The following is a 55,982-nucleotide window of genomic DNA, read 5'->3' on the forward strand; positions in this document are numbered from 1 at the left end:
GGAACGGCAACGGCGCCGACCAGAAGCGCAGCGGCCCCGGCGATGAACGTCCGCCTCGCTGCACGCAGAAGGGTGGTGGATGTCATCGAAAGGCCTCCGGGTGTTCTAAAAAAGCGCTTCGGCAAAACGCCGCGTCGCGTCATGTTGGCAAGAAATAAGGCACGTTTGCGGCTATGGCTACCGCCAGAGGATAAATCCTCCGTTACGCCGGCTTCCCCTGCACCGGCCCTACTGGCCGGTGCCTGGCTGTGCCGCTGGCGCGGGAACGGCCGGCGCTGGCGGTGGTGCTGCAGGCGTTTCCTTGCTGTTCGGATCGCGGAAAAAGCGGAAGAACTCGGAATTCGGCGACAGCACCATCGTCGTTCCGGTGCTGTTCAACGCAGTGCCATAGGCATTCATCGACCGATAGAAATCGAAGAAGGCCGGATCGCGCTGATAGGCCCCGGCAAATGTGGCACTGCGCTGGGCTTCACCTTCACCGCGCAGGATTTCAGACTCTTTCTGCGCTTCCGCGACGATTTCGACCACTTCGCGGTCGGCGCGAGCCCTGATCCGCTGCGCTGCCTCATTGCCTCGCGCCCTCAGCCGCTCGGCTTCGGCGAGACGTTCGGCCTTCATGCGGTCGAAGGTCTGCTGCGAGACTTCGGCCGTGAGATCGGTGCGGCGGATGCGGACATCTTCGATTTGCAGGCCAAGCGAGGTGGCATCGGGCCTCAGCTGATCGCGCACCTCGCGCATCATCACGGCGCGCTCTTCCGAGAGTGCCGCCTCGAAGTCGCGCAGGCCGTAGACGCGGCGCAAGGCGGCGTCGAGACGCGTCCTCAGCCGGGCCTCGGCCAGTTCGATCTGGCCGGAGACCGCGGCGCGGAACACACGCGGATCCGAGATACGATAGGCGATAAAGGCATCGACCTCATAGAACTTGCCACCCGAAACCTGAACGCGGATATTGTCGAGGTCGAAGCGCAGGACCCTGTTTTCGATCAGCTGCACGGTATCGGCATCGAAGAAGGAGAATGGAGCTTTGAAATAGATGCCCGGCTGGTTCTTGACGTCGACGATTTCGCCGAACCTGAGCACCAGCGCCTGCTGGCGCGCATTGACGACGAAGACCGACGAATAGAGCAGGAACAGGATGACCGCGGCGATGACCGCAATGACGGGAAGACGGTTGGCCATCACTGGTTTCCTCCGGTGGCCGGTGCCGGCGCCTTCTGCTGCAATGCCGGCAGCGGCAGGTAGGGAACCACCCCTTGCCCGTTGCCTTGCTCGACAATGACCTTGCTCGAATCCTTCAGCACCCTCTCCATCGTTTCCAGGTAAAGCCGCTTGCGCGTCACTTCCGGCGCCTTGGCATATTCGTCATAGACCGAGATGAAGCGCTGCGCCTCGCCTTCGGCCTCCTGCACGACCCGGTTCTTGTAGGCGGCCGCGTCTTCGCGGATCTGTGCGGCCGCGCCGCGCGCCTGGCCGAGCTTCTGGTTGGAATACTGATTGGCCTGCTCGACGAATTTGTCCTCGTCCTGTTCGGCGCGCTGCACCTCGTCGAACGCGTCTGCCACCTCGCGCGGCGGCGCGGCGTCCTCGATCGAAATGGCGTTGACGTTGAGGCCGGCCTTATAGCCGTCCAGCGTCGTCTGGATGATCTCACGCACCGACGCCGCAATCCCTTGCCGGTCGTCGCGGAAAATGTCCTGCGCCGGGCGCCGGCCGACTGCTTCGCGCATCGCGCTTTCGGCGACCTGCTGCAGCATGCCGTCCGGGTCGGACACGTCGAACAGATAGGCCTTAGGGTCGGAGACCTGATAGGCCACAGAGAACTGCACATTGACGATGTTCTGGTCGCCGGAAAGCATCAGGCCGTTGCCGCTGGAACTGCCGCCGCCGATACTGACAAGCTGCTCGGCGATGTTGGCGGTCTCGACCGTTTCGATGGGCCACCAATGGAAATGCAGGCCAGGCTGCGAGAGCTCCGCCTTCGGCTGGCCGAACCTGAGTTCCACCGCAACTTCGTCGGGCTGCACTGTGTAGACCGCCTTGAACGCCCATAGCACCACCAGCGCCGCAGCTATCAGCCCGAACACGGCCGGGCTCGCGCCACCGCCGCCCGGCAGTGCGCGCCGCAGCCTGTCCTGCCCACGCCGGATTATATCCTCGAGATCGGGAGGCGAGCCCTGCGGGCCGCTGGGTCCCTTGGGTCCCTGTCCCCAAGGTCCCTGATTGTTGCCGCCGCCCCACGGGCCGCCGCCGCCGCTCTTGTCGTTCCAGGGCATGAATGTCCTTTCGCTTGGAATTCCCTCGAGCGCCGGCTCGCCGGCGCAAAATCCAATATTATTCTTCTATAGGGATGCAACGGCACGCTTTCAACGCGATCGGCTGCCGTCACGGTCCACCTTTGGGTCCATTTAGACCTGTCGCGACGCTTTGTCGTCTTCAATTCACGTCGCGGCGCCGCTCGTAAACCGAATAGCGTGTCGCATGGCTGTCCTTCTCACCGGCCTCAACCTCCTGTGAGCGGACGATCCGCCATAGCGCCGGGTCGATCGGCGGGAAATGGGCGTCGCCGTCGACCGCGGCCAGAACATGGGTGACGTGCAGCCGATCGGCCAGCGGCAGCGCCTGAGCATAGATCTCGCCGCCGCCGATGACGCAGATCTCGTCCGCACCGGCCATACAGCGCCCGCGCACCGTCGCCAGCGCGATTGCGTCCTCGATCGAGTGCGCGACTTCGACGCCCTCGGCGCGCCATGCCCTGTCCCGCGTCACCACGATGTTGAGCCTGCCCGGCAATGGGCGGCCGATGCCTTCATAGGTCTTGCGGCCCATGATGATGGGCTTGCCCATCGTATCGGCTTTGAACCGCTTGAGATCGGTGGACAGCCGCCACGGCAACCCACCCTCGCGCCCGATCACGCCGTTCTCGGCGATGGCGACATAAATCGCGAGGTCCATCAGCCGCCGTTCCCGCCATCGGATGGCTCCAGCAGCAATATGTCGATGTCGTGCTCGGGGTAGAAGTTCTGCGCCTTCATCTCGAACGTCGTCGGTCCGACCTTCCTGACGTTTTCGCCGCAAAACGAGACCAGGTTCTTCGGATCGTCCTTGTCGACGGTCAGCTTGAACGTGCCGATGTTTCCCGACGCCCAGTTGCCGCCCGTGGTCAGGATATAGGCGATGCGGTTCTCGAAATATTTGGGGTAGCCGTCGGGATCGTCCTTGGCTGCCTTACGCACGGCGTTTTCGAAGGCATCGTCCATGCAGTAGCGTGTCTTGTAGGCGGCATACTGGCCCTGGAACTGGCCGTCATAGAAGAAGCTGACCGAGGAGGTGCCGCCGACGCTCGGCTTGTAGCGATGCGAGACATGGACCGCCTTGTTGGCCGGAAAGGTCGAGCGCCACCAATAGGTCGAGCGCAATTGCCAGAACGGCGTATAGACGGTCTTCATGCCCGAACCGTCGTCGGCTGTGTCCTCGATGATGATGCCGCGGTTGACCCAGTCGTCGGCGACCGCTTGCGGCAGCTTTGCCAGCGCTGCCTTGGCCGCGTCGCCGAACGGATAGAACGGCACGCCCTGCGCCTTCAGGTCGGCGCCGATATCGATGCCGAGCGCGAACGCTTTCTGCTCGAGCTGCGGCTTTGCCGGCACCCCGTCGATCGTCACTTCCAAGCCGAGGAAATTGTCGCTCTGCGCCTCCGGAATCGCCGGGATTTCTTCGGGATCGCCTTCGATGTCGGGCATCGGAAAGGCGACGATTGCATCGACATCCTTGTCGGTGTTGTTGCGGAAGACGTAATCGACCGTCACTTTTTCCGGCGAGATGTAGAGATCCTCGCTTTCCATCGCCACCGCATCGCTGCGCGAAAGGATCAGCCCACCGGTGCCGAGTTCGGCAACCGAATCATTGGCGAGCGCAGGCGTAGCCGAGAGCGCCAACGCTGCGGTCAGGACGTAACGGAACATGGAAACTCCCCCGGCGAAAATGCCAACATGACTCTAGCTGTTCAATGTGGCGTTTCAAAGCCTTTCGGCAAACGCGCCGGCGCCTGCCAGCATGTCATGCCGGTCTAGACACGCCGGCCCCGATCGGGCAGGAGTTCGCCCATGCGCAAGCTTCTTGTCATCGGCATCGGCGCCGGCAATCCGGAGCACATGACGGTCCAGGCCATTAACAGCCTCAACCGGGCCGACGTTCTGTTCATTCCCGACAAGGGCGCCAAGAAGAACGATCTCGCCGAATTGCGCCGCCAGATCTGCGACCGCTTCGTCACTAACCCAAACTCGCGCCGCGTTGAATTCGATGTGCCGGTGCGCGCCGAGCCGGCGCCTTCCTACCGCTCGACTGTCGACGACTGGCACGAGGCGATCGCCGCGATCTACGAAGGCCTGATCCGCGACGAACTCCCCGAAGATGGCTGCGGCGCCTTCCTGATCTGGGGCGATCCGTCGCTCTACGACAGTGCGCTGCGCATCCTGGAGCGCGTACGCCTGAGAGGCAATGTCGCGTTCGAGCTGGAGGTCATCCCCGGCATCACCGCCATCCAGGCACTCGCAGCCAGCCACAAAATGGCATTGAACCGGATCGGCGACGCCATTTTGATCACCACCGGCCGCCGGCTCGCCGAGGAAGGTCTGCCCGAAAACGCCGGCAGCACCATCGTCATGCTGGACGGCAAATGCGCCTTCAACACGCTGGACGACAAAGACGTCACCGTCCACTGGGGCGCCTATCTCGGCACGGCCGACGAGATCGTCATCTCGGGCCGGATTGGCGACGTCGGCGACGAGATCGTGAGCACCCGTGAGGAGGCCCGCCGGACAAAAGGCTGGATCATGGACACCTATCTGCTGCGCAAGCCCGGCGAGCCTGAGGAGTAGCAAGGATCACGCGCGGCATGAATTCCGCCGAGTTCACGCAGCGTCGATCTCGGCCTGCAGCGCCTCCATATGTGCCGCCGCTGCTGAAGACGCGGCCCGCTCGATGGCGCGGAAGCGGCTGACGACCGCCAAGCCCACCGAGGTCAACTGAGCGCCGCCGCCTTTCTTGCCGCCCGTCTGTGCCGCAACCAGCGGTTTACCGAACACGCGGTTCATGTCTTCGACCAGATCCCAGGCGTGCTTATAGGACATCTCCATGCCGCGCGCCGCAGCCGAAATCGAGCCGAAGGCGGCGATCTGTTCCAGAAGCTCGATCTTGCCCGGCCCGATGCGGCCATCTGGATCGAGATTTATCCGCAAACTCAGCGACGGCATTTGCTCCTCCGCAGTCATGCGATTCTACAAGTTCTCCAGCGATACCGCTATTCCAAAATGATATAGCGACAATATCCGCCGTTCACCCATCCGCCTCGGCCGGCAAGCCGGCGCCGGTATTCGCCCGGTCGAAGCTCACTGTCTTGACCACCGCGAAGACTTTTCGACCAGGCCGAAGCCCCAGCGTCTGCCGCGACTGTTCGGTGATGCGGGCAAGCACGGTTGCGCCATTGCAGTCGAGGCCAATCTCGACCGTAGGCCCTTCGCCCGGCTCTATCGCCACAATCGTGCCCGGCAGTATGTTGAGCGCGCTGAGGCCGACCGGCTGCTCGGTGGCGATCATCACGTCGCGGGCACGGATGCGGACGCGCACCGGCGCACCGATCGGCGTTGCCAGAAGTGGCACCCGGATCTCGCCCGCCGCTGAGCCAAGCACGGTCATGCCAAACGCCTCGTCGTGGCGCAGAACCGCGGTATCCAGCACGGCACCGCCCTCGCCGCGCTCTTCGGCCGGCAATAGATCCAGACGCTGCATGATCGCTCCGGTCGGACCGGAAGCGGCGACCTGTCCTTGCATCAGCACCACGACGTCGCTCGCCAGCCGCGCCACTTCGGCGATCGAGTGGCTGACATAGACGATCGGGATTTTCGTCTCGTCGCGCAGCCGCTCGATATAAGGCAAGATCTCGGCCTTGCGCGCCTCGTCGAGCGAAGCCAGCGGCTCGTCCATCAGCAGCAATTTCGGACTGGCAAGCAGCGCCCTGCCGATTGCCACGCGCTGCTTCTCGCCGCCGGAGAGTTTTGCCGGCCGCCGGTCGAGCAAATGACCGATGCCGAGCAGTTCGACCACACCATTGATATCGGCGTAACGCTCGGCAGCCGGCGTGAACCAGCGGCCATAGCGCAGATTGCTCGCCACGCTCATATGCGGAAACAGCCGCGCATCCTGGAACACCATGCCGATCCGCCGCTTGTGCTTCGGCACGAACAGGCCTGCATCGCTATCGACCAGCACGCGGCCCTCGGCCGCGATACGGCCTTTGTCGGGGCGGATCAGCCCGGCAATCAAATTGATCAGCGTCGTTTTTCCGGAGCCGGAAGGCCCGAACAGCGCAGTCAGCCGCCCGGCACTTTCGAAGCGGGCATCGACGGTGAAGTCGCCAAGCCGGTGGCTGATGTCGACCTGAACCGTCATTCGATGTCCATCCGCCGGCCGACGCGCCGCGCCAGCACTTCCGAGGCAACAAGTGCCGCCATCGAGATGACGATCGAGATCAGCGTCAGCCTGAGTGCGCCGGGGTCGCCGCCGGGAACCTGCGTGAAAGTGTAGATCGCCGACGGCAGCGTCTGCGTCTCGTTCGGAATGTTGGAGACAAAGGTGATCGTCGCGCCGAATTCGCCCATTGCCTTGGCGAAGGAGAGGATCGCACCGGCGATCAGCCCGGGCAGGATCAGCGGCAGGGTGATCGTGCCGAATACCCATAGCGGATTGGCGCCGAGCGTGCCGGCGGCCGCCTCGATTTTACGGTCGACCGCCTCGATCGACAGCCGGATGGCCCGCACCATCAGCGGAAAACCCATTACGCCGCAGGCGAGCGCGGCGCCGGTCCAGCGAAAGGAAAAAACGATGCCGAAATGTTCGGCCAGGAAAGCGCCGGCCGGACCACGCTTGCCGAAAGTCAAAAGCAATAAATAGCCGGTCACCACCGGCGGCATGATCAGCGGCAGATGCACCAGCCCGTTGAGCAGTGTCTTGCCCCAGAACTGGCCACGGGCGAGCACAAGGGCGATCGCTATGCCCGGCGGCAGGCTGGCAATCATCGCCACGGTCGCCACTTTGATGGATAGCCGGACGGCATTCCATTCGTTGGGAGCGAGATCCAGCAGCCAGCTCATGCTCAGGGCCGTTCGTCAGTTGCTCGGCGCCAGGATTGTAAAACCTTGCGCCTTGAAGAGTTCGCCAGCCTTGGCGGATTGCAGGCATTTCAGGAATGCCGGGGTATTCTTGCCCTTCGAATCGGCAAGCTGGGCGACTGGATAGATGATTGGCGGATGGGTACCCGCGGGGAAAGTGCCGATCACCTTCACGCCGGGCTCCGCATGCGCATCCGTGGCATAGACGACGCCAAGTGCTGCCTCGCCGGTCGACACCAGTTTTAGGGCGGCGCGCACATTCTCGGCCTGCGCCACCTTGCCTTCGACCGAAGACCAGACACCGAGCGATTCGAGCGCCGCCTTGCCGTATTTGCCGGCCGGCACCGCCTTGACATCGCCCATGGCAAGTTTGCCGTCACCGACCAGCCCGGCAAGATCGAACCCCTTTTCAATCCTGGCCTCGACCTTGGAATCCTGCGGCGCAATCAGCACGATCTGGTTGCCAAGCAGTTTCACTTCGGTTTCGGGCTTGGTCAGCTTCCTGTCGGAAAGATATTTCATCCAGTCGAGATCGGCCGAGATGAACAGGTCTGCCGGCGCGCCGCTTTCGATCTGCCTGGCCAGCGCCGAGCTCGCCGCGTAGGAAATGGTTGCCGCCTCGCCGACATCGGCCTCGCAGGCCTTGTTGACGGCGTCGAGCCCGTCCTTCAGGCTCGCCGCGGCAAACACGACCACCTTGTCATCGGCATGGGCAGCCGGCCCCGCGGCCATCAGGATGGCGGCGAGACCCGCGATGGCAATCGTCGTCGAACCTTTGCGCGCCTGCATGAAACTCTCCTCGTCCCGGATCGCCCAGAGCCGTCCATCGATATATCCATGTGAACATAACAAGGAAAGGCTCTTTACCGGGCGACGGCATTCTGAGCTGAGGTTTTCTCGGCCAGCGATAATCTTCGTGGGATACAGCGATATCGAGGCCAAAGGAAATATCACATGAAATCAGTACCCGCGGCGCGGGCAAACGAGGGCGCAGCCGCAGTAGGCAATTTCGAGATGGACAGTCAGGTAGGTCCTAGACCGCGATCGGCGCCTTGATCGTCGCGTCGGCGAAATAGTTCTCGAGCCGGAAATCCTCGAAGCGGAAGGCAAAGAGATCCTTCACCTCGGGATTGATCCATAGCGTCGGCAACGCCTTGGGCGTGCGCCGCAATTGCTCGCGCGCCTGCTCGAAATGGTTCGAGTAAAGATGCGCGTCGCCGAGCGTGTGGATGAAATCGCCGGGTTTCAATCCGGTCACCTGCGCCATCATCAGCGTCAACAACGCATAGGAAGCGATGTTGAACGGCACACCGAGAAAGATATCGCCCGACCGCTGATAGAGCTGGCAGGAAAGCTTGCCTTCAGAAACATAAAACTGGAACAGGCAATGGCAGGGCGGCAACGCCATGGCCTCCACCTCGGCCGGGTTCCACGCCGAAACAATCAGCCGCCGCGAATTAGGATTTTTGCGTATCTCCTTCAGAAGATTCGCAACCTGGTCAATGGCGCCGCCATGGCCGTCCGGCCACGACCGCCACTGTTTGCCATAGACCGGGCCGAGATCGCCATTCTCGTCGGCCCACTCATCCCAGATCGAGACGCCGTGATCGTTGAGATATTTGATGTTGGTGTCGCCGGCCAGGAACCACAAAAGCTCATGGATAATCGACTTCAGGTGCAGCTTCTTGGTGGTGGTGACCGGAAAGCCGCGGGCCAGGTCGAAGCGCATCTGGTAGCCGAATACCGAGCGTGTTCCGGTGCCGGTACGGTCGCCGCGATCAGCGCCGTTTTCCAGCACATGCTTCAGAAGGTCGAGATACTGGCGCATCGGCTCCGGTCCGATTCGGGTTATCAGCCATCATAGCCGAATGACCGTCGGCCGAACACAGCAAAGCGAGACAATTCCAGCACAAGCCTCATCAGCATCAGCGGCGAGGTTGCTCAGAGCGAGCCGAGCATGCCCAGATCCTTGGCGACGAGATAATAGAACGTCACCCGGCTCTTGCTGTTGTCGGCCGCCATCGCCTTGCAGGTCTTTTCGATAGCCGCATCCGCCCTGGCGCCGTCGGTGACGCCGAGCTTGCCGGCGACCCAGCTGTTCCTGACGCGCTTCAGTTCCTCCGGGTCGGTGCAGGACACCAGCGAGGAATCGCGGCTCCTGAGCGCGATGCCCAGATGCTTGACGATCTTGGCAACCGCGTCGGCATCCGCCGCCGCATCATATTTCTTTACGTCTGCGAGATAGTCGGCCATCGAATTTCCCCTCGTCGGCGCCACGGGATCCGGTCGATGAGGATTGTGGCGCGCTGCCGCAAATTATGCGCTAGGTCTCCTCACCGCCACAAAGCTTCGGTTGAGACCGGCGGCAAGTCAACCCCTTGATGATCCACTTTGACACGGACGAAAGTGGCATTCCGGCCTTTCATTTTCCACCGCCAGTCCCTATATTCGCGTCGTCGGCTCGACCGACTATGGCGATAAATAGGCGATGAAATAAGCCGTTCGGACCCGGGGGCGGTACCCGGCGCCTCCACCAAAAACCGCTGCTCAAGAGCGGCTTTTGCTGGGGGCGAAATAGGATCGACGAAGGTGTAAAGATCGTACTTTTGCCCGGCATTGTACCACCGTTATCGGGCTAAACTTATAGTTGCCAACGACAACTATGCGGAAGCACGTCTCGCCGCGTAAGCGGTGCGATAGCTTCAATTCAAGCCCTAGTGGTTCGCACTTCTAGGCGGGGTTCGGAGGTACCTGGCAACAGAAACCTCCATTTCTCCCTTTTTGATATGTGCGGCTGCAGGCCTGGGCTTTTTATGCGCCCTGATACGCCGAAGGCGCCGCGGCGTTTATACCAGTCCCTGGCTGACCGTATCGATCGCACCGGCGAATGTTTCACCTGTGGCCGCGTCGTCGGGCAACAGCATCTCGTTGTGCCCCCTGCCCGTCTGGATCATCGGAAAACAATTGGCGAGCCTGGCAATACGACAGTCGAAGAGCACCGGCCGGTCCACATCGATCATTTCCTGTATCGCATCGTCAAGGTCGGCTGGTTTGTCGCAGCGCAGGCCGACCGCTCCGAACGCCTCGGCCAATTTGACAAAATCGGGCAAGGCCTCGGAATAGGAATGCGCGAGGCGGTTGCCGTGAAGAATTTGCTGCCACTGGCGAACCATGCCCATATATCCGTTGTTCAGGATGAAGATCTTGATCGGCGCGTCGTACTGGACTGCCGTCGGCATCTCTTTCATGGTCATCTGAACCGATGCGTCGCCGGCAATATCGATGACGAGGCTGTGCGGATGTGCGATCTGCACGCCCAGCGCCGCCGGCAGGCCGTAGCCCATCGTCCCGAGGCCGCCCGAACTCATCCAGCGGTTCGGCTTTTCCAAGCCGTAGAATTGGGCCGCCCACATCTGATGCTGGCCGACTTCAGTGGTGATGAAGGTGTCGCGATCCTTCGTCAGCGCGTAGAGACGCTGCACCGCATATTGCGGCATGATCACATCCTTGTTCATCTCATAGGAGAATGAATTGCGCGCGCGCCAGCCGGCGATCCTTCTCCACCAGTCCTGGAGGCGGCCTTCATCCGGCTTGCGAGGCAATGCGCGCCATAGACGAACCATGTCATCCAGAACATTGCCGACATCGCCTTGTATGCCGATATCGACGTGGACGTTCTTGTTGATCGAGGACGGATCTATATCGATATGGATCTTGCTGGAGTTCGGCGAAAAAGCATCCACACGCGAGGTCACGCGGTCATCGAAGCGCGCGCCGATACAGATCATGACGTCGCAATCGTGCATCGCCATGTTCGCCTCATAGGAACCATGCAGGCCGACCATCTTGAGCCAGTTCTTGCCGGAGGCGGGGTAAGCTCCAAGGCCCATAAGCGTCGAGGTGACCGGAAAGTCGGTCAGTTGAACCAGCTCCCGGAGCAGTCTCGATGCTTCCGGGCCGGAATTGACGATGCCGCCGCCGGCATAAATAACGGGACGGCTGGCATTAGCCATCAATTCTATTGCCTGGCCGATCTTGCCGATGTCGCCCTGCAGCTTCGGTTGATAACTCTTCAGTGCGACAACGTCCGAAGGCGGCGTGTACACGCCGGACGCAAACAGAACGTCCTTTGGCATGTCGACGAGAACGGGCCCCGGTCGCCCCGACCGGGCGATGTGGAACGCCCTATGGATCGCTGACGCTAGGTCATTGACGTCTTTGACCAAAGAGTTGTGCTTGGTGCAGGATCGCGTGATGCCAATCGTGTCACATTCCTGAAAAGCATCGGAGCCGATCAATGTTGTCGGCACTTGTCCGGACAGACAGACGATTGGCACTGAATCCATCAGCGCGTCCTGCAGGGGCGTCACGGCATTCGTCGTGCCTGGGCCTGATGTGACCAGCATCACGCCGACCTTGCCCGTGGACCGGGCATAACCCTCCGCGGCATGGCCGGCGCCCTGTTCGTGGCGCACGAGGATATGCTTGATGTCGTCCTGCTGGAATATCTCGTCATAGATCGGCAATATGGCCGCGCCGGGATAGCCGAAAATATGCTCGACACCATTGTCTTTGAGTGCGCGGAGAACGATCTCCGCTCCTGTCATGCGGTTGCTCGTATCCCGAATGGAATTATCGCCTGTCATGGTTCTGTCCCGTAGCGTGATGAGGATGGGTTGACGGGGCATCGCCGAAATCGGGCGTAAGAAGAATTTCGGGCATAAAAAAAGGCCCCGTCGGGAGCCTGTTTGTCGCGCACGGGTGGCTGTCGCCGGATGGTTACACCATCCTGCCCGTGCGCTTTCCTACCACTGCAAGAACCATTGCGATCGTCATGATGATCGCTGCTACACAGAAAATCGCGCATCGTCAACGTCGCAGGCTGAGGCGTCTCAGGCTGAGGCGAAAGCCCAAGGGCCTCCCATCATCGGAACCTCCGATGGCAGCATTCGTTTCTTCCCGTTTCCCTTCTTCCACGCCTTTGCGGGACAAGGCCTCAGTTTCTCGCCGCGTGTGGTCATGCCCGGCGAGCTGCCTCATGGAGAGATAAGATGAACCAGGAAACCACACCAAAACACGAACGCATCCTGATCGTTGGCGGCAGTTCCGGCATGGGGCTGTCGCTTGCCGAACAGCAGCTTGCCGCCGGCGCCGAGGTTACGATCGTCGGCCGCTCCGAGGACCGGTTGTCGGCCGCGCGGCAGCGCTTGCCTCACGCGGGAAGGCTGAGGACGATCGCAGCCGACGTCACTAGAGAGGACGAGGTCCAGCGCCTGTTCCAGGATGTCGGCACGCTCGACCACATCGTCTCGACCGCCGCCGACGTTACCGGCGTCTACGTGTTGCTTCCCGAGATGGATATCTCGGTGGCGCGGAAAGTGATGGATTCCAAAATCGTCGGGCCGCTTCTTCTTGCCAAGCATGGCGCGCCTCGTCTGACGCCCGGCGGATCGATCACGCTGACCTCGGGCATCGCCGCCTATCGTCCGGCGGCGAAAGGCTCGGTGGTGGCAGCCGTTAATGGGGCCCTTGGCTCACTCGCCTACGCGCTTGCCATCGAACTGGCGCCGATCCGCGTCAACGTCGTCTCGCCCGGCTGGGTCGACACGCCGATTTGGGATGCCGTCGTCGGCAGCGGCAAGACGGCCGCGCTGGAGGCCATGGCAAAGCGCCTGCTCGTCGGCCGGATCGGCCAGGCAGCCGACATTGCCCAAGCCATCACGTCCCTGATGCATAACGGCTTCATCACCGGAACCGTGCTTCATGTCGATGGTGGCCAGCGGCTGGTCTAGCAATGGCCAAATTTCGCGTACCATTGCGAGGAACAGCCGCAAGACCGGCGCTTGAATGCGCCGGTGGCGCCATACCATGGTGACCGGCGTCACCGGGCTGATTCCGACCCAGGGCAGCACGACGATATTGGCATCAGCCGCGGAAGCCACGAGACGCGGGACCAGCGCGCATCCAAGACCGCCTTCAACAAGGCTCCGTATCGCGCCCATGCTGGCGAACTCGCCAACCAGCCTCGGACGGTCGGGCAGCGTCGCTGCGAACGCTTCGTCGAACATCCGCCGATAGACGCAGCCGGGCTGGGTGACGAGGAAAGCCTCGTCAGCCAGATCGTCGGGCGTCATGGCAGAATGTCCGGCCAACCGGTGATTTGCCGGCATTATGGTGACGAGCTCTTCTACTGCCACTTGCTCGCTTCGCAGCTCCGGCGCCACCGCCGGGACGGCTCCGAAATGGAAAGATACGTCCAGCGCCCCGCTTGTCACGCCGGCACGCAACCCACTGCTATCGTCCGCCCTGAGGTTCAGTTCCACATCGGGATGACGCCGATGGAATTCCCCCAGCAAAACTGGCAAGCGTGTCGAGCAAAGCGTCTCCAGGCCGCCGACCGTCAGGCGACCGGCAACCGTGCCGCTCGCGTCGGCGACAGCGGAACGGGCTTCGTCCGCGAGGTCGAGGAGATCGTTTGCGTAGTCCAGCAGGCGCTGTCCCGCCGCCGTCAGCTTCAAGCCACGCCGCGACCTGTCTAACAGCGACGTGCCCAGATCGGCTTCCAGCGCCTGGATCTGTTCGGTCACGCTCGATTGGGCAAGATGAACCCGCTCGGAGGCGCGCGTGATGTTCAAGGTGGTGGCGACCGCCACGAAGGTCTTGAGATGTCGAAGCTGCATGTCCTGAACCCGTCATATAGGCATAGGCTGCTTTGAACCGGGACCGCAACGTGAAAAAGGCCGGGAACATCGCCCGGCCTTTTTGTCTCGATAGGTGAAGCTTACTCCGCCGGCGCTTCCGCAACGTCCCGGCTGCGGCCGAGCGTTATCTTGGCCAGTGTGAAGGAGATCGCCGCGCAGAGCGTGATGCCCGCTACCATCGGCAGCGGCGTGCCGTCGAAAAACACGCCGGCGACGCCCATGGCGACCGCGCCGATGGCGAAGTGCAGCGTGCCCATCAGGGCCGACGCCGTGCCGGCGATCTCGCCATGCTCTTCCATGGCCAGCACCGACGTGGTCGGGATGACCAGGCCGAGAAAGCCGTAGCCGATGAACAGCAGCGCCGCCATCACGTCGAGCCGGTCGACACCCGATGCCATCACCGCGAAAAGCACCACCATCGTCGTCGCATAGCCGGTCACCGCGACGCGCACCACGCGCTGCAGCCCGAACCGCTCGGATAGCAACCCGGTCAGCTGCGACATGCCGATGAAGGCAACCGCATTGATCGAGAAGAACACGCTGTAGACCGAAGGCGACAGGCCATAATGGTCGATCAGGATGAAGGACGAGCTCGACAGATAGACGAAGAAGCTCGCAATGCCGAAGCCGGCGATGGCCGTCAGGCCAAGGAAGTTGCGGTCGCCCATCAGGAAGCGGTAGCCTGAAAGTGCTGTCCCGAAGGACGAACCGGCGCGCTCTTCGACCGGCCGCGTCTCCTTGAGCGAGGTCGCCAGCAGGATGGTGGCGAGCACGGCCGCGCCCGTCACCGTCCAGAACACGGCGCGCCAGCCGAAGTTCTCGATGATCTGGCTACCGGTCAGCGGCGCCAGGATCGGCGACACCGAAAACACCAGCATCAGCAGCGACATCAGTTTGGCCGCCTCGGTGCCGGTATGCAGGTCGCGCACGATCGCGCGCGGCACGGCCATGCCGGCGCTGGCGCCGAGCCCTTGCAGGAAGCGGAAGGCGATCAGCCATTCGATCGAGGGAGCCAGCGCCGAGCCGACGCCGCCGACCATGAACAGCGCCAGACCGCCGTAGAGCGGCAGCTTGCGGCCGACCATGTCGGAGATAGGTCCGACGACGATCTGGCCGAAGCCCATGGAAAGAAAGAAGATCAGCAGGCTCATCTGCACCGCGGCGGTGCCGGCATGCAGATCCTCGCCGATCGACGGCAGGGCCGGAAGATACATGTCGATGGCAAACGGGCCGATCGCGGACAATAGGCCGAGCACGACCGCAATGCGGAGGAATTTGGCGTTCATGATAGCAGGCTCTTTCGAATTCTGGTTGCCGCCGAGGACCGGCGTGTAACCCTAGGACGTTCCATCCCGTGGAGTTCCGAATCTTCTGCGGAACGAAACCCCCTTCGTGCAAGTCCACAAATTTAGACAGGCTTGTCTAATTCGTCAACCACCTCTATATAGTTTTGCATGAAGGCCAACGTCTCTCCTGACATTTTCCCGCCGCGAGGCCACGAGGCCAAGCGGATGTCGATTGTCGATGCCGCCGCCTCGGTCTTCTGCCGCGAAAGCTTCGCCGGTGCCAATATCGACATGATTGCCGCCGAGGCCGGCGTCTCTCGCCAGACCATCTACAACCATCACGGCGACAAGGAAAAACTCTTCGTTGCCATCGTCCGCGACCTCACCGAACGTTGCAATGCCGGCATCTTTGCCACGATCTCCACTTTTCCCGATCAGCCGAAGGACCTCGAGGCCGACCTCATCGCCTTTGCTGTGCGGATGAACCACAACTGCATCTGCAACCGCGACGGCAAATTCCTGCGCAAGCTGATCCAGACCGAGGGCGGGCGCTATCCCGAGTTGTTCGCCGAATGGCGCGAAGAAGGACCGGGCAGGACATGGCCGGCGATCGCCGCCCGCTTCGCCCGCCTCGCTCATGCCGGCTTCCTTGATATCGACGATCCCGATGTCGCAGCGCGCCAGTTCATGGCGCTTGCCAATGCCGAGTTGCAGACGACCTTCATGCTCGGCGGTACACCAACCGAGGACGAGGTGGTGCAATCGGCGACAAATGGCGTGCGCACCTTCCTGCGCGCCTTCGGCAAGCGGCAGCCGGTGTCCCGGGCAAGCAAACAGGGCGCGCTGGCCAACGCTTGACGATCAAAGCCGTTTGACGATCAAATCGTCGCCAATGGGCTTCGCTTCCGCACGCCGGCGATCTATATCCGGTTTACGCCGCGCTCAAGCTTGATTACAGCTATCAGGACGATTCAACGGAACCCGACAGCCACATGGCCGACGACCACATCCGCTACGACATTCTGGCCCAGGAGGCGTTGCGCGGCGTCATGCGCAAGGTCCTGGCCGAGGTCGCGCGCACCGGTCTCCCGGGCAACCATCATTTCTTCATCACCTTTCTCACCGGCGCGCCGGGTGTGCGCGTGTCGTCGCGGCTGCGCGAGCGCTATCCCGAACAGATGACCATCGTCATCCAGTTCCAGTATTGGGACCTGAAGGTGAGCGACACCGGTTTCGAAGTCGGGCTGTCGTTTTCCGACGTCCCGGAAAAATTGGAAATCCCGTTCTCGGCCGTGCGCGGCTTTTACGACCCGTCCGTCAACTTCGAGCTCGAATTCGACGTCAAGACGGATACCCCGGCGGAACAGGAGACAAAGGCCAAGCCTGCTCCCGAGCCGCTGGCCATCGTCGCCGAGAAAAAGCCCGAGACGAAGAAGAAAGCCGCTGAGGCGGAAAAGAAGCCTGCCGCGGCCGACGCCGGCGCCAAGGGCGCCGACGTGGTGTCGCTCGACGCCTTCCGCAAGAAGTGACCCGTCAGGCGGCGTGACATGGCCGAGATCGTCAATCTCCGTCAGGCACGCAAGCAGAAGGCGCGAGCCGAGAAGGAGCGCCTGGCCGAACAGAACCGGGCGCGGCATGGCCGTTCCAAGACCAGCCGGGATAGCGACCGCCTGATCGCCGACAAGGCCGACAAATTCGTCGCCGGCCATCGCCGCGAAAAATCCGGCGATTCGGACAAATCCGATGCTTGAAGTGTGAGGGCGGTCGCGTGAGCCCGGTCGAAAAGCGCTCGGTCACCATTCGCGGCCACCGCACCAGCTATTCGCTTGAAAAGCCTTTTTACGACGACCTGGTCGCCATCGCGGCCGTGCGAAAACTGACGCTCGCCGCCCTTGTTGCCGAGATCGACGAGAGCCGGCCGCGGGATGCCAACCTCTCCTCGGCGCTCCGGCTTTATGTGCTGGATTGGGCCAAGCGCGGCAAGTTTTAGCCTTCAGGCAACGCTATCCTGTTTCCTGCGCCGCGTGTTTCCTGCGCCGCGTGCCGAAGCCCAGTAAAGCTGAGCGGTCGCGTTCTTCGGCCTGCTTCTTCGATCTGACACGCATCAGGTCCTTCCAGCCGACATAGCCCACCAGCTGGGCATTTTCTCGCGTGACGACCGGCAAATGGGACACGTTCGCCATCAGCAGCTTGTCGGAGAGGCCCTCGAGATACTCATCCGGATAGGCCAGCGTGACCTTGCTGCCGGCCAGCAGTTCGCCAAGCGTCGTCGTGCGGTGCTTGCCAGCGCGTCTCCAGAGCAGGATCGCCGGCGGGTCGATCACGCCGAGCACGTGGCCCTCTTTGTCAATGACCGGAAAGCTCGGATGCCGCGTCTCGGGCGCCGTCAGGAACGCAGCAGCGCCATGCAGCGTCATCGTCGCCGGCACGCTCTCGACCTCGCTGGTCATCACCTCGCGCACCCTGGTCAGGGCGAACGGATCGACACGGTATTCGCGAACCATGTGATGCCCTCGCCGTGCGATTTTTTCGGTGAGGATCGAACGCTTCATCAACAGTACGGTCACCGCATGCGCCGTGGCAGTCGCCGCGATCAGCGGCACCAGGACATGGGTGTTGCCGGTCAGTTCGACCGCAAAGAAGGTGGCGGTCAGCGGCGCACGCATGGTGCCGCCCATCGTCGCCGCCATCGCCAGCAGCGCCCAGAAGCCCGGATCCGCGGCCGGTAGGAAGCCGGCGAGGACCGCGCCCATCGCTCCGCCCATGATCAGCAGCGGCGCCAGCACACCTCCCGACGTTCCCGAGCCGAGTGCGACCGACCAGATGATCGCCTTCACCACCAACAGGGTGAGCGCAGCGGTCGCTATCGTGCGACCATCCAGCATGTCGGCGATGTTGTCATAGCCGACGCCGAGCGCCTGCGGCTCGATCAGCCCGCCAACGCCGACCACCAGGCCGCCGAGCATCGGCCACCACATCCAGTGGATGGGCAGCTTCTGGAAACCGTCCTCGCAGGTATAGACCATCTGGGTCAGCAACCCAGATAGCAGCCCGGCTGCCAAGCCGACCAGCACCCAGCCGGCAAGGCCGGGAAATGAAACCTCCATGCCGCCCTGAAATGGGAAGATCGGCCCCGGCAGATGCAGCATGGTGCGCTCGACCTCGGCAATGATGGCAGCGACCGCCACGGGAATGAAGCTGCGCGGCGTCCACTCGAAGAGCAGCAATTCCACTGCAAGCATGATGGCGGCGATCGGCGTTCCGAATACGGTGGTCATGCCGGCCGCCGCACCCGCCACCAGCAGCGTCTTGCGTTCATTGTCGCTGACCGGCAGCATCTGCGCGATCAGCGAACCGATGGCGCCGCCGGTCATGATGATGGGCCCTTCCGCGCCGAATGGCCCGCCGGTACCGATCGAGACTGCCGACGACAACGGCTTCAGGATTGCCACCTTGGCGTCGAGCCGCGAGCGTCCGAGCAGGATCGCCTCGATGGCTTCGGGAATGCCATGGCCGCGGATCTTTTCGCTTCCGAAGCGAGCCATCACACCGATGATCAGTGCCCCGATCACCGGAACAAATACCGAGGCATAGCCAAGCGGCGTATCCTGCAGTTTCAGGTCGGCGAGCGTGAACTGGCCAAAATAGGCGATGTTCGTGGCAAGCCGGATCAGCTTCAAAAGGGCAATGCCGGCAAACAACCCCGCCGTTGCCACCACCACCGCGATGCCTGCAATGAGCAGCACCCTGGCATCGGTGGTAAAATCGCGCAGATGGCCGGGGTTGGCATGATCGGATTTCATTTGCAAACCTTGCTTTCTGGCGGCGTGCCGACTTGCGGATGGGTCGCCGGCCGTGCCACCGAAGATGGCAGCCACGAGCCATGTTGGTTCGCTCTGTATCGTAACACGATATAAATGTTCAAGGCCGTTTGCGGCTTTGTCGGATAGGAATCGATGGCAGACACTTCGAAGCCACAAAAGCGCGGCGCAACGATCAGGCCGGCCGACTACCAGAGGCTGTCCGAATTTCGTTACCTGATCCGCTGCTTTCTCGAATTCAGCCAGATCCAGGCGCAGGAAGCCGGCCTGACGCCACGCCAGCATCAGGCCCTGCTTGCGATCAAAGGGTTTCCCGGCGGAGGGCCGGTGACCATTGGCGACCTCGCGGAGCGCCTGCGCATCCGCCATCACAGCGCCGTGGAATTGGTCAACCGTCTTTGCGAAGCCGGGCTCATCGCGAGAGATCACGACGAGGAGGACCACCGGCGCGTGCTGCTGCGGCTGACCGAGCGCGCCGACGACAGTCTCGCCGATCTGTCAGCCGCTCATCTCGACGAGCTCGGGCGGATCGAGCCGATGCTCAAGCGCTTGCTTGCTGGACGCGACACATAAGGGATGCGCCGTCACCCGCCATTCAGCGATTTTAGCAGATCGTCGATCGACGAGGGATCGAACTTGAGTTCTGGCGGCGTCGGCACTGGCGGTGGCACGTTATCTGCGGCCGGGGGCCGTTCCGCTCGCTCCGCCGCGGCCTTGCGTTCGGCGTCGAGCTTTGCCTTTTCTTCCGAGGCGATCCGCAACGCCTCTTCCGCCCTCTGGCGTTGCTGTTCTTCGGCCTGCGCTGCTTCCTCGGCAGCCTGTTGCGCCGCCTTGGCTTTCGCTTCGGCATCCGCTTTGGCCTTTGCAGCCGCCTCGGCTTTCGCCCTGGCCTCGGCTTCGGCCTTCGCCGCTGCATCCGCCTTCGCCTTGGCTTCAGCCTGCGCCTTCGCCTCGGCTTCAGCTTTCGCCTTAGCCTCAGCTTGCGCCCTCGCCTCCGCTTCGGCCTTCGCCTCGGCTTCAGCTTGCGCCTTGGCCTCAGCTTGCGCCTTCGCCTCGGCTTCAACTTTCGCCTTGGCCTCAGCTTGCGCCTTCGCCTCGGCTTCAGCTTTCGCCTTGGCCTCAGCTTGCGCCCTCGCCTCCGCTTCGGCTTGGGCCTGAGCCTCGGCTTCAGCCTTTGCCCTGGCGTCGGCCTCAGCCTTCAGCCGCGCCGCTTCCTCCTGCTTGCGCAGTTCCTCCGCCGCTCTTTCACGCTCGGTTTGCAGGGCAGCGTAGTAGCGCACCTCACGCCGCAGCCTTTGTTTCTCGAGCAGTGCGGCTTGCATGGCTTCGACCCGCTGCTGCTCCTTTTCCAGCGCACGCTGGGTCAGGAACTGTGCCAGCGGCTCGCTGTCGAACTGCCGTTTGGTGGCGCCGAACGGACCGTCGACGCTGAAATTCAAAATCGGTTCGGAGCCGACCAGCGCCTCGTCGCCGGGCCGGTAGGCGATCTCGCCCTTGGCATCGACGGTGCTGGTGTTCAGATCGGCGGTGATGTCGGCGGATAGCGTCGCGCCCGGGCTTTCGAATTTGACCGGCGGTGCTCTCAGCGTGCCGCCGGCGATGGTGAAGGCAATATCGGTGTCCTGCGCCGGAAAACTGCCGGCCGCGGCGATCTGCGGCACAAAGTCGGCAGTCTTCGACGCGTCGATATTGCGCCCTATCGCGTCGGCCTTGGCGATGAAAGCGCCAAAGGCATCCGGATTGAAGCCGGCAATAGTCATGCCCTTGAGCGTTGCCGTGCCGGAACCGGACAGCGCCGCAACCATCGCGTCGACCGATTTGCCGCTGGTCGAAAGCGCCGTCGAGAAATTGCCGCTTCCGCTGATGCCGGCCTCCGGCAGCACGGCTGCCAGATCGGCGCCGGCGAGTTTCATCTGACCGGAGAAAAGCCCGGTGCCGTCATTGTTCTTGAGCTCGAACAGGCCACTCAACGCGCCGCCGAGGAACTTTGCCTTGAGGTCGGAAACGCGGATACCCTCCTGGTCGAGCTGCAGCGACAGCGCAGCGTCATAGGCGGTGGCAAGCGGGCCGGCGGCAAGCGACGCCACCGTCAGATCGAGATCGGCGGTAAATGGCAGACTGGATTTCTGGCTGAACGGTGCTGTCGGCCAGGTCCTGTCATTGACAAGGAAGGCCTGGTCGCCGAACAGCATCACCGCCATCGGATCGAGGTCCAGCTCGTCCAGCGACAGCGCGCCGGCAAGATGCGGCAGCCCCTCTTTGATGTCGATATTTACGTCACCGGAAACCGCCGCTTCGTTGACGGCGCCGCTGAGGCCGCTCAGCACCAGCAGACCATTGCCGTAATCGGCATCGGCAGCAAGCGACGTCGACATACCGGTGCCCATGCCGGGCAGGCCGACGCCGGTCGTCATCAGCCATGGCTCGATGTCGGCCGTTTCAAGGCTGACCTTGCCCTTGGCGGCCGCGCCCTGAGGCGTGTCGGCAATTGTCCCGTCGAAACCAGCTTTGAAGTCGTTGCCGGCCAGGCTGAAGCGTGTCGCCAGGCCGCCGCCAAGCGTGCCTTTGGCCGAGACGTCGGTGGTCGCCTCGCCGAGCATGCCGAGCGGCAGCGCCGGCAGACCGTAAAGCGCCAGAAGCGCGGTGGCGTCGGCATTCCCTGCGTTGAAGGTCAACGTCACCGGCGCTTCGAGGGGCCGGTCGAGCGCCCCTTTGCCGGACAACGATGCGGAAAAGGCCGAACCACCGGCCTTGCCCTGTGCGCTCATAGCCAGTCCGGTCGTACCGTCGCCATTGTCTGCGGCACTCGTGACCGCGTCGATACGCGCATCCTGGAACAGCTCGGGATAGGCAGCAGCCCGCTCCGCCAGCCCCTTCAGCACCGCATTGTCCGGATAGTGCCGGACGGCGACGTCGATCAGCGGCTTGAGGTCGACGGCGACCACAGAGGCGTTGAGTTTGCCGGTCGGGCTCGCCGGGAAATCCTTGATCCGGCCGGTGGCGCTGATCGAGGCTCCGGCAAGTCCGCCGACCGACAGCCGGTCGATCTCAAGCAGCCCGTCGCGTAGTCTAAGCGCGGTGTCGACGCTGTCGGCGGTCAACCCGCCGGCGCTGACCGGCCCGGCCTTGATCTGGAAATCGAGGTCGCGGTCGGAAAAGCGGTTGGCGCCCTTGTCGCTGACGAAGATCGAGGCGAAGGCGGCGAGCCCATCAACGTCGAGTTCGCCGCCTTCCAGTTGCATCAGCACCGATGGACGAGTGTCGTCGGGCTGGCTGGAATCGATGCGGCCGGAGAACTTTGCCTTGCCGAGGATGAGCTCGAGATCGCTGAAGGCCTGGTGTTTTTCGCTCAAATCCACCTTGGCCTTGAAGCCGGCGGCCGGTAAGCGGCGGATCGCCTCGTCGACGTCCTTCGACAGCCAGGCGGCAAAGCCGGAGGGCTGCGCGACCGCCAGAAGCAGCGATCCGGTGAAACCGAAACGGTCCTCGACGCTGACCATGCCTTTGGCTTCCAGCTTGGCGCGGCCGGGCAGCGTAGCGGCCAGCGATTTTACCGCCCAGCCACCCTCGGCCGGCTCGGCGGACAGGTGCACGTCACGAACGGTGGTATCGCCTGCCACCACCGCCGGCAGTTTCACCTCGACCGTGCCCGGTATGGTCGGCTTCGGCAGATCGAGCAGCGCCTGCTCGAGCGCCGCCACCCGCTCCGATAGCGTCAGTCCGGCACCGGCCGCCGCCCCCACCGCTTCGTCGAACTGCACCTGCGCGCCATTGGCCTCGATCGAGAAATGCGGCTTCAGCCCAAGGTCGACCGCAGCCTTGCCGTCGGCGGTGTAGGGATTGTCGAGCGGCCCGGTCTCGAAGCGGAATTCGTCGACGCCGAGCTTCTGGTGGTCGAGCGAAAACTTGCCGTTCAGCCTGAAGCCCGGGTCCGGTTTGCCGGCGCTGACTTTCAGCGCCTCGCCGCCGGTGCCGCGCGGCAGCGCCGCAGCCCGGTCTGCACCCGATATCTTGAACTGGCCCGAATAGACCGCGGCGCCCTCGACGAGGCCCACATTGCCGTCGGTCTCGACGACCAGCGGATAGGCGTCCGGATCGGCCTTGAGCCTGAGCCGCATTTGCCCGTCTGGTTCGGCCTTGCCGGTGGAAACGGCGATCGTGGTCCGCAACCCGTCCAGCAACAGCGAACCGTCCATCCGCCAGGGGCCGGCCAGCGACTTGGCAGAGATCGTCGAGTTGATCTCGGAAATAAGATGGCTGCGCCCGCCGGCGGCGTGGCTGAGCGCGATCTGTCCTTCTGTAACCGTCAGCTTCTCGATGGAGATCTGGCCGGGATCGAAGGGCGAGGACGGCCGTATTGTCCAGTCGACCGTGCCGTCGGCGGCGATGTCGATGGTCGCCTTCGGCCGCACCAGGCGCATGTCGAAGATCAGCACTTCACCGCGCAGGAATGGCGCGAGTTCTGCATCCATCGAAAAGGTTTCGACGGTCATCGCCGGCTGGCCGTTGGGGCCACCGGCAACGGCGACGTTCGAGAACGTCACCGAGGGAAACGGCAGCAGCCTTGCCGTTGCATCGCCTCGCACGGTCACCTTGCGGCCGAGAACGGCACTCGCCTCGCGCTCGAAATCGGCACGGTAACCCGTCCAGTCGACAAAGTACGGCACCACCAGCGCCGCACACAGCACCAGCACAAGAAGCCCACCGAAGATCACGAACAGGCGTGCGAGCATGAACTCCGAAGCGGTTGATTGAAAATCAGCCGCACTCTACCCGCATCAGCGTGTCGATAAAGAGGCAATTCCCGCTGGACAGGCTTCCAGAGCAAAAGAAGGCGTCAAAGAAAACTCAGCGTGCGTCGCGCTTTGCCTGCGCCACCTTTGCCGCCTGCCGCTGCCGGCCGAGTTCCATCGGCCGGATCAGATTCTCAGGCCGCCGGCTCACGATCGCGCGCATGCCTTTGTGCGCGGTGCGCGTGTTGAACTCGGGACCGTCTGCCGCAGCGCCCTGCTTCATGGACAGCGCCTTGCGTGCATTCTCGACCAGCGAAACACGCGCTGCCATTTGGCGGCGGCGTTCGGCCTCGCCATTGAGCCGCCGCATGGTCATTGCCAGAACCGCCAGCTTCAACTGCGAACCTCCATCGGCCTTCGAGGCGCCGGCGCCCTTTGGCGTGCCCTTGCCGCGGATTTCGCGGCGGCGGCGATGCGCCTCGGTCTGGGCCCTGTCGCGCCGTTCCCTCAGGAGCTTGACCAGGCTGGCAAGTTCGGCGTCGGCAAGATGCTGTACCGTTGGATGGTGCGACTTCTCGACGAGAGCACGTTCGTCGGCGCTCAGCGCCCGAGCCTCTTCCTTGCGTGAAATCGCCATGTTGCTTGCTCCTCCGTTTGCCACGTTTGCCCGGTTTCAGGCATTGGCAACGTCCGGAGTCTCCGACCAAATGTCGCTGCGGTCAAGGCTGATGGACCAGCGGATCAATCGCGTCGCCAAAGCCGGTCGAGAAGCCGTATTCGTTTGTCTGGCAGCGCCGTGGCGCTGGGACTGATGGCCGCCATAAACGAGGTCAGAACCGACCCGTCGCGACAGTTCATCGAAAAGCTCTCCGCGACAAATTCAAGCGTCGAGTCGTGGAAAGTGAAGATGAAGTGCCGATAGCCAGAAAACAGCCCAGGCCGATGAGAACTGTGAACTCGATTTGCATGTTCCAGCGAACCGATCCATGACGAGTTGAGTACCTCAAATGCAGCATAGGGCTGCAAGCCCAGTTTGTAGAGCCGATGGCCGCTCAAGGCCTCATCGTTCGGCAGGCCGAATTGAAGTGCCAGGCAAGGCTTTGCCGTCAGGATCGCAACCGATTGGCCGTTGGTTACAGGCGAAACCGAGCGCGGATTCGTCCCATCGAATGACGGATCTGTCTTGTTGACGATATAGGCGACCAGCAACTTGTCTTCGTCGGCAAAGACGTGAGGTAGTGGTGCACCGGCGGAAAGAGGCGGTGCTTCGATGGGCAGAAGAGCCTCGCCTGCAGCCATCGCCGTTATTCCCCGATTGCCGGCAATATCTTGCCCGGGTTCATGATGTTCAGTGGGTCGAGCGCCTGCTTGATCGTGCGCATGATGTCGACGCTATGGCCGAGCTCATGCCGCAGGAAGCCGATCTTGCCCTGCCCTATGCCATGCTCGCCGGTGCAGGTGCCGTCCATGGCGATGGCGCGCATATTCAGCCGCGCCACGAATTTTTCCGCCAGCGCGATCTCCTTCGGGGCGTCCACGTCCATCAGCACCAGCACATGGAAATTGCCGTCGCCGGCATGGCCGACGATCGGCGCGATCAGGCCCATCTCGGCGATATCCGCCTCGGTCTCGGTGACACATTCGGCAAAGCGCGAGATCGGCACGCAGACATCGGTGGAGAGGCCCTTGGCGCCTGGCCGCAGCGTCAGCGACGACCAGTAAGCGTCGTGCCTGGCTTTCCACAATTTCGTCCTCTCTTCGGCGACGCTGGTCCACAGGAACGGGCCGCCGCCATTTTCCTCGGCGATCATGCCGAAGGTCTCGGCCTGTTCGGCGACGCTGGCATCGCTGCCGTGGAACTCGACGAACAGGCAGGGGCTCTCCGGATAGTCGAGCTTCGAATAGGTCTTCATCGCCCGCATCTGCAGTGCGTTGACCAGTTCGATGCGCGCCACCGGAATGCCCATCTGGATGGTTGCGATCACTGCGTTGCACGCCGCCTCGAGGCTGGGAAACGGACAGACGCCGCCTGAAATCGCCTGCGGAATGCCCTGCAGCTTCAAGGTCAGCTGGGTGATGATGCCAAGCGTGCCTTCCGAGCCGATCAGCAGCCGCGTCAGATCATAGCCGGCCGAGCTTTTCTTGGCGCGCTTGCCGGTCGTCACTGCTTCGCCGTCGGCCATCACCGCCGTCAGCGACAGGACGTTCTCGCGCATCGTGCCGTAGCGCACCGCGTTGGTACCCGACGCACGCGTCGCAGCCATGCCGCCGAGCGAGGCGTTGGCGCCCGGATCGATCGGAAAGAACAGGCCGGTGTCGCGCAGGTGCCGGTTCAGATCCTCGCGCGTCACACCGGGCTCGATGGTGCAATCGAGATCCTGCGGATTGACCGCAATGATGCGGTTCATGCGTGACGTATCGAGTGAGATGCCGCCGCCCGGCGCATTGGTGTGGCCCTCCAGCGAAGAGCCGACGCCGAAGGCAATCACCGGCACGCGATGTGCCGCGCATGCGCGCACGATCTCCTGCACCTCCTCGGTCGTCTCGGCAAAGGCGACACCGTCCGGCGCCTGCGTCGGGATATAGGTCGTGGTGTGCGCGTGCTGGGCGCGGATCGCCTGGCCGGTCTGGAATCGCTCGCCGAGCCGCTGCTTGAGGATGCCGAGTACGGCGGCGATCCCTTCTTCATTGCGCTCGACCGGATTGAGGTCGCTTAGAGCCATCGATTCCTCCGCGAATGGACCAGCGTCCACCCTTGTTCTGCATCTAGGGATGCGTAGTCTCACCAACCACGCTCTGTCCAGTCCACGCTCATCCCGGCATGACGAGAAGGAAGTTTCCGATGCCCATTCCCGCCCCTTTCGTCTCTCGCGCCATGGACATCGAGGAGGCCTGGATCGACTACAACGGCCATCTCAACATGGCCTATTACAACGTGCTTTTCGACCGTTGTTCCGACGAAGCCTTCGAGATGATGGGGATGGGGCCGGATTATGTGAAAGAACGACGGCTGACCATCTACACCGCGGAGGTCCATGTCTGCTACGTCCAGGAACTGCATCTCGACCACAAGGTCACGGTCTCGTTCCAACTCCTCGACCATGACGAGAAGCGGCTGAGGGCCTATCAGGAAATCCGCCATCTCGACGGCTGGCTTGCCGCCACATCCGAAACGCTGTCGCTGCACGTCGACATGGCTGGCCCAAAGGTCGCACCCTTCCCCGCCGACGTCCTTGCCAAGGTGGAAGCGATGCGCGCCGCCCACACCGCGCTGCCGATGCCGGAGCGCGCCGGCCGCTCGATCGGTATTCGTCGTAAGCCGGCTTGAACCGCAGTCCGACCGCCGTTAACCTTACCGAGGTTTTAACGTGAACAAGCCGAATTGAGACGTTGAACGACTCAGCGCGGCGTTGGAAAACCATCCGCATCGAATTGCGATACGGGCGGCGGAGCAGCAGCGGTTCGGGGAACGTGCATGAAAACCGACATCAAGGTCGAGGCGGACAGGCTGGCGGCTGATCCACGCATCACCGACTATGATTTCTGGCGCTCGCTGAAGAACCTCAATAACGAGATCTTCCACATCGCCAACAACAACGAGCCGATCCCCTTCGCCATGATCCGCTGGCGCGCCATCCTGAAGCAGGCGCGGATTAAACGCGGCCACGCCTGAACGGTGCGGGAAGAAACAGACCGGCCGTCCGGTTTGCATTTCTGATGATGTGCTGGCTGACGAACGACCCCAACCCTCAAGGCAGCCGCTTCACCGCACCCAGCGGCGATCGCGGCACCACCGGCGACGACTGGATGATCGCCGTATTGGTCATCGCATGGGGAATGATCCGGTCGATCACCCGCTCGAGCTCGGCGACCGAGGCGACATGCGCCAGCGCGATGAAACAGTCTTCACCTGTGACCCGGTCGCATTGGGCGATTTCCGGCAGGTCGAGGATGATTTCGGCCACGACAGCCAGTTGCCCCGGCACCGGCCTGATGCGCAGCCATGCCGACAGCTCCATGCCAAGCGCGGCCGGATTGATGCGCACCGTATAGGCCTCGATCACGCCGCTTTCCTGCAGCCGCTTGATGCGCTCGGCGACGCTCGGCGCCGAGAGGCCGACCGATCGCGCCAGTTCGGCGGTGCTGGTGCGCGCATCCTTCTCCAGCAGGCGCAGGATTTTCAGGTCGGCCGTATCCAGATCGCTATTTTCATTTCGAAGGCGTTTCAGCGGAATACTCCTTGCTTTCGGAAAGCAAATAGCCGCAAAGACCGGCCATCATCCATATCAATGGCAAAAATCGCCTGCGATACTGATCCCATGCAAGATCGGACGCAAGGCCCGGCAGCAAGTCCGGCACTCGCCGGCCCCGCCTTTACCTTGGCAAACGCGGTCCCGCCGCATCTCTGGTTCGGCGTCAGCGCCGTGTTCCACTATCTCGGACCGGCCTTCGCGGTGCTGCTGTTCCCGCATGTCGGCGTGCTCGGCATGGCTTGGCTGCGCATCGCCACCGCTGCACTCGTCTTTGCCCCATTGACCCGGCCATGGGCGGTCTTCGCCCGCGCCGATCGCTCGACGCGATTGTTGCTTGTGCCTTTCGGCGTCTGCCTTGGGGTGATGAACTGCTCGTTTTACCTGGCGCTCGACCGGCTGCCGATCTCGCTGGTGGCGGCAATCGAATTCGTCGGCACTATCGGCGTCGCGCTTGTCGGCCTCAGAAGCCCGCGCAATCTCGCCGCCCTTGCCATCGCCGTCGCCGGCACCTTGCTGCTCATCGACGTCAAATGGTCGAGCGACCCGGTCGGCCTGTTCTGGGCCTTCCTCAACGGCGCGCTGTTCGTTGGCTATATCGTGCTCGGCCACCGCGTCGCGCGCGCCGGCGCCGGCGACGGCATCGCCGGGCTGGGTGCCGCCATGGCGGTCGCCCTTCTCGTCGTACTGCCGATCGGTTTTGCCGATGCACTGCCGGCTTTCTCGGCGCCGCCGCTGCTGCTTGCAGCGGTCGGCGTCGGCATCTGCTCGTCGGTCATTCCCTATGTTTGCGACCAGCTTGCCATGTCGCGGCTGCCGCGCTCCAGCTTCGCGCTGATGCTGTCTTTGCTGCCGGTCACCGCGACGTTGATCGGCGTCATTGTGCTGCGGCAGGTGCCGAGCCTCACCGACTGCATCGGCATCGCGCTGGTGGTGGCCGGCGTTGCATTTCACAAACCGGCGCCCGCCTGATCAGGCCAGCTTCTCCTTGAGGAAGGCGATCGTCCGGCCCCAGGCGAGATCGGCCGCCTTCTTGTCGTAGCGGGCCGCCGACGTGTCGTTGTTGAAGGCATGGTTGGCGCCTTCATAGACATAGACCGAGTATTCGACATGGGCCGCGTCGAGTTCCTTCTTGAAGGCGTCGATGCCGGCATTGGTGCGGGTGTCGAGGCCCGCATAATGCAGCATGAGCGCGGCCTTGATCTTCGGCACGTCCTGGGCCTTCGGCTGCATGCCGTAATAGGCGACGGCGGCGGCGAGGTCCGGCGCGTTGACGGCCAGCATGTTCACCGTGCCGCCGCCCCAGCAGAAGCCGACGGCGCCGACCTTGCCGTTGCCGTCCTTGTAGCCCTTGAGGTAGGCGACCGTTGCCACGGCATTGGCGGCGACCTGTGCTGGATCGAGCTGGGAAAACAGGTCACGTGCCCTGTTTTCATCGCCCGGCGTGCCGCCGAGGGGTGTCATGAAGTCCGGTGCAAGCGCTACGAACCCTTCCAGTGCAACGCGCCGCGCCACATCGCGAATATGCGGGTTGAGTCCCCGGTTTTCGTGCACGACGATGACGGTGCCCAGCTTGCCGGACTGACCCGCCGGCTTGACCAGATAGCCCTTCATCTCGCCACCGCTGCCCGGGTAGCTGATGTCTTCGCCTTTCACACGCGGATCGTCTTCCGCAACAATAGCCGCCTGGGCCGAGTTCGCCGCCAGCAGCGGCGCGATCGCGGCCGCTGCCGCACCCGATCCGGCAAGCCTGGTCAATTGCTCCATGAAGCGCCGCCGGTCGAGCGTCAGATGCGTGTATTCATCATAGGCATCGATCATCGCCTGAGTAATGACAGGCTCGGTGGCAGTGGGTCCGGCAGATGTTGTCATGGCGCGCTCCTCGTCGGCCCCCCGCGGCAACATAGAGCCGAAGCTTGCCTGGTCCAGTCACGGCTGAGTGAGGCTGCCAAAAGTCCCTGCACGAGGGCCGTGATGCCGCGCGCCGCAGTGTCATTAAATTTTGGTCCTTTGTGGCAATGCTAAATGCACGCACCACGATGTAAAAAGAAGTTACCGGGCTATGCCTCACTCGGGCCATTTGGCGAACTAGAATGGCCATTTGGCGGGAAAAGAATGTCTGATTGACGACGAAGGAATACGCCCATGACCTTTCCCTCCGCGCTTCTGGCAAGTGGGTTCGCACTCGCCGCTATGACTTTGCTGGCGCTGCGGTTCACCGCCTTCAAACGATCGTTGGTCAAGGTCCGCGCCAACCGGCACCCGCCCGCAAGCACCAAAGCCTGAGGAAAGATCATGGACGTTCAGGACATCATCAACACCGTCTCCCAGAAGTCCGGTCTCAACCAGGCTTTGACGGAAAAGATCGCCGGCACGATTTTCTCGGTGCTCGAACACGAGGCGGAAGGCACGACTCTGTCGAGCTTCTTCGCCAAGATCCCGGGAGCCGACGCCCTGGCCAAGCAGTATGATGTCATGGCTCCCGGCGCGGCCTCCGGTGGTGGTCTCCTGTCCTCGCTGGAGGGCGCGCTCGGCGGCGCTCTCGGCGAAAAGACCGGCGCGCTGATCAACGGCGTCGCCATACTCAAGGCATCAGGCCTCACGCTCGCACAAATCAGCCAGGCCGGCACGATGCTGGTCCAGCAGGCCGAGACAGCCGCCGGCCCGCAGCTGACCAGTGAGGTCCTTGCATCGGTACCCGACCTGAAAGGGCATCTCGGACTCTGAAGGAACTTCTCTATTTCGGCAGCGTATAGGCCATCACATAATCGCCCGGCTTGGTGCCGACCGAGCCGTGGCCGCCGGCAACGATGACGACGAACTGGCGTCCGTCGGCCACCGTGTAGGTCATCGGTGTCGACTGCCCGCCCGCCGGCAGCCGCGCCTGCCACAGCTGCTTGCCAGTCGTCAGGTCATAGGCGCGCACATAGTCGTCGACTGCCGCACCGAGGAAGGCGACGCCGCCGGCAGTGATCATCGGCCCGCCGATGCCGGGCACGCCGACCTTGAACGGCAGCGGCAGCGGCGTCATGTCGTAGACGGTGCCGTTGCGATGCTTGTAGACGATCTTGCCGGTCCGAAGATCGGCGCCCGCCACATAGCCCCAGGGCGGCGCCTGGCAGGGAATGCCGAGCGGCGACAGGAACGGCTTCAATATCACTGCGTAAGGCGCACCCTCATTGCGGTTCAGGCCCTGTTCGCTGCCCTTGGTGTCGCCAGGCGGCGGCACGTCGGCGCGCGGCACCAGCTTGGAGATGAACGCCAGGTATGTCGGCATGCCGAACATCACCTGCCGGACCGGATCGACTGCCACGCCGCCCCAGTTGAAGGTGCCGAAATTGCCGGGGTAGATCAGCGAGCCCTGCAGTGACGGCGGCGTATAGCGGCCCTCATAGCGCAGCTTCCGAAGCTCGATCCGGCAGGCCAGCTGGTCGAACATGGTGATGCCCCACATGTCGGCGCCGGTCAGCGGTTTCGGACTGAAGCTCAGGTCCGAGAGCGGCTGCGTCGGCGAGGTATGGTCGCCTTCGATCGCGCCGCCCGGCGCCGGTAGTTCCTTGACCGGAACGATCGGCTCGCCGCTGCGCCGGTCGAGCACATAAAGGTCACCCTGCTTGGTCGGCCCGACCAGCGCCGGCACCACGCCACTTTCCGTGGTGATGTCGACCAGCGTCGGCTGCGCCGGCACGTCCATGTCCCAGAGATCGTGATGCACGGTCTGTCGCACCCAGCGCAATTGTCCGCTGTTGAGATCGAGCGCGGTGATCGAAGAGGAGAATTTCTCGTCATTGGCGCTGCGCCCGGCGCCGAGCTGGTCCGGCGTCTTGTTGCCGAGCGGCACATAAAGCAGCCCGAGCTTCTCGTCGGCGCTCGCCGTCGACCACATGTTGGGCGAATTGTTGGTATAGGTTTGGCCCGGCGGCAGCGGCGTCGTCTGGTCAGGATTGCCGGAATCCCAGTTCCACAACAGCGCGCCGGTGTCGGCATCGTAGGCACGGATAACGCCGGACGGCTCCTGCGTCGAATAATTGTCGTTGACCGCGCCGCCGACGATGATCTTGTTGGCGACGATCAGCGGCGCCGAGGTCGAATAATAATAGCCCGGCTTCGGATATGGCATGTTGGCAAGCAGGTTCAGCGTGCCACCTTCGGCGAAAGTCGGGCAGACCTGGCCGTTCGCGGCATCGAGCGCGATCAGCCGGGCGTCGGACGTCGGCAGGTAGATGCGTGTGGCGCAGGGCTGGCCGGCGGCGATCTTGGCATCGGCATAGTAGGACACGCCGCGGCAGGTCTGGTGCTGACGGTCCTTGTTCAACTTGATCTTGGGATCGAAGCGCCATTTTTCCTTACCGCTCGCGGCATCGATGGCGATGGCGAAATTATGCGGCGTGCAAATATAGAGCGTGTCGGCAATCTTCAGCGGCGTCACCTGATAGGTCGTCTCGCCGATGTCGTCGGGCCCTTTCACGTCGCCGGTGCGATAGGTCCAGGCCGGCTGCAGATTGGCAACGTTTTCGGCGGTGATCTGGTCGAGCGGCGAATAGCGCTGGCCATATTGGGTACGACCGTAATAGTGCCATTCGCCGGCCGGCACGTTGCCGCCGAGATCGGCCGTCGGCGTCACCTTGTCGGTGTTGAGTTCACCCGCAATATCCTTTGGATCGGTCGTCATCGAATAGCCGGCGACCGCAAGCGAGGCCAGCACGGCGAGGATCAGCGGCGCGCGTCCGTCGGGACCGGTAAGCCCGCGCCGCGCCCATGGCGTCAACAGCCATAGCGCGACAAGCACGATGATGCCGCCGCGCGGGCCGAGCTCCCACCAGTCGAAGCCGATCTCCCAGACCGCCCAGGCGAGCGTGCCGAGCACGATCGCCGCGTAGAGCCACAGCGCCGTGGATCTGCGCCTATAGAGCAGCCAGGCGGCGACAAGGAAAGCTAGACCGACGATGACGTAATACCAGCTGCCGCCCAGTGTCACGAGCCAGATGCCGCCGCCGCCAACCGCCAGGCCGATGAGGAAAAGGATCAGGGAGGTGATGACCACAGCCAAGACGGTGCTCCTTCGACTGGTGCGCTCCGCGACGCGTCCATGGGCAACCCCGCATTGCGTTCCTGCCCCCACGCAACTTTCTCCGGCCCGCCTCCCCTGTCAAGCAAGCTCGACGTTTTACGGCGCCGGCCCTCGGCAAGCCCGGCCTTTTGGTTAGCGGACCCATTCCAGATTGTGAGTCTACCGACTGGACAGAGAACAAAACGGAGACACTTCTGGCCTTTCGCTGCCGAATCACTACATTCGGGGGGAGATGTCCGGCTTTTCGGAAGACATGCCCTTTTTTGACGAACCGAACGCGCGGCCCGTGGCCCCGTCGGGCATTGCCGCGCGCGCCATGGCTGCCCGCAGCAACCAGAACAACGCGCCCGATTATCTCAACGGCCTCAACCCCGAGCAGCGGCTGGCGGTGGAAACCACCGAAGGCCCGGTGCTGGTGCTGGCCGGCGCCGGCACCGGCAAGACGCGGGTGCTCACCACCCGCATTGCCCACATCCTTGCCACCGGCAAGGCCTTCCCCTCGCAGATCCTCGCCGTCACCTTCACCAACAAGGCGGCGCGCGAGATGAAGCAGCGCATCGGCCTGTTGATCGGCGACGGCAATGTCGAGGGCATGCCGTGGCTCGGCACCTTCCATTCGATCGGCGTCAAGCTGCTGCGCAGACATGCCGAGCTGGCTGGGCTCAAATCCGACTTCACCATTCTCGACACCGATGATGTCGTGCGGCTGATCAAGCAGCTCATCCAGGCCGAAGGACTGGATGACAAGCGCTGGCCGGCCAAGCAGTTCGCCCAGATGATCGACGGCTGGAAGAACAAGGGCCTCGGCCCCGCCGACATCCCCGAGGGCGATGCCCGTGCCTTCGCCAACGGCAAGGGCCGCGAGCTCTACAAGGCCTATCAGGAGCGGCTGAAAACGCTGAACGCCTGCGACTTCGGCGATCTGCTGTGCCACCCGATCCGCATCTTCCGCGCCAATCCGGACGTGCTGAAGGAATACCACAAGCGCTTCCGCTACATCCTCGTCGACGAATATCAGGACACCAACACCGCGCAGTACATGTGGCTGCGCCTGCTGGCACAGCGGCCTCAATCCTCCCCCCCTGAGGGGGAGGTGCCCGCGAAGCGGGCGGAGGGGGTTGCCGCAGAAGGCACCGCTGATGCGTCGAGCACTGCCGCACGGACCCCACCCGGCCGGGCTTTGCCCGGCCACCCTCCCCTCAAGGGGGAGGGAAATCCGCGGCCAGCCACCGTAAATATCTGCTGCGTTGGCGACGACGACCAGTCGATCTATGGCTGGCGCGGCGCCGAGGTCGACAACATCCTGCGCTTCGACAAGGATTTTCCCGGCGCCACCATCATCCGGCTGGAGCGCAACTACCGCTCGACCGCGCACATCCTCGGCACCGCGTCGCATCTCATCGCCCACAATGAGGGCCGCTTCGGCAAGACGCTGTTCACCGAAAAGATCGCCGAGGACGACGAGAAGGTGCATGTCCATGCCGCCTGGGATTCCGAAGAGGAGGCCCGCGCCGTCGGCGAGACCATCGAGTCCTACCAGCGCCAGAAGCATAATCTCAACGACATGGCGATCCTCGTCCGTGCGTCCTTCCAGATGCGCGAATTCGAGGACCGCTTCGTCACGCTCGGCCTCAACTACCGCGTCATCGGCGGCCCGCGTTTCTACGAGCGGCTCGAAATCCGCGACGCGCTGGCCTTCTTCCGCGTCGTCGCTCAAGGCGCCGACGACCTCGCCTTCGAGCGCATCGTCAACGTACCGAAGCGCGGCCTTGGCGAGGCCACCATCCGCCAGATCCACGACACCGCACGCGCCCTGCGCATCCCGATGCTGGAGGCGGCGGCAACACTCGCTGAGAGCGACGAGCTGAAGCCGAAGCCGCGCGCGGCACTGCGCGAGGTATCGGCCAATTTCGAGCGCTGGCAGAAAGCGCTGGAAACCACGCCGCACACCGAGCTCGCCGAGACCATTCTCGAGGAGAGCGGCTACACCGACATGTGGAAGAACGACCGCTCGGTCGAAGCGCCGGGGCGGCTGGAAAACCTCAAGGAGTTGATCCGCTCCATGGAGGAGTACGAATCGCTGCGCTCCTTCCTCGAACATGTCGCGCTGGTGATGGACGCCGAGCAGAACGCCGAGCTCGATGCCGTCAACATCATGACGCTGCATTCGGCCAAGGGCCTCGAATTCGAAACCGTGTTCCTGCCCGGCTGGGAGGAAGGCCTGTTCCCACACCAACGCTCGCTCGACGAGGGCGGCCGCTCAGGGCTGGAGGAGGAACGCCGCCTCGCCTATGTCGGCCTGACCCGCGCCAAGAAGAACCTGCACATCTGGTTCGTTTCCAACCGCCGCATCCACGGCCTCTGGCAATCGACCATCCCGTCGCGCTTTCTCGACGAGCTGCCGGAAGCCCATGTCGAAGTTTCCGAGAGCGGCAACTCCTATGGCGGCTATGGCAATGCCTATGGTGGCGGCTCGTTCGCCTCCGGTCGTGGCGGCCAAGGTGCAGGCAGGCAGAACCCCTATGGAGCATCGCGCTTCGACAACATAGGCGGCGATAACGGTGCTGAAAAATCCGGCGCTTTCTCCAGCACCTATGCGACACCGGGCTGGCAGCGCGCTCAGGCCAACCGCACCGAGGCGACCGACCGCAATTGGGGCACGCGCTCCGGCCACCAGGTCGAGCGCATCGGCTATGGCGAAACCGACTCCGGCTACGGCGCCGGCCGCACCTCGATCAAGGGCCGCACCATCGACGGCGAACTGGTCGCCAAATCCGTCGCCGACACGCCGTCCCCCTTCAATGTCGGCGACCGCGTCTTCCACCAGAAATTCGGCAACGGCAACATCTCGGCAATCGAAGGCAACAAGCTTACCATCGACTTCGACAAAGCCGGCCAGAAACGCGTGCTGGACGGGTTTGTCACGGGAGTTTGAGGTCGCCTGTCGTTAGCGATACCGCGCCTGGTTCCACTTATGGCCAAGCAGCGACAAGATGATGATTAGCCCGTTGAAGAACTGGACGTAGAAGCCGCTCAGTCCCGCCGCGACGACGCCGGTCTGGATGAAGGAGACGGTGACCGCGCCGATCGCACCGCCGACGACGGTGCCGATGCCGCCCCAGGTCGGGGTGCCGCCGACGAACACCGATGCCAGCACCGGCAAGAGATAGCCGTCGCCGGCCGTCGGCCACCAGGTGAAGTTGATCATCACCGAGAACGTGCCGGCGATCGCCGCGCCGATGCCGACGAAGACGAACACCTTCACCCTGACGCGCTTGACGTCGATGCCCATCTGCTGGGCGCTGTCGGGATTGTCGCCGACCACCTTGACCTGGGCACCGAAGCGATGGCGGTTGTAGAGCAGCGCCGACAGCACGACGAAGCCGATGGCCCAGAAGATCTGCACCGGAATGCCGTAAAGCTGGCTGGAGAAGATCTTGTAGGCCCAGCTGTCGGCAAGGCCGGTCAGCGCCGTCGACCTGCCCTCGTTGATGATCTGGATCAGGCCGCGCAGCAGGAAATTCATGCCGAGCGTGGCGATCAGCGACGACAGCCCCCCATAGACGACCAGCGAGCCGACCAGGAAGCCGAGCAGCATGCCGGTGACCATTGCCGCGGCGATGCCGACGAACGGGTCGTAGCCGGCCCGCACGACCAGCGCAAACACCCAAGAGGCGAAGCCCATCGTTGCCGGAAACGACAGGTCGATCTCGCCGCAGGTGACGACGAAAACCAGCGGCACCACCACGAACAGCGCCACAGGCAACGTGGTCAGCACGGAACTATAGAGATACCAGCTGGTGAAGACCGTCGGATTGGCGATCATGAACACCGCCATCATCACGATGAACACCGCAAGCGTGCCGAGTGCGGCGCGGTTGTCGAGGACAAAGCCGCGCATCCAGTGATCGGACGGGTGTTTCCATGCCTTCGGGGCGGCTTCGCTGCTGCCGAGAGGGGTTTGCAGATCGGGCTCCATTGTCTTGCTCATCGCGTTGCCTGCTCCCCGGCGTCGTGCAATCCCGCCAGTCCGCCGGGGTGTGCCACGTCTTCCATGAAATTGATGAGGTCTTCGGCCGACTTGACCTCGCTCCGGTCGGCGCTGAGCGCGACCTTGCCGCGATCGAGCACGACGAAGCGGTCGGCGATATCGAAGACGTGGTGGATATTGTGGCCGATGAACAGGATCGACCGGCCGCTCGCCCGCACCTGGCGCACAAAATGAAAAACCTTCGCCGTTTCGGTCAGCGACAGCGCCGTCGTCGGCTCGTCGAGGACGATCAGGTCGGCCTTCTTGTAGATGGCGCGGGCGATTGCCACGCCCTGGCGTTCGCCGCCCGACAGCTGGCCGACGATCGACTGCGGCGTGAACACCTTCGAGGTGAAGCCGATCTCGCGCATCAGCCGGCTCGCCTCCGCGATCTCCTTGTTGACCTTCAGCCAGCCAAGCCAGCCGGTGAGCTCGCGGCCCATGAAGATGTTGCGCACGATCGTCTGCTGCACGGCGAGCGCCCGGTCCTGGAACACCGTTTCGATGCCGGCGTCGCGCGAGCGCGCGGCGCTCCACCCGGTCACCGGTTTGCCGCGAATGAGGATTTCGCCGCTGGTCGGCTTGACCACGCCGGAAAGGATCTTGATCAGCGTCGACTTGCCGGCGCCGTTGTCGCCGATCAGGCCGACCACCTCGCCGCGGTCGACGCTGAGATTGACCCCACCAAGCGCATAGACCTGGCCGTAGGACTTGCTGATGTCACGCAGTTCGATGAGGCGTTCGGCCATGGCGGTCCTCGCTTGATTTCGTGCCGGCGTCTTCGCCAGCGGCCCCGCCGGCCGGGCTAAATCCCGGCCGACGGCTTAAGAGGTCAGCGCAGCGCCTGCTTGGCCAGCTCGGCGACAATCTCGTAATTCTGCGGCGTGACGAAGCCGGCGCCGGTGTCGACGTTCATTGGCGCCAAACCCAGCACCACTTGCTGGCAGAGGCTGAGGATCGGCAGATAGCCCTGCAGGAACGGCTGCTGGTCGGCCGTCAGCTGCACCCAGCCGCCCTTGAAGCCCTCGACAATCTGCGGGCTGGTGTCGAAACCAAAGTTGAAGATGTCGCCCGGCTTCCTGCCCGCCGCCTGCATGTAGGTCGGCACATTGCCCAGCAGCTGCCCGCCGGGATAGCCGACCGCCTTGACGTCGGGATTGTTGAGCAGTGCTGCCGTGATCACCGGAATGGCCAGATTGGGGTCGGCTGCCCACTCGGTTTGAGAATTGATTTGAACGACGTCGATGCCGGCCTCTTTCAGTGCGGCGACCGTGCCGCGTTCGCGCGCGCCGCGGCTCTCGTTCTCGAACGGGCCGATCATGATCGCCTTGTCGCCGGCCTTGAGCCCGGCCAGCTTGAACGCCTCGGCGCCGAGCGCGCGGCCCTGCTGCTCCTGCTGGGCGCCGACATAGCCGCCGCCGAACGCCGCCGTGACCGTCGGCACCGGCACGTTCTGGTACATCATCTGATGCCGTCCTTGTGCGCCTGTTCGGCCAGCGGCATGATCGCGGCGTCGCCTGGGTGGCCCATCATGGCGATGCCTTGGGGCTTGACCGCAACAGCCTCGCGCAACTGCTGGACCATCTTCTCCACGTCCCACCCAGAGAAGATATAGTCGACCTTGGGCCCGAGATCGGCGGCCGCCTGCTTGGCACCATTATAGACGATGGTGCCGAACGCATCGCCCTCCGCCCCGCCGGCGAAGAAACGGATATGGACATCCTTACACCATTGCGCATCGAGCGCCTGCGCTGGCAAGGTCGAGAGTGTGGCGGCGAGCGCCATCGCGGCCGCCGCGACGGTCGAGCGCAGAACTGTCCTTCTCATCGTAATGCTCATGCACTTATCCTCCCTTTATTCCCTCGCTAGCCGAGGGGTTTCGACGATCGCTTCGGCATTGCGCCGTAATCTTTCGCTGGCCGGCACCTCCCGCCGGCCGACTTCTCACACCGGGTTCGGCAGATAGCTCGCGCCTCCCCGGCATTGTTGGAGATAATCCAGCGCACGCGCCTGCCCGGTGATCTCGAGATCGCCGCGGTAGACCGGGTCGTGCCAGCCCTCGATGTCGATGGCACCTTTGTAGCCGACCAGCCGCAGCTCGCTGATCACCCGCGTCCAGTCGCTGTCGCCGAAGCCAGGCGTGCGCATCTGAACGAACGGCAGGCGGCCGAACACGCCATGTTCACGGATCACGTCCCAGCGCACTGTCGCGTCTTTGCCGTGGACGTGGAAGATGCGCGGCGCCCATTTGCGGATCTGCGGGATCGGGTCGATCAGGTAGACCAGCTGGTGGCAGGGCTCCCACTCCAGACCGAGATTGTCGTCCGGCAATTCATTGAACATCAGCTCCCAGGCGTCTGGATTATGGGCGATGTTCCAGTCGCCGCTGGCCCAGTTGCCGTCCATCGCGCAGTTCTCGAAGGCTATGCGCACGCCCTTGTCTGCGGCACGCTTTGCCAGCTTCCCCCAGACCTCGCGGAAGCGCGGCAGGCTGTCGGGCAGCGGTTTGCCGCGAATGCGGCCGGTAAAGCCGCTGACCATGTTGGTGCCGAACAGATGCGCGTTGTCGATGATCGTTTCCCACGCCTGGAGCACGCCGCGATCGACTTCACCGCTCTCCAGCGGATTGCCGAACACGCCGATCGACGAGATGACGACATCGGCATCGCCGATCGCCTCGCGGAGCTCGCCTGCCAGCCTTGGAATGTCCTTGCCGCCCAGCGTCTGCCAGAAGAACGGCTGGATGCTCTCGAAGCCGAGCGGCAGAATCTGCCTGACATAGGCGGCCGGGTCGTCGAGATTGGCCCGCACCATTGTGCCGATCCTGATGTCGAGCAGCGGGTTTGGCATCATGATCCTTCCTGTGCAGCGATGGCGACCCGGCGCCCAGTTTCGGCGCTCTCGATCGCCGCGAAAACCATGGCCAGGCTCTTGATGTTGTCGGCGCCGCGCGTCTCCGGCTCGGTGCCGGTTTCGACGGCGCGGACGAAATCCTGGATGATGCCGAGATGGCCGCCGACGCGATCGGCCGGGTCAAGCGGCGGCACGGCTATCGGTTCGGTACGGTCGAACAGGCCTTCACGGACCGGCCGCACGACTTCCGCCTTCAGCCCGTCCTCGCCGTCCCAGACAATGCTGCCGCGCTCGGCGACGATGCGCCATGTACTGTCCCAGCTGGTACGGAAGCCGGCCGCGCACCAGCTGCCGGCATAGGTGAACAGCTTGCCGCCGCCGAGGTCGAAACTTGCGGCTGCCGACGACCCTTGCCGATACCAGGAATTGGCCGGCTCCCACTCCTGGCAATAGACGCCGGCCGGTTCGCCGGCCACCATGTAGCGGGCGGCATCGAATGTGTGGATCGCCATATCGAGCAGCAGCACATGGCGCATCTCTTCGCGAAAACCGCCGAAATGCGGCGCTACGAAGAACTCGGCGTGGATGCTGGTCGCAGCACCAATGACGCCGGAATCGAGAAAGCGCCGGATGCGCCTGACATTGGCGACATAGCGGCGGTTCTGCACGACGGCATGGATACGCCCGGCGCTGCGGGCGGCCTCGACAATGGCACGCGCATTATCCGGGCTGTCGGCCAGCGGCTTTTCGGTCAAGAGATGGCAATGGTGGGCAAAGGCGGAAAGCGCGACCTCGCGGCGGGCGGCGGGCACCACCACGTCGAATACCGCGTCGGGCCTGGTCTGGTCGAGCACGGCGTCGAGGTCGGTTCCGATAACGGCGCTCGAAAGCTCGTATTCGCGCGCCCTCGCCCGCGCCCTTTCGGCGTCGAGATCGACCAGGGCGACAATGGTGAGCCCGTCGATCTGCCTGGCCGCATCGAGCCAGGCCTTGCTCATCGCGCCGCAGCCGACCAGGACGACATTGATCATCCAGCACTCCTCCCTCTCGGCCCCTCCAGACCGATCGTCACGGCATTCACGGCAGGACCGTAAACCTTTTTCCGTAAACGTTTACGAGAACACACCCGATGGCGTACAATGTCAATTAGCCGGTGCGAAAAATTGTCCTGCCGCCTTGGCCCGGAGAGCTGCCGGTGCTAGCCAAGCAAGGGGGAGAACTGTCCTTTGGCGTCCAGCATTCACGACCTTGCACGTCACCTGAACATTTCGATCGGCACGGTGTCGCGCGCGCTCAACGGCCGCGCCGACGTCAATGCCGACACACGCCAGCGCGTGCTCGATGCGGCCAAGAAGCTGAATTATTCGCCGAACCAGTCCGGCCGCAGCCTGCGGCGCGGCGCCACCCATTCGGTCGCCTTCATGCTGCAGCCGCATCCGGGCGACCAGGAATATGGCGAGCCGTTCTTCATTCCGTTCCTGACCGGGCTGCAGGCCAAGCTCGCCGAAAGCGGGCTCGACCTGATCGTCGTGATGGGCGCGCCGGGCGACTATCAGCAGGAGCGCCTGCGCCGTGTCGTCGAGACGCGGCGGGCGGATGCGGTGGTGCTGGCCTGGACGCGGCGCGAGGACGAGCGCATCGACTATTTGACCCAGGCCGGTTTCCCGTTCGCGACGCTCGGCCGCAGCCGCTCCGGCGGCGATTCCTATCCCTCGCTCGACCTCGATTTCGAAAAAGCCGGGGCTGACGCGGTCGATCGCCTCGTCGCACGCGGCCACCGCCGCATCGCGGCCATCCGCCCGTCGCTCGACCTCAATTTCGGCTATCTGTTCCTCGCTGGCTATCGCAAGGCGCTGCGGCGGCATGGCATCGAATTCGACCCCGAACTGATCGCTGACGGCTTCATCAACGAGGCCGGCGGCTACGCGGTGACGCCGAAGGTCATGCGCTCCAAGGACCCGCCGACCGCCATCATCTTCAACAACGATGCGATGGCGCTTGGCGGCTGCAAGGCTCTGGCCGAGGCGGGCATCAGGCCCGGCCACGACATCGCAGTGATCGTCATCGTCGACACGCCGCTCTGCCGCTATTTTTCGCCGGCGCTGACCGGCTTCCGCCCGGCGCTTGAGCCGATGGGCGAGCGGCTGGCCGAAATGCTGCTGGCATCGATCCCGGCTTACGCCGGCGCCGAAGGCGCCCGCATCACCCGCGAGGTCTGGCCGCTGGAGCTTGTCGCGCGCGACAGCGACTGAATCGCGAAGGTCACTGAGCAGGCTGAGGTCGGTCAAGCCGGCCGCGCTCGCGCTCCGGCGTTGCGACCAGCGAGGCAGCGGCGGCATTGGCGGCGGCAAGTGCCGCTTCGACAGGCTCTCCACGCGCAAGCCCCGCCGCAAAGGCGCCGACGAATTCATCGCCGGCACCGTGGGTGCTGACCACCTTCACTGGCATCGCCGACAAGGCGAACGCCAGGCCATTGCAGTCGCGATAGGCGACCCCCTCCCCACCTGCCGTGACAATCGCAGCCGGATAGGAACCGACGAGCATACCGGCCGCCTTCGCCGCACCCTCGAGCGTGTCGACGACAGGAACGCCGGCCAGGAACTCCGCCTCGATGGCGTTGACGATGACGATGTCGGTCAACGCGATCAGTTCGGCTGACAGCTTTCGCGCCGGCGCCGCGTTGAGGACGACGCGGCCGCCATGCGCCTTCACCGCCCGCGCCGCGACAATGTTGGCGGCGTCCGTCACCTCGTTCTGCAGCAGCAGCACCGTCGTTTGCGCGATCAGCTCACCCGCCTCCGCAATCTCCTTTTCGCCGAGAGTGAGATTGCTGCCCGAGACGATCACCGCGCCATAGTCGCCGCTGGCGTCGAAGATCGCCACGCTCATGCCCGAGCCGGCGCCGGGAGCCACTCCCACGAAGCGCCGGTCAACGTCGTTGCGATCGAGATTGTCGAGAAGCGCCCGGCCGAAATCGTCATCGCCGACAGCACCGATCATTGCCGCACGCACACCGGCCCGCGCTGCCGACACCGCCTGGTTGCCGCCCTTGCCGCCGCATTTTGGATGCCAGGCATGGCCGGTCACCGTTTCGCCCTTGCGTGGGCGATCGGGGGCTTCGACCATGATATCGTAATGCAGGCTGCCGAATACGGTCACCAGCGGCGGGGAAGCCGTCATGTGCCCCAGACCTTCATGAGCCGCTTGCCTTTCATGAGTTCTTATCTTTCCGTTTCGACGTCACCGCAGACATGGTGCGGCCGAGATTGCGCTCCGCCGCCTGGTAGTCGCGTTGCGCGACCGCGACGAACAGCGCGTCGAGAATGTTGAGCTGGGCAATGCGCGCCGCTGCGTTCTCACCCATCAACGGCGAGCCTTGCGCGGTCGAGCAGAGCACGATGTCGGCCACGGCTGCCAATGGCGAGTTGTCATAGTTGGTGATAGCCAGCGTGCGCGCGCCGCTTTTGCGCGCAAGTTGGATGGCGTCGATGACGGCGCTCGTGTTGCCGGAATGCGAGAAGCCGACAGCAATGTCGTCGGCGCCGAGCAGCGAGGCCGACATTAGCATCATGTGCGAATCGTCGTAGACAGAGGTGCGGATGCCGATGCGCAGGAATTTGTGCGAAACGTCGCGTGCGATCTGCGCCGAGCCGCCGACGCCGTAGAAATCGCGATTCCTGGCGCGGTAAAGCAGATCGGCTGCACGGTCGAAATCGTCCATGTCGAGAATGGCCAGCGTCTCCTCCAGCGCCTGGATGGAGGTGCGGAACACCTTCTGCACGATCTCGGCTGAACTGTCGTCCACCGACAGCTCCTGATGCATCTCGGCGGTCGGCAGGCGGCTGTACTCATAAACGGCGGTGCGAAAATCGCGATAGCCGGAGAAGCCGAGCTTCTTGGCGATCTTGACCACCATCGCCTCCGACACACCGGCCTCCTCGGCGATCTGCTTGAGCGGTATGGTCTCGTCGAAGCCGCGCCGTCCGAAGACGGTTTCAACCACCTTCGCCTCGAGCGGCGTCAGATGCGGCATCATCATGCGGATGCGCGGTCCTACTGCTTTCAGGTCCAGGCCGGTCAAGGTCATCCACGTCCCCTCGTCACGCGATCGATAAGCATCGCGGCGAGGATTATAAGGCCAGTTGCCAAGAGCTGATAGAAGGACTGCACGTTCATCAGCGTCAGGCCGTTGCGCATGCTGCCGAGGATGACGGCACCCAGGATCGTGCCGACTACGCTGCCCTTGCCGCCCATCAGCGAAGCACCGCCGATCGCCGCCGCTGCTATGGCGTCGAGCTCCCAGAGATTGCCCAGAATGGGTTCGGCCGCACCCAGCCGGCCGATCAGGACCTGCGCTGCAAGCGCTGCCAGCAGGCCCGAGATCATATAGGCGGCGATCTTGGTGCGGGCGATCGGCACGCCGGCTATGTAGGCCGCCTCCTCATTGCCGCCGACGGCGAGCAGATATTCGCCGAACGGCGTCTTCTTGAGGATGATCCAGGCAATCAGCGCGACCACGGCCACGATGATGACCGCCAACGGCAATCCGAACAGCGAGCCGTTGAAGATGGCGCGAAAGCCGGCAGGCAGGCCGAGCACCGGATTGCCGCCGGTATAGATCAGCGCCAGCGCCCGGTAGGTGCTCAGCGTGCCGAGCGTGACGATGAAAGGCTGCAGCCCGACATAGGCGACCAGCACGCCGTTGAGCAGTCCGCAGGCAAGGCCGATGGCGAAGCCGGCGGCGATGGCCAGCGGAAACGGCACGCCGGCAACCAGCATCGAGGCCGAGATGACGGCCGAAAGGGCTGCCGTCGGCCCGACGGACAGGTCGATGCCGCCCGAGATGATCACCAGCGTCATGCCCAACGCCAGGCAGGCATTGATGCTCGACTGCTGCAGGATGTTGATCAGGTTACGCTCGGCAAAAAAGCCGGGGACCAGCGCCCCGAAGACGGCAAGGATCACCACCAGGCCGATCAGCGTGCCGGCGTCGCGCACGGAAAACCGGTGCAGGAAATCTGCCCTTGGGCGCGCTGCTGTGTGTTGCGTTATATCGGTCATCCGCTGGTCCTGTCCGTTATGCACCGGCCCGATGGCCTTGCGCCTTGCCGGCCTCAATCTCCGTTTGGGGTATGGCGTGCGCGGCGATCACGTGTTCGCTGAGACTTGCGCGGCCCAGTTCGGCGGCGACCGTGCCGTCGCGCATGACCAGCACGCGGTCGGCGAGCCGGATCACCTCGGGGAGTTCGGACGACACGACGATTACCGAATGGCCTTCGGCGGCGAGTTCCTCGATCAGGTGGTAGATCTCCGCCTTGGCCCCGACATCGATGCCGCGCGTCGGCTCGTCGAACAGAAGGATTCGCGTTCCCGCCGCCAGCCAGCGGCCGATGATCGCCTTCTGCTGGTTGCCGCCGCTGAATAGGCGGATCGGCCGGTCGAGCAGGAACGGTCTGAGATTGACGCGTTTCATCTTCTCGGCTGCCACGCGCTTCAGCCTGATGTGATCGATGACGCCGCGCGGCGCGAACACGCCCATCGACGCCAGCGCCATGTTGCTGGAGATCGACCGCAACGGCACGATGCCTTCGCGCTTGCGCTCCTCCGGCACCAGGCCAATGCCGGCCGCAATCGCGTCGCGCGGACTGGAAAGCTTTACCGCCTTGCCGTCGATCTCTATCGCGCCTGATGAGGCCCGGTCGGCACCGGCGAGCAGCCGCAGCAGTTCGGTGCGGCCCGACCCGACCAGGCCGGCAATGCCCAACACCTCGCCGCGATGCAGCTCGAACGAAACGTCATGGACCTTGGTCGCCGAGGCAAGGCCACGCACACTCAGCCTGATCTCGGCGGAAGCATGCGAGCGGTGCTGTTCCTGGGCAAGCTCGCGGCCGACCATCATCGAAACGACGGCCTTTTCCGAGACCTGTGCGATATCGACGGACCCGACCACGGCGCCGTCGCGCATGATGGTGGCGCGCTGGCAGATGCCGAACACCTCGTCCAGCTTGTGCGAGACATAAACGACGGCGACACCGCCGCGCGCCAGACCGGCAATCACCTCGGCCAGTCGTTCGAACTCGCTCGGCGTGAGGCTCGACGTCGGCTCGTCCATCGCCACGATTCTGGCGCGGTCGAGCAGCGCCCGGCCGATCTCGACGATCTGCCGCTGCGCCACCTTCAGGCTGCCCAGCGGGGCTGCCGGATCGATGGTCGGGTCGATGGCGGCCAGCGCTTCCGCAGCACGGCGTTCCTGCTCGCGCCGTGCGACGAAGACGCCGCCGCGCGTCAGCGGATGGCCGAGAAACATGTTCTGCGCGACGCTGAGACGTGGCACCTGCTGTAATTCCTGATGGATCATCGCCACACCGGCGGCGCGCGCCGCGACCGGGGTGTTCAGCATGGCCGGCTTTCCGTCGATGAGCACGCGTCCCGCTGTCGGCCGGTAGACGCCTGACAGGATGCGCAGCAGCGTCGACTTGCCGGCACCGTTTTCGCCAAGCAGGCCATGGATTTCGCCGGCGCCGACCGAAAAGGACACATCGCTCAGCGCCCGTACGGCCGGAAACAGCTTGGAAATGCTCTCGAATTGCAGCCGCGCTGGCATTGCTTCAGTTCTCCAGGCAAGGGTGCCGACCCAAGGCCGGCACCCGCCGCCCCTGCTCTATTGGCCCACTGCCGCGTCCTCGAGCAGCGCCTTGCGCACGGAATCGCCACCGCCTGAGTAACGGTCGGCATTGTCCTTGGTGATCAGCGCCTGCGGCGTGGCGACGACGCGCGGCAGCTTCTGCCCGGCCACCAGCCGCAGCGCCGATTCCAGCGCCACCTCGCCGGTCAGCACCGGGAAAGAATCGACGGTACCGGTCAGCTCGCCGGCGCGGATCGAGGCATAAGCGTCGGAAATCCCGTCGGTGCCGAAGACGGCGACTTTGTCCTGCAGGCCGGCGGCCTTGACCGCTTCGACGATGCCCAGCGCCATGCCGTCATTGTTGGCATAGAAGCCGATCAGGTCGGGGTGCTGCTGCAGGATGTTGGTGGCCGCGTCGTAGGAGGTCTGGCGATCCCAGTTGCCGGGGACGCTGGCGACGACCTCGAATTTGCCAGCCTCGGTGATGGTGGTCTTGAAGCCGTCGGTGCGCTGGACGGCGGCGTAGACGCCGGCCTGGCCTTCGACGATGGCAACCTTGCCGCCATCCGGCCGATTCTTGATGAACCATTTGGCGACGCGCACGCCGTTGTCGCGCTGGACATTGCCGACATAGTGCTCGGCCTGCGGGATGACCGCGTCATTGACGTTAACCACCGGCACATTGGCTGCCTTGGCCTGTTCCATGATCGGCTGCAAGTTGGAGTCGGTCTGCGGCGAGACGAGAAGCACGTTGTAGCCTTGCGTGACCAGGCCTTCGGCGATGGTGAGCTGCCCGAGCTGGTCGCCCTCGCTTTGCGCCGCTTGGTAGACGACGGGCACGCCGGTGCGGTCGCCGAACGACTTGTAGCCCTCTCCCAGCGAGCGCCAGTATTCGTTGGTCAGCGTCTTGGAGACCGCACCCGCCTTGGTGCCCTCGGGCAGCTTGGGGAAAGCCCCGAACTTGGCCTCGAGCTGCGACCAGTCGATGCGATCCTTCTCGGTGTCGGAATTGAGCGGCGCGAGGTCCGCGGAAAACGACGACCCTATGGACAGCGCCATCAGTGCAGCGGTAGCGGTGGCAAGCAGAAATTTCATGGTCTTTCCTCCCTTGTTGAAAACAGTGATGGCCCCGGCCTCAGCTGTCCGGCCCGAGCATGGCTTCCTGGATTATGGCCTGCGAGGCGACCGCGTCCTGACGGTCGATGGCAGTGGATAGGCGATTGTCCTTTTCCAGCCGATCGACGACGCGCAGCATGCGCTTGACAGTCGCGATGTTGACTTCGCATTCGTGGACCGGGTCGAGCCCGGTCATGTCGGGGAACGTGTCGAAGTAGATTGCCCCGGCATAGCCGTCGCGGCGGATCTGCCTGAGCAGCTCGATCGTCTGCAGCGTGTGCACTGCGCCGACCATCAGGCCGTCGTCGCGCTTGGCGTAGCCGTCGTTGAGATGCACGCCGAGCAGCTTGCTATGGCGCGCCACGAGTGCTGCGGCAAAGGCCGGCTGCTCGTCGGCATAGAGCACATGCGCGAAATCGAGCGTCACGCCGAGATTGGGCAGGCCGATCTCGCGGATCGCCAGCAATGTCGTCGCCGCATCGGGCATCAGGCTGTAGGAGCGCGGCTCGTTGGGTTTGTATTCAAGGCTGATCTGACAGCCCGGGTCATGCGCCACTACTTCACGAATGCCATCGATTTCGTGTTGCCAGAGTGTTGCGTAGTCAGCTTGGAAGGCGTAGTCGAAGCCATCCTGCCCCAACCACAATGTCATCAGGCTGGCGCCGGCCTCGCGCGCGGCGTCGATGCCGGCCTTGGTCAGGTCGATGGCCTCGCGGCGAACGGAAGGATCCGGGTTGGTGAAGGCGCCGAGCTTGAAAGCCGGGTTAGAGTAGTAGCGCATGGCGAAGCCATTGATCGAAAGCCCGAAATCGCCGAGTTTGCGCGCCATTTCCGCAGGTTTTTCATCGACATGGTCGGGAAAGTTGAGGTCGAGATCGGTCAACTCCGCAACCTTCGCCGCACGTGCCGCCATTTGCAGCATGGACGGTTTGCCGACAAGATCGGGCCACTCGGACTGTGGCCGCGAGGCAAAGGAATTGAGGCGGGTGGCGAAACGATAGGCGGTCATCGGGGTCCTTTCATTGTCATAACTTTACACAAGAATGATTACTTGTAAAGTTGTTAATTGCTCGCTCGGCGACGACGAATTCGCCATACCCAGGCCAGTTGCGACCACGGGGGACAAGCAAGCGCGGCACTGTCACGCAAGTATCACGTTCGCGTCCTAGATCGCTTCTCCGAAGGCTTACGCGGCGTCCTTGATGCGACGCGACGCCTTTTCAGATCCCGGCAGCTTTGTCTCAAGGAGGATATCCATGAAAAACCTGCACCGAACCGCGTCCCTCGCCGTCGCGCTGGCGATGTTCACCGCCTTGACCCCGGCCTTGGCTGAAAACGCCGCGACAGTCGGCGGCGTCAGCTTCGTCAACAAGGGCCTAGTCGGTGTCGGCCGCATCCCGGCCAGCCAGAAGGACAAGTTCGGCGAGACGTTTGGGTCCGGCTCCGGCATGTCGATCGATGCTGCCGGCTGGACCCATGGGGCGGACGGCTACAAGGGCTCGCTTTGGCTGCTGCCGGATCGCGGCTACAATGTCGTCGGCACCACCGACTATCGCTCGCGTTTCAACACGATCGCCATCGAGTTCGCGCCGGCCGCGCCGGGTGCCACACCAGCCGCCGGGCAGGAACAGTCGGGCCTCAAGGCAACCTTAGCCGACACCATGCTTTTGACCGACGACAAGGGCGCCGACGCAACCGGCCTCGATCCGCTCAACGGCGTGCGCGCCGCGGCCGACGACATGCCGATCCTGCCCGAAGCCAACGGCAAGCTTGCGCTCGACAACGAGGCGATCGTGCGGCTGCCCGACGGCACCATGTTCATCTCGGACGAATACGGCCCGAACATCTATCGCTTCTCCGCCAATGGGCGTCTGATGTCGGCAACGCAGCCGCCGGCGGCGCTTGTCCCGATGCGTCATGGCACGCCGAACTTCGCGTCCGACAATCCGGGACCTGGCGCGGCGGACCCAGATCCGAAGGATCCCGAAACCGGCCGCCAGAACAACCAGGGCCTTGAAGGCATGGCACTGACGCCCGACGGCAAGTTCCTGATCGCCGTGCTGCAGTCGGCACCCAGACAAGATGGCGGCGATTCGCCCTCGACGCGCCGGAACACGCGCGCGCTGGTCTACGATGCTTCGGATCCTGACCAACTCAAGCTCGCGCATGAATATGTCGTGCCGCTGCCGGTGTTCACCGATGCCAAGGGCAAAACCAAGATCGCCGCGCAGAGCGAAATCGTGGCGCTGTCGGACAAGACCTTCCTGATGCTGGCGCGCGACAGCGGCAACGGCCAAGGGCTGAAGGGCGACACTTCGCTCCATCGCGAGATCAGCATCGTCGATGTGTCGGCGGCAACCGATATCGCCGGCACAGAGTTCGACAAGGACAAGCCGGTTGCGCCCAAGGGTGAGCTCGATGCATCGGTGACGCCCGCCAAGCTGACGCCGTTCATCGACATCAACGACAAGAGCGAGCTCGGCCGCTTCGGGCTGCACAATGGCGCGCCCAACGACCGCAACAACCTCTCAGAGAAGTGGGAGGCGATGTCGGTGGTGAGCGTCCTCGATCCAAAGCTCCCCGACGACTATTTCCTGTTGGTCGCCAATGATAATGACTTCCTCACGCAGGACGGCTCCCAGGTCGGCGCGACCTACAAGGCCGAGGATGGCGCCGATGTCGACACCATGTTCCTGGTCTATCAGGTCATGATTCCCGGCCTCGCCAAGAAGTAGTGGCACCCATACAGGCGGACGCGCCGAACGCGTCCGCCTGAGCTGGCGCGATTGAACGGTCGCGTTTCCGCAGTTGCGGCGCGCCCGCGCAAGGGCGGTGCCCTGGTGTGCTGCAAAACCTGCGACTGACGATCCAGTCGAAGGCACTTACCTCAACATCTCCGCGTCCTTTGGGACGCCAGCATCGATCGGCTCGGCTGTCCTGTCCGACACGGCGGCGATCTTCCCGGCGGCCGACAGGTTCGGGCGCACGAAGACCGGCGCGACGCCGTCGACGCGGCTGTAGAGGTCGATAATGTCCTGATTCATGAAGCGCACACAGCCGGAGGAAGCGTTCTTCCCGATGGAATCCCACTCGGGCGTGCCGTGCAGCCGATACATCGTGTCCTTGCCGTCGCGGAAGAGATACAGCGCGCGGGCGCCAAGCGGGCTCTGCGGGCCGGGCGGCATGCCGTCCTTGTATTTCGCCAGTTCCGGTCGGCGTTGGATCATTTCCGGCGGCGGCGTCCATACCGGCCACTTCTTTCTCGCCTGAACCACGGCGCTGCCGGTCCATCCGAAACCGGCCTTGCCGAGGCTGACGCCATAGCGAATTGCCTTGCCGCCGTCGCGCACCAGATAGAGGAAGTGCTCGGAAGTATCGACGACCATCGTGCCCGGTTTTTCGCCGGTCGGGTCGGACACGATTTGGCGCACGAACTTCGGATTGATCTTGGCTACCGGGATTGCCGGCAGTTGATAGCCCTCGTCGACGCGCGCCGCATACATGCTTGCCGCATCGCCGAGAGCCGGCTCGCTCGGCGCCGCTGTCACCGGCGGCGCCGCCACGTCCGTCGTGGTGCACGACGAAAGAGCCACGGAGGCCGCGCCCAGAGCGGATGCACCGAGAAAGGCGCGCCGGTTCAGGCGCTCAAAAAACAACGGAATATCAGACATGAGCCCCCCGGCTTACCCATGAGATCCAGGAAAATGCGGCCCCACGCATGCAGGATCAATATACGATTCCGGAAACTTTGAGAAATGCTTAGATCAAGGCACGCCAGGCGGAATTTGCGACGCCGCATCGACCTCTCCCGTTAAATCGGCAATCATTGCGGACTCAAGACAAGCCTTCGCCGAGTTGCCTGCCATGGACGACAACATGCCCCCGCGCCGGCGGACCGGCGACCTCACCAGTGGGCCTATCCCGCGCACCCTTTTACTGTTTGCCCTGCCGGTGCTCGGCTCCAATGTGCTGCAATCGCTCAACGGCTCGATCAATGCCGTGTGGGTCGGCCGTTTGCTCGGTGAAGCGGCGCTGACCGCCACGTCCAATGCAAACCTCGTGCTGTTTCTCATCCTCGGCACTGTCTTCGGCATCGGCATGGCGGCGACCATCCTGGTCGCGCAATCCGTCGGCGCTCGTGACCTGCCCGAAGCCCGGCGCATCGTCGGCACCAGCGCCACCTTCTTCTTCCTCGTCTCGGTGGTGTTCGCTGTCTGCGGCTGGATCTGGGTCGATGCGATCCTCGATGCACTCGGCACGCCGGCCGATGCTTTGCCGCTGGCGCGCTCCTATCTGCGCATCATCTTCCTGGCCGTGCCGATGATGAACCTGCTCTCCTTCGTCATGACAGTGCTGCGCGGCGCCGGCGACTCGCGCACGCCTTTCCTCTTCATGGCGCTGGCCGTCGTGCTCGACGTCATTTTGAACCCGTTGCTCATCCTCGGCATCGGCCCGTTCCCCGAACTCGGCATCGCCGGCTCGGCAGCCTCGACGCTGATCGGCCAGACGGTAAGCGTGGTTGCCATCCTGGTCGTGCTTTATGCGCGCAAGCACCCGCTGCGGCTGGCCGGCGCCAATCTTGCTCTGCTGCGGCCGGACCCGGCGCTGCTGCGACTTGTCGTCTTCAAGGGCGTGCCGATGGGCCTGCAGATGATCGTCGTCTCGTCCGCGGCTCTGACGGTGATGGGCATGGTCAATTCGTACGGCTCGCAGGTCGCAGCCGCCTACGGCATAGCCGCACAGCTCTGGACCTATATCCAGATGCCGGCACTCGCCATCGGCGCCGCGGTGTCGTCCATGGCGGCGCAAAATGTCGGCGCCGGGCACTGGGACCGGATCGGCCGCATCGCCGCCTCCGGCGTCGGCTTCAACCTTGTGCTCACCGGCGTGCTTGTCGCGCTGCTGTTCGTATTCGATCGCGCGGTGCTCAGCCTCTTCCTCGGCAGCGACAGTGCAGCAATCGACATCGCCACTCACATCAACAAGATCGCGTCGTGGTCCTTCATCCTGTTCGGCATCACCATCGTGCTCTTCGCCACCGTGCGTGCCACTGGCGCGGTGATGCCGCCGCTGATCATCCTGGTGATCTCGGTGCTGCTGGTGCGCACCAGCTTCGCCTATTTCTTCCGAAGCGTGATCGGCGAGGAAGCGCTGTGGTGGAGCTTTCCGGCCGGCTCGATAACCTCGCTCGTGCTGGCCGCGGCCTATTATCGCTTCGGCCGCTGGCGCAGCCTGCACATGATCGAGAGCCGGCCGGCTGCCGGCGAACCCCCGGATACCGGCCTCGGCGTACCGCGCCAGCGCGCCCATCTTTCACCCGAGACGCCGAACGGCTGAAAGGCCGGCTCAGCGCGCGTATTTCGCGCCAAGGCCGAGCGCCACCAGGGAAAAGACGGCAATCATGCCGGCAAAGGCCACGCTTGCCACGGTCGCGCTTGTCATGGTCGACAGGACGCCGATGCCGATCACCGGCAGCGCGTTGCCGCAAAAACAGCAGATGAAGAAGGCCGAGACGACTTCCGCGCGCCGGTCCGCCGGCGCGATCTCGTTCACCACTTGCAAGCCGCCGCGATAGCCGAGCGCTGCCGCCACGCCGCACAAGGCGGTCCCGGCAATCATTATGGCCATCGAGGCGAAGACCTGCGCCGCAACAATCAGCGCGACGGTTGGGATCATCAGCGCAAGCGCTGCGAACATCGCGGCTCGGCTCGAAAGTCGTGCTGTCGCTACAATGGTGGCGGCCGTCACGATCGCCAATTCAAAGAACAGAGCGCCGGCTTCGGCATGATTGGTTACCTGCAGTTGTTGCGCCAAAATGCTCGGTGCGAGTGCTGCATAAAAGCCGACCAGCGCCATTGCGCCAAAGCCGGTCACCGCCGGCGCAACGAAACTTGCGCGGATGTCATCGGGCACGGAAAGCCGCGGCCGCATCGAAACGTCAGCCAGTCTCCCCGGCCGCGAAACGGTTTCCCGCGTGCGCCAGACCAGCAGGGTTACAGTCGCGAGCATCGCAAGGTAGACGACGAATGTCAGCCTGAGCGGCCAAGGCGCGTATTCGGCAAGCAACCCGGCCCCCAGCGCACCGAGGCCGAGGCCGAGGAAATTGGTGCTGGTGGCAATCGTCGCCGCCTGTGACTTGTCGTCGGTCGGGAGCAATTCGGCGAGCCAGGCGGTGCCGGTACCCGCGCCGACCCCGATTCCCAGTCCGCTCAGAATTCGGGCGACATCGAGCCAGGCGACATTTTCGGCGAACAGGAAAACCACCGCGCTGACAACGGCCACCGCCATCCCGGCCAATGCCATTGGACGGCGCCCGATGACATCGGACACACGCCCCAACATCAGCAGCGCCGCCAGATTGCCGATGACATAGACGGCGTAGACCAGCGTCAACGTGATCTGCGAGAAACCGAAGACCTGCTTGTAGATGATGTAAAGTGGCGTCAGCGCCGTGCTGCCAGCGAAAAGAGCCGCGATCATGGCGGCCACGGCGGCCACTGCAGCGCGGCCGCCGAGTTCGTGATCGCGCGTCATGACTTGAGCGTGAGCTGTCATTTTTTCGACCTTTTGCTGTTCGGGATCTGACATCCTAACGCCTTTTTCGCGTCAGCCGTTCCCCCTCCCCGACTTGCTCCTGACAACTTTGGCAGCTTTGCCGATGGCGCTGAGCGAGATCCTCTTTTAACTTCAGCGGATTATCAGGGGAGATTCATGGGCAAGGGACGGGTCGAGGCATTCACCGATGGCGTGGTCGCCATCATCATCACCATCATGGTGCTGGAATTGAAGGTGCCGCATGGCGAGGATTTTTCCGCGCTGGCACCGCTCTGGCCGATCTTCCTCAGCTATGTGCTGTCCTTCATCAATGTCGGCATCTACTGGAACAATTTGCACAACATGTTCCATACCGTGCAGCGGGTCGACGGCCGTGTGCTTTGGGCGAACCTCAACCTGCTGTTCTGGCTGTCGCTGATGCCGGCGACGACAGCCTTCATGGGTGAGAACCATTTCGCGCCGGTGCCGGTCGCCGTCTACGGTGTTGACCTGGCGCTCTGCGCCATCGGCTTCAACATCCTCACCATGGCCCTGCATCGGCTGCACGGCAGCGAGAGCCTTTTCGCCCGGGCGTTGGGCAATGACCTCAAGGGAAAAATCTCGCTGGTGCTCTATCTTTCCGCCATCGCGCTGACCTTCGTCAATCACTGGATCGGTGTCGCGATCTATATCCTGGTGGCGATGGTCTGGTTCGTGCCAGACAGGCGCTTCGAGCGGCTAATCGAGAAATAGACGGATCATGATCCCGAACCGAAGGATCGCGTCAGCGAAAAGTGGATGCCGGTTTCGGGAAAGATCATGGTCAAACGAGACGATAGGCCCCGTCCCGAATTCTATCGGGATGGAACAGGCTCTAGCCTCGCATTTCTTTCAGCTTTTCCGCTACTGAGGCGGCAAGGTCGGCGTAGCGCTCCTCCAGCCGCTCGGCCGCTTTGATCACTGAAAAATCATGGCCGAATTTTTCCAGCGCCATGCGCAGCTTTTCGACAAACTCCGCCTGTTTTTCGAGCGCCGAAAACAGCGTTTTCACTTGCGCTTCGCTGATGTCGGGATTGGCAAGCATTTGCGGCACTTCGCGGCTCATCTGGTCGCCGGTTGCGGTCTGTTCTTTCAGGATCTCGATCCAGTCGGTCAATCGTCAGTCTCCTTTTTCAATATCAGCATGCGCAGCGCCCGCCGACGCGGTCAACCCGAAGATGCCGGCATCGGCTTGCGCGAGCCTCGTTCCGCGCTAAGTTCGCCGCGGCCAGAACAGGAGAACATCATGACCACCGACGCCGAGATCCAGACCGCCCTACCCGCACTTGCCTCCGGTAATGTCGCCGTCATCACCGGCGCGGCCAGCGGTATCGGCTTTGCCGCTGCCAAACGGCTGGCGGCGATGGGCATGAAGATCGTACTGGCCGACATCGGCGGCGCACGCCTCGATGAGGCCCGACACGCCGTCGCCGCCATCGCCGGCGACAGCGCCGTGCTTGCCGTTGCCACTGACGTCTCGAAAGCCGACGAGCTCGACCGTCTGGCCGAAAGGACATCCGGCACTTTCGGCGACGTATCGCTGCTGATGAACAATGCCGGCGTTGGCAACAACCCCGGCAAGCCGTGGGAGAACCGTGACGCCTGGAAGCGACTGCTGGACATCAATTTCTGGGGTGTCGTGCATGGCGTCGAGGCCTTCGCGCCACGCATGCTGGCGGCGGGAAAGCCCGGCCTGATTGTCAACACCGGCTCCAAGCAAGGCATTACCACGCCGCCCGGCAACCTCGCCTACAACG

The 55,982-nt window shown here is 63.5% G+C and carries 52 protein-coding genes, 1 other RNA gene and 2 pseudogenes (2 of these 55 only partly in view); 19 read left to right on the forward strand and 36 right to left on the reverse strand.

The genetic code is table 11. The features are described from left to right. The 5 genes from NKJ46_RS20660 to NKJ46_RS20680 form a co-directional block, all read right to left on the reverse strand. Positions 1–86 carry the 5' portion of a DegQ family serine endoprotease gene (locus NKJ46_RS20660; RefSeq protein ID WP_352667002.1) on the reverse strand. The gene continues 1,432 nt to the left of window position 1, outside the view, so the window shows 86 of its 1,518 coding nt (coding positions 1–86); its start codon is at positions 84–86; its stop codon lies off the left edge, out of view. 142 nt (positions 87–228) lie between these two features. After that, positions 229–1,179, reverse strand: a complete 951-nt coding sequence (hflC, locus tag NKJ46_RS20665) for a protease modulator HflC (RefSeq protein WP_352667004.1) — start codon at positions 1,177–1,179, stop codon at positions 229–231. Continuing rightward, positions 1,179–2,273 carry an FtsH protease activity modulator HflK gene (hflK, locus tag NKJ46_RS20670; RefSeq protein WP_352490306.1) on the reverse strand — a complete coding sequence of 365 codons (1,095 nt, stop codon included), beginning with the start codon at positions 2,271–2,273 and terminating at the stop codon, positions 1,179–1,181. The genes hflC and hflK overlap by 1 nt, the downstream gene beginning before the upstream one ends. A gap of 160 nt (positions 2,274–2,433) precedes the next feature. Continuing rightward, a complete protein-coding gene (locus tag NKJ46_RS20675; protein WP_352490307.1) occupies positions 2,434–2,952 on the reverse strand; it encodes a dihydrofolate reductase in 519 nt (172 codons plus the stop codon). Then, positions 2,952–3,962: a DUF4424 domain-containing protein gene (locus NKJ46_RS20680; RefSeq protein WP_352667007.1), complete on the reverse strand. Its 1,011-nt coding sequence runs from the start codon at positions 3,960–3,962 to the stop codon at positions 2,952–2,954. Before NKJ46_RS20680 ends, NKJ46_RS20675 begins: the two co-directional genes overlap by 1 nt. 141 nt (positions 3,963–4,103) lie before the next feature. On the opposite strand from NKJ46_RS20680, the gene cobF reads away from it, so the two are divergent. After that, entirely contained in the window at positions 4,104–4,877 is a 774-nt protein-coding gene (gene cobF / locus NKJ46_RS20685) for a precorrin-6A synthase (deacetylating) (RefSeq protein ID WP_352667009.1), read from the forward strand. Positions 4,878–4,910: 33 nt separating this feature from the next. Here the strand turns inward: cobF and NKJ46_RS20690 are convergent, their stop codons facing one another. From NKJ46_RS20690 to NKJ46_RS20715, 6 genes are all read right to left on the reverse strand, one after another. After that, on the reverse strand, positions 4,911–5,252 hold the full coding sequence (locus tag NKJ46_RS20690; RefSeq protein WP_023676697.1) for a winged helix-turn-helix domain-containing protein: 342 nt from the start codon (positions 5,250–5,252) through the stop codon (positions 4,911–4,913). An 82-nt stretch (positions 5,253–5,334) separates the two neighbouring features. After that, complete coding sequence (modC, locus tag NKJ46_RS20695) at positions 5,335–6,447, reverse strand: molybdenum ABC transporter ATP-binding protein (RefSeq protein WP_352667011.1); 1,113 nt, start codon at positions 6,445–6,447, stop codon at positions 5,335–5,337. Next, on the reverse strand, positions 6,444–7,148 hold the full coding sequence (gene modB, locus NKJ46_RS20700) for a molybdate ABC transporter permease subunit (protein ID WP_352667013.1): 705 nt from the start codon (positions 7,146–7,148) through the stop codon (positions 6,444–6,446). The genes modC and modB overlap by 4 nt, the downstream gene beginning before the upstream one ends. A gap of 15 nt (positions 7,149–7,163) precedes the next feature. Continuing rightward, positions 7,164–7,955, reverse strand: a complete 792-nt coding sequence (gene modA / locus NKJ46_RS20705; RefSeq protein ID WP_352667015.1) for a molybdate ABC transporter substrate-binding protein — start codon at positions 7,953–7,955, stop codon at positions 7,164–7,166. Between the two features lie 244 nt (positions 7,956–8,199). Then, the gene (locus NKJ46_RS20710; RefSeq protein WP_352667017.1) at positions 8,200–8,994 is read right to left on the reverse strand and encodes a thymidylate synthase; all 795 of its coding nucleotides are present in this window, start codon (positions 8,992–8,994) and stop codon (positions 8,200–8,202) included. Between the two features lie 113 nt (positions 8,995–9,107). Then, a complete protein-coding gene (locus NKJ46_RS20715; RefSeq protein ID WP_352667020.1) occupies positions 9,108–9,419 on the reverse strand; it encodes a DUF2853 family protein in 312 nt (103 codons plus the stop codon). A 163-nt stretch (positions 9,420–9,582) separates the two neighbouring features. Between NKJ46_RS20715 and ssrA the strand changes: the two genes are divergently transcribed. Then, positions 9,583–9,938, forward strand: a transfer-messenger RNA (tmRNA) gene (ssrA, locus tag NKJ46_RS20720). 74 nt (positions 9,939–10,012) lie between these two features. Here ssrA and NKJ46_RS20725 read toward each other — a convergent pair. Then, positions 10,013–11,812, reverse strand: a complete 1,800-nt coding sequence (locus NKJ46_RS20725; RefSeq protein WP_352667021.1) for an acetolactate synthase 3 large subunit — start codon at positions 11,810–11,812, stop codon at positions 10,013–10,015. Positions 11,813–12,217: 405 nt separating this feature from the next. Between NKJ46_RS20725 and NKJ46_RS20730 the strand changes: the two genes are divergently transcribed. Further along, complete coding sequence (locus NKJ46_RS20730) at positions 12,218–12,958, forward strand: SDR family oxidoreductase (protein ID WP_352667023.1); 741 nt, start codon at positions 12,218–12,220, stop codon at positions 12,956–12,958. A 72-nt stretch (positions 12,959–13,030) separates the two neighbouring features. Here the strand turns inward: NKJ46_RS20730 and NKJ46_RS20735 are convergent. Together NKJ46_RS20735 and NKJ46_RS20740 are read right to left on the reverse strand one after the other, a co-directional pair. Beyond that, positions 13,031–13,846 (reverse strand): annotated as a pseudogene (locus NKJ46_RS20735) (LysR family transcriptional regulator); the annotation flags it as partial. A 101-nt stretch (positions 13,847–13,947) separates the two neighbouring features. Then, positions 13,948–15,153 carry a multidrug effflux MFS transporter gene (locus NKJ46_RS20740; RefSeq protein WP_023676705.1) on the reverse strand — a complete coding sequence of 402 codons (1,206 nt, stop codon included), beginning with the start codon at positions 15,151–15,153 and terminating at the stop codon, positions 13,948–13,950. A 168-nt stretch (positions 15,154–15,321) separates the two neighbouring features. Between NKJ46_RS20740 and NKJ46_RS20745 the strand changes: the two genes are divergently transcribed. The 4 genes from NKJ46_RS20745 (at position 15,322) to NKJ46_RS20760 (ending at position 17,143) form a co-directional block, all read left to right on the forward strand. Further along, entirely contained in the window at positions 15,322–16,011 is a 690-nt protein-coding gene (locus tag NKJ46_RS20745) for a TetR/AcrR family transcriptional regulator (RefSeq protein ID WP_352667025.1), read from the forward strand. 134 nt (positions 16,012–16,145) lie between these two features. Next, positions 16,146–16,682 carry an SspB family protein gene (locus NKJ46_RS20750; protein WP_352466938.1) on the forward strand — a complete coding sequence of 179 codons (537 nt, stop codon included), beginning with the start codon at positions 16,146–16,148 and terminating at the stop codon, positions 16,680–16,682. Between the two features lie 18 nt (positions 16,683–16,700). After that, entirely contained in the window at positions 16,701–16,904 is a 204-nt protein-coding gene (locus NKJ46_RS20755) for a DUF4169 family protein (RefSeq protein ID WP_352667028.1), read from the forward strand. 17 nt (positions 16,905–16,921) lie between these two features. Continuing rightward, positions 16,922–17,143 carry a ribbon-helix-helix domain-containing protein gene (locus tag NKJ46_RS20760; protein ID WP_352667031.1) on the forward strand — a complete coding sequence of 74 codons (222 nt, stop codon included), beginning with the start codon at positions 16,922–16,924 and terminating at the stop codon, positions 17,141–17,143. 13 nt (positions 17,144–17,156) lie between these two features. Here the strand turns inward: NKJ46_RS20760 and NKJ46_RS20765 are convergent, their stop codons facing one another. Continuing rightward, on the reverse strand, positions 17,157–18,956 hold the full coding sequence (locus tag NKJ46_RS20765) for a chloride channel protein (RefSeq protein WP_352667034.1): 1,800 nt from the start codon (positions 18,954–18,956) through the stop codon (positions 17,157–17,159). Between the two features lie 153 nt (positions 18,957–19,109). Here NKJ46_RS20765 and NKJ46_RS20770 point away from each other — a divergent pair, with 153 nt between their 5' ends. Beyond that, a complete protein-coding gene (locus NKJ46_RS20770; RefSeq protein WP_352667036.1) occupies positions 19,110–19,547 on the forward strand; it encodes a MarR family winged helix-turn-helix transcriptional regulator in 438 nt (145 codons plus the stop codon). A gap of 11 nt (positions 19,548–19,558) precedes the next feature. Here the strand turns inward: NKJ46_RS20770 and NKJ46_RS20775 are convergent, their stop codons facing one another. The 4 genes from NKJ46_RS20775 to NKJ46_RS20790 all read right to left on the reverse strand — a co-directional run bounded on the left by NKJ46_RS20775 (position 19,559) and on the right by NKJ46_RS20790 (position 26,430). Continuing rightward, positions 19,559–23,707 (reverse strand): AsmA family protein, encoded by a 4,149-nt coding sequence (locus NKJ46_RS20775; RefSeq protein WP_352667039.1) that lies wholly within the window; start codon positions 23,705–23,707, stop codon positions 19,559–19,561. Between the two features lie 115 nt (positions 23,708–23,822). Further along, positions 23,823–24,344 carry a hypothetical protein gene (locus NKJ46_RS20780; RefSeq protein ID WP_352667042.1) on the reverse strand — a complete coding sequence of 174 codons (522 nt, stop codon included), beginning with the start codon at positions 24,342–24,344 and terminating at the stop codon, positions 23,823–23,825. Between the two features lie 104 nt (positions 24,345–24,448). Continuing rightward, positions 24,449–25,006, reverse strand: coding sequence for a hypothetical protein (locus NKJ46_RS20785; protein ID WP_352667044.1), 558 nt, complete (start codon positions 25,004–25,006; stop codon positions 24,449–24,451). Positions 25,007–25,011: 5 nt separating this feature from the next. Continuing rightward, on the reverse strand, positions 25,012–26,430 hold the full coding sequence (locus NKJ46_RS20790; protein ID WP_352667047.1) for an FAD-binding oxidoreductase: 1,419 nt from the start codon (positions 26,428–26,430) through the stop codon (positions 25,012–25,014). Positions 26,431–26,549: 119 nt separating this feature from the next. Between NKJ46_RS20790 and NKJ46_RS20795 the strand changes: the two genes are divergently transcribed. Both NKJ46_RS20795 and NKJ46_RS20800 read left to right on the forward strand, forming a co-directional pair. Continuing rightward, positions 26,550–27,035, forward strand: a complete 486-nt coding sequence (locus tag NKJ46_RS20795; protein ID WP_352667049.1) for a thioesterase family protein — start codon at positions 26,550–26,552, stop codon at positions 27,033–27,035. Between the two features lie 147 nt (positions 27,036–27,182). Beyond that, positions 27,183–27,380, forward strand: a complete 198-nt coding sequence (locus NKJ46_RS20800) for a hypothetical protein (RefSeq protein WP_352466944.1) — start codon at positions 27,183–27,185, stop codon at positions 27,378–27,380. A 76-nt stretch (positions 27,381–27,456) separates the two neighbouring features. Here NKJ46_RS20800 and NKJ46_RS20805 read toward each other — a convergent pair whose 3' ends face one another. After that, positions 27,457–27,936, reverse strand: coding sequence for an Lrp/AsnC family transcriptional regulator (locus NKJ46_RS20805; protein ID WP_352667142.1), 480 nt, complete (start codon positions 27,934–27,936; stop codon positions 27,457–27,459). 90 nt (positions 27,937–28,026) lie between these two features. On the opposite strand from NKJ46_RS20805, the gene NKJ46_RS20810 reads away from it, so the two are divergent. Continuing rightward, entirely contained in the window at positions 28,027–28,929 is a 903-nt protein-coding gene (locus NKJ46_RS20810) for an EamA family transporter (protein WP_352667051.1), read from the forward strand. Here NKJ46_RS20810 and NKJ46_RS20815 read toward each other — a convergent pair whose 3' ends face one another. After that, the gene (locus NKJ46_RS20815; protein WP_352667054.1) at positions 28,930–29,829 is read right to left on the reverse strand and encodes a dienelactone hydrolase family protein; all 900 of its coding nucleotides are present in this window, start codon (positions 29,827–29,829) and stop codon (positions 28,930–28,932) included. It abuts the gene before it with no gap. A 273-nt stretch (positions 29,830–30,102) separates the two neighbouring features. Between NKJ46_RS20815 and NKJ46_RS20820 the strand changes: the two genes are divergently transcribed. Beyond that, positions 30,103–30,243, forward strand: coding sequence for a hypothetical protein (locus tag NKJ46_RS20820; protein ID WP_352667057.1), 141 nt, complete (start codon positions 30,103–30,105; stop codon positions 30,241–30,243). Between the two features lie 9 nt (positions 30,244–30,252). Next, a complete protein-coding gene (locus NKJ46_RS20825) occupies positions 30,253–30,684 on the forward strand; it encodes a hypothetical protein (protein ID WP_023676720.1) in 432 nt (143 codons plus the stop codon). Positions 30,685–30,694: 10 nt separating this feature from the next. On the opposite strand, the gene NKJ46_RS20830 is transcribed toward NKJ46_RS20825, so the two are convergent. Next, on the reverse strand, positions 30,695–33,007 hold the full coding sequence (locus NKJ46_RS20830) for a glucose/quinate/shikimate family membrane-bound PQQ-dependent dehydrogenase (RefSeq protein WP_352667060.1): 2,313 nt from the start codon (positions 33,005–33,007) through the stop codon (positions 30,695–30,697). A 253-nt stretch (positions 33,008–33,260) separates the two neighbouring features. Here NKJ46_RS20830 and NKJ46_RS20835 point away from each other — a divergent pair, with 253 nt between their 5' ends. After that, positions 33,261–35,963 (forward strand): ATP-dependent helicase, encoded by a 2,703-nt coding sequence (locus NKJ46_RS20835; RefSeq protein WP_352667063.1) that lies wholly within the window; start codon positions 33,261–33,263, stop codon positions 35,961–35,963. 12 nt (positions 35,964–35,975) lie between these two features. On the opposite strand, the gene NKJ46_RS20840 is transcribed toward NKJ46_RS20835, so the two are convergent. From NKJ46_RS20840 to NKJ46_RS20860, 5 genes and pseudogenes are all read right to left on the reverse strand, one after another. Further along, on the reverse strand, positions 35,976–37,019 hold the full coding sequence (locus tag NKJ46_RS20840) for an ABC transporter permease (protein ID WP_352667066.1): 1,044 nt from the start codon (positions 37,017–37,019) through the stop codon (positions 35,976–35,978). Further along, on the reverse strand, positions 37,016–37,807 hold the full coding sequence (locus NKJ46_RS20845) for an ATP-binding cassette domain-containing protein (protein ID WP_292664859.1): 792 nt from the start codon (positions 37,805–37,807) through the stop codon (positions 37,016–37,018). The genes NKJ46_RS20840 and NKJ46_RS20845 overlap by 4 nt, the downstream gene beginning before the upstream one ends. A gap of 83 nt (positions 37,808–37,890) precedes the next feature. Then, a pseudogene (locus NKJ46_RS20850) lies at positions 37,891–38,897 on the reverse strand (substrate-binding domain-containing protein). A 105-nt stretch (positions 38,898–39,002) separates the two neighbouring features. Then, entirely contained in the window at positions 39,003–39,908 is a 906-nt protein-coding gene (locus NKJ46_RS20855; RefSeq protein WP_502903424.1) for a sugar phosphate isomerase/epimerase family protein, read from the reverse strand. Further along, a complete protein-coding gene (locus tag NKJ46_RS20860; RefSeq protein ID WP_352667073.1) occupies positions 39,908–40,942 on the reverse strand; it encodes a Gfo/Idh/MocA family protein in 1,035 nt (344 codons plus the stop codon). The genes NKJ46_RS20855 and NKJ46_RS20860 overlap by 1 nt, the downstream gene beginning before the upstream one ends. A gap of 195 nt (positions 40,943–41,137) precedes the next feature. Between NKJ46_RS20860 and NKJ46_RS20865 the strand changes: the two genes are divergently transcribed. Further along, entirely contained in the window at positions 41,138–42,163 is a 1,026-nt protein-coding gene (locus NKJ46_RS20865; RefSeq protein ID WP_352667075.1) for a LacI family DNA-binding transcriptional regulator, read from the forward strand. Positions 42,164–42,173: 10 nt separating this feature from the next. Here NKJ46_RS20865 and NKJ46_RS20870 read toward each other — a convergent pair whose 3' ends face one another. The 6 genes from NKJ46_RS20870 to NKJ46_RS20895 are packed head-to-tail and all read right to left on the reverse strand — an operon-like array spanning position 42,174 to position 48,661. Beyond that, positions 42,174–43,091, reverse strand: a complete 918-nt coding sequence (locus tag NKJ46_RS20870; RefSeq protein ID WP_352667078.1) for a ribokinase — start codon at positions 43,089–43,091, stop codon at positions 42,174–42,176. 31 nt (positions 43,092–43,122) lie between these two features. After that, on the reverse strand, positions 43,123–43,998 hold the full coding sequence (locus NKJ46_RS20875) for a MurR/RpiR family transcriptional regulator (protein ID WP_023721163.1): 876 nt from the start codon (positions 43,996–43,998) through the stop codon (positions 43,123–43,125). Next, positions 43,995–44,972, reverse strand: coding sequence for an ABC transporter permease (locus NKJ46_RS20880; RefSeq protein WP_352667081.1), 978 nt, complete (start codon positions 44,970–44,972; stop codon positions 43,995–43,997). The genes NKJ46_RS20875 and NKJ46_RS20880 overlap by 4 nt, the downstream gene beginning before the upstream one ends. Before the next feature lie 16 nt (positions 44,973–44,988). After that, positions 44,989–46,515 carry a sugar ABC transporter ATP-binding protein gene (locus NKJ46_RS20885; RefSeq protein ID WP_352667084.1) on the reverse strand — a complete coding sequence of 509 codons (1,527 nt, stop codon included), beginning with the start codon at positions 46,513–46,515 and terminating at the stop codon, positions 44,989–44,991. 57 nt (positions 46,516–46,572) lie between these two features. Then, the gene (locus tag NKJ46_RS20890) at positions 46,573–47,631 is read right to left on the reverse strand and encodes a sugar ABC transporter substrate-binding protein (protein ID WP_352667087.1); all 1,059 of its coding nucleotides are present in this window, start codon (positions 47,629–47,631) and stop codon (positions 46,573–46,575) included. Positions 47,632–47,671: 40 nt separating this feature from the next. Next, positions 47,672–48,661, reverse strand: a complete 990-nt coding sequence (locus tag NKJ46_RS20895; protein ID WP_352667090.1) for a TIM barrel protein — start codon at positions 48,659–48,661, stop codon at positions 47,672–47,674. Positions 48,662–48,908: 247 nt separating this feature from the next. Here NKJ46_RS20895 and NKJ46_RS20900 point away from each other — a divergent pair, with 247 nt between their 5' ends. Beyond that, the gene (locus NKJ46_RS20900) at positions 48,909–50,387 is read left to right on the forward strand and encodes an esterase-like activity of phytase family protein (RefSeq protein ID WP_352667093.1); all 1,479 of its coding nucleotides are present in this window, start codon (positions 48,909–48,911) and stop codon (positions 50,385–50,387) included. A gap of 147 nt (positions 50,388–50,534) precedes the next feature. Here NKJ46_RS20900 and NKJ46_RS20905 read toward each other — a convergent pair whose 3' ends face one another. After that, positions 50,535–51,323 carry a L,D-transpeptidase gene (locus tag NKJ46_RS20905; protein WP_352667096.1) on the reverse strand — a complete coding sequence of 263 codons (789 nt, stop codon included), beginning with the start codon at positions 51,321–51,323 and terminating at the stop codon, positions 50,535–50,537. A 193-nt stretch (positions 51,324–51,516) separates the two neighbouring features. On the opposite strand from NKJ46_RS20905, the gene NKJ46_RS20910 reads away from it, so the two are divergent. Beyond that, positions 51,517–52,989 carry an MATE family efflux transporter gene (locus NKJ46_RS20910; RefSeq protein WP_352667099.1) on the forward strand — a complete coding sequence of 491 codons (1,473 nt, stop codon included), beginning with the start codon at positions 51,517–51,519 and terminating at the stop codon, positions 52,987–52,989. Positions 52,990–52,998: 9 nt separating this feature from the next. On the opposite strand, the gene NKJ46_RS20915 is transcribed toward NKJ46_RS20910, so the two are convergent. Beyond that, positions 52,999–54,207, reverse strand: a complete 1,209-nt coding sequence (locus tag NKJ46_RS20915; protein WP_352667101.1) for an MFS transporter — start codon at positions 54,205–54,207, stop codon at positions 52,999–53,001. Between the two features lie 156 nt (positions 54,208–54,363). Between NKJ46_RS20915 and NKJ46_RS20920 the strand changes: the two genes are divergently transcribed. Next, positions 54,364–54,939: a TMEM175 family protein gene (locus NKJ46_RS20920; RefSeq protein WP_352667103.1), complete on the forward strand. Its 576-nt coding sequence runs from the start codon at positions 54,364–54,366 to the stop codon at positions 54,937–54,939. Between the two features lie 121 nt (positions 54,940–55,060). Here NKJ46_RS20920 and NKJ46_RS20925 read toward each other — a convergent pair whose 3' ends face one another. Next, a complete protein-coding gene (locus tag NKJ46_RS20925) occupies positions 55,061–55,342 on the reverse strand; it encodes a hypothetical protein (RefSeq protein ID WP_023721174.1) in 282 nt (93 codons plus the stop codon). Positions 55,343–55,471: 129 nt separating this feature from the next. Here NKJ46_RS20925 and NKJ46_RS20930 point away from each other — a divergent pair, with 129 nt between their 5' ends. Further along, on the forward strand, positions 55,472–55,982 hold the 5' portion of the coding sequence (locus tag NKJ46_RS20930; RefSeq protein ID WP_352667106.1) for an SDR family NAD(P)-dependent oxidoreductase. Its footprint extends 353 nt past the window's final position; the window shows 511 of its 864 coding nt (coding positions 1–511); its start codon is at positions 55,472–55,474; its stop codon lies beyond the right edge, outside the window.

The sequence above is a fragment of the Mesorhizobium sp. M0166 genome (assembly GCF_040322255.1).
Classification (GTDB): Bacteria; Pseudomonadota; Alphaproteobacteria; order Rhizobiales; family Rhizobiaceae; genus Mesorhizobium.

What these genes read in the sequence shown, in the direction of transcription:
- hflC (WP_352667004.1), bottom strand. Translation starts at nt 1,179, where the DNA reads ATGGCCAACCGTCTTCCCGTCATTGCGGTCATCGCCGCGGTCATCCTG.
- hflK (WP_352490306.1), bottom strand. Translation starts at nt 2,273, where the DNA reads ATGCCCTGGAACGACAAGAGCGGCGGCGGCGGCCCGTGGGGCGGCGGC.
- NKJ46_RS20675 (WP_352490307.1), bottom strand. Translation starts at nt 2,952, where the DNA reads ATGGACCTCGCGATTTATGTCGCCATCGCCGAGAACGGCGTGATCGGG.
- NKJ46_RS20680 (WP_352667007.1), bottom strand. Translation starts at nt 3,962, where the DNA reads ATGTTCCGTTACGTCCTGACCGCAGCGTTGGCGCTCTCGGCTACGCCT.
- cobF (WP_352667009.1), top strand. Translation starts at nt 4,104, where the DNA reads ATGCGCAAGCTTCTTGTCATCGGCATCGGCGCCGGCAATCCGGAGCAC.
- NKJ46_RS20690 (WP_023676697.1), bottom strand. Translation starts at nt 5,252, where the DNA reads ATGCCGTCGCTGAGTTTGCGGATAAATCTCGATCCAGATGGCCGCATC.
- modC (WP_352667011.1), bottom strand. Translation starts at nt 6,447, where the DNA reads ATGACGGTTCAGGTCGACATCAGCCACCGGCTTGGCGACTTCACCGTC.
- modB (WP_352667013.1), bottom strand. Translation starts at nt 7,148, where the DNA reads ATGAGCTGGCTGCTGGATCTCGCTCCCAACGAATGGAATGCCGTCCGG.
- modA (WP_352667015.1), bottom strand. Translation starts at nt 7,955, where the DNA reads ATGCAGGCGCGCAAAGGTTCGACGACGATTGCCATCGCGGGTCTCGCC.
- NKJ46_RS20710 (WP_352667017.1), bottom strand. Translation starts at nt 8,994, where the DNA reads ATGCGCCAGTATCTCGACCTTCTGAAGCATGTGCTGGAAAACGGCGCT.
- NKJ46_RS20715 (WP_352667020.1), bottom strand. Translation starts at nt 9,419, where the DNA reads ATGGCCGACTATCTCGCAGACGTAAAGAAATATGATGCGGCGGCGGAT.
- NKJ46_RS20725 (WP_352667021.1), bottom strand. Translation starts at nt 11,812, where the DNA reads ATGACAGGCGATAATTCCATTCGGGATACGAGCAACCGCATGACAGGA.
- NKJ46_RS20730 (WP_352667023.1), top strand. Translation starts at nt 12,218, where the DNA reads ATGAACCAGGAAACCACACCAAAACACGAACGCATCCTGATCGTTGGC.
- NKJ46_RS20740 (WP_023676705.1), bottom strand. Translation starts at nt 15,153, where the DNA reads ATGAACGCCAAATTCCTCCGCATTGCGGTCGTGCTCGGCCTATTGTCC.
- NKJ46_RS20745 (WP_352667025.1), top strand. Translation starts at nt 15,322, where the DNA reads ATGAAGGCCAACGTCTCTCCTGACATTTTCCCGCCGCGAGGCCACGAG.
- NKJ46_RS20750 (WP_352466938.1), top strand. Translation starts at nt 16,146, where the DNA reads ATGGCCGACGACCACATCCGCTACGACATTCTGGCCCAGGAGGCGTTG.
- NKJ46_RS20755 (WP_352667028.1), top strand. Translation starts at nt 16,701, where the DNA reads ATGGCCGAGATCGTCAATCTCCGTCAGGCACGCAAGCAGAAGGCGCGA.
- NKJ46_RS20765 (WP_352667034.1), bottom strand. Translation starts at nt 18,956, where the DNA reads ATGAAATCCGATCATGCCAACCCCGGCCATCTGCGCGATTTTACCACC.
- NKJ46_RS20770 (WP_352667036.1), top strand. Translation starts at nt 19,110, where the DNA reads ATGGCAGACACTTCGAAGCCACAAAAGCGCGGCGCAACGATCAGGCCG.
- NKJ46_RS20775 (WP_352667039.1), bottom strand. Translation starts at nt 23,707, where the DNA reads ATGCTCGCACGCCTGTTCGTGATCTTCGGTGGGCTTCTTGTGCTGGTG.
- NKJ46_RS20780 (WP_352667042.1), bottom strand. Translation starts at nt 24,344, where the DNA reads ATGGCGATTTCACGCAAGGAAGAGGCTCGGGCGCTGAGCGCCGACGAA.
- NKJ46_RS20785 (WP_352667044.1), bottom strand. Translation starts at nt 25,006, where the DNA reads ATGGCTGCAGGCGAGGCTCTTCTGCCCATCGAAGCACCGCCTCTTTCC.
- NKJ46_RS20790 (WP_352667047.1), bottom strand. Translation starts at nt 26,430, where the DNA reads ATGGCTCTAAGCGACCTCAATCCGGTCGAGCGCAATGAAGAAGGGATC.
- NKJ46_RS20795 (WP_352667049.1), top strand. Translation starts at nt 26,550, where the DNA reads ATGCCCATTCCCGCCCCTTTCGTCTCTCGCGCCATGGACATCGAGGAG.
- NKJ46_RS20800 (WP_352466944.1), top strand. Translation starts at nt 27,183, where the DNA reads ATGAAAACCGACATCAAGGTCGAGGCGGACAGGCTGGCGGCTGATCCA.
- NKJ46_RS20810 (WP_352667051.1), top strand. Translation starts at nt 28,027, where the DNA reads ATGCAAGATCGGACGCAAGGCCCGGCAGCAAGTCCGGCACTCGCCGGC.
- NKJ46_RS20815 (WP_352667054.1), bottom strand. Translation starts at nt 29,829, where the DNA reads ATGACAACATCTGCCGGACCCACTGCCACCGAGCCTGTCATTACTCAG.
- NKJ46_RS20820 (WP_352667057.1), top strand. Translation starts at nt 30,103, where the DNA reads ATGACCTTTCCCTCCGCGCTTCTGGCAAGTGGGTTCGCACTCGCCGCT.
- NKJ46_RS20825 (WP_023676720.1), top strand. Translation starts at nt 30,253, where the DNA reads ATGGACGTTCAGGACATCATCAACACCGTCTCCCAGAAGTCCGGTCTC.
- NKJ46_RS20835 (WP_352667063.1), top strand. Translation starts at nt 33,261, where the DNA reads ATGTCCGGCTTTTCGGAAGACATGCCCTTTTTTGACGAACCGAACGCG.
- NKJ46_RS20840 (WP_352667066.1), bottom strand. Translation starts at nt 37,019, where the DNA reads ATGAGCAAGACAATGGAGCCCGATCTGCAAACCCCTCTCGGCAGCAGC.
- NKJ46_RS20845 (WP_292664859.1), bottom strand. Translation starts at nt 37,807, where the DNA reads ATGGCCGAACGCCTCATCGAACTGCGTGACATCAGCAAGTCCTACGGC.
- NKJ46_RS20855 (WP_502903424.1), bottom strand. Translation starts at nt 39,908, where the DNA reads ATGCCAAACCCGCTGCTCGACATCAGGATCGGCACAATGGTGCGGGCC.
- NKJ46_RS20860 (WP_352667073.1), bottom strand. Translation starts at nt 40,942, where the DNA reads ATGATCAATGTCGTCCTGGTCGGCTGCGGCGCGATGAGCAAGGCCTGG.
- NKJ46_RS20870 (WP_352667078.1), bottom strand. Translation starts at nt 43,091, where the DNA reads ATGACGGCTTCCCCGCCGCTGGTGACCGTATTCGGCAGCCTGCATTAC.
- NKJ46_RS20875 (WP_023721163.1), bottom strand. Translation starts at nt 43,998, where the DNA reads ATGACCTTGACCGGCCTGGACCTGAAAGCAGTAGGACCGCGCATCCGC.
- NKJ46_RS20880 (WP_352667081.1), bottom strand. Translation starts at nt 44,972, where the DNA reads ATGACCGATATAACGCAACACACAGCAGCGCGCCCAAGGGCAGATTTC.
- NKJ46_RS20885 (WP_352667084.1), bottom strand. Translation starts at nt 46,515, where the DNA reads ATGCCAGCGCGGCTGCAATTCGAGAGCATTTCCAAGCTGTTTCCGGCC.
- NKJ46_RS20890 (WP_352667087.1), bottom strand. Translation starts at nt 47,631, where the DNA reads ATGAAATTTCTGCTTGCCACCGCTACCGCTGCACTGATGGCGCTGTCC.
- NKJ46_RS20895 (WP_352667090.1), bottom strand. Translation starts at nt 48,661, where the DNA reads ATGACCGCCTATCGTTTCGCCACCCGCCTCAATTCCTTTGCCTCGCGG.
- NKJ46_RS20900 (WP_352667093.1), top strand. Translation starts at nt 48,909, where the DNA reads ATGAAAAACCTGCACCGAACCGCGTCCCTCGCCGTCGCGCTGGCGATG.
- NKJ46_RS20905 (WP_352667096.1), bottom strand. Translation starts at nt 51,323, where the DNA reads ATGTCTGATATTCCGTTGTTTTTTGAGCGCCTGAACCGGCGCGCCTTT.
- NKJ46_RS20910 (WP_352667099.1), top strand. Translation starts at nt 51,517, where the DNA reads ATGGACGACAACATGCCCCCGCGCCGGCGGACCGGCGACCTCACCAGT.
- NKJ46_RS20915 (WP_352667101.1), bottom strand. Translation starts at nt 54,207, where the DNA reads ATGACAGCTCACGCTCAAGTCATGACGCGCGATCACGAACTCGGCGGC.
- NKJ46_RS20920 (WP_352667103.1), top strand. Translation starts at nt 54,364, where the DNA reads ATGGGCAAGGGACGGGTCGAGGCATTCACCGATGGCGTGGTCGCCATC.